Origin of the sequence: Actinoallomurus oryzae (assembly GCF_039541955.1) — a bacterium.
Lineage (GTDB): Bacteria > Actinomycetota > Actinomycetes > Streptosporangiales > Streptosporangiaceae > Actinoallomurus > Actinoallomurus oryzae.
Genome location: NZ_BAABHF010000039.1, coordinates 112,701 through 162,433, shown reverse-complemented (window position 1 = coordinate 162,433; position 49,733 = coordinate 112,701). Strand labels below are relative to the sequence as shown.

General features: G+C 70.2%; 46 protein-coding genes (1 of these 46 only partly in view). 21 read left to right on the top strand and 25 right to left on the bottom strand.

The features are described 5' to 3' along the window. Window positions 1-657: 657 nt before the first annotated feature. The gene (locus tag ABEA10_RS31945) at window positions 658-1,296 is read right to left on the bottom strand and encodes an LmeA family phospholipid-binding protein (RefSeq protein WP_345470250.1); all 639 of its coding nucleotides are present in this window, start codon (window positions 1,294-1,296) and stop codon (window positions 658-660) included. A gap of 194 nt (window positions 1,297-1,490) precedes the next feature. Between ABEA10_RS31945 and ABEA10_RS31940 the strand changes: the two genes are divergently transcribed. Then, on the top strand, window positions 1,491-3,824 hold the full coding sequence (locus tag ABEA10_RS31940; RefSeq protein WP_345470248.1) for an FHA domain-containing protein: 2,334 nt from the start codon (window positions 1,491-1,493) through the stop codon (window positions 3,822-3,824). 39 nt (window positions 3,825-3,863) lie between these two features. Here the strand turns inward: ABEA10_RS31940 and ABEA10_RS31935 are convergent, their stop codons facing one another. From ABEA10_RS31935 to ABEA10_RS31925, 3 genes are all read right to left on the bottom strand, one after another. Continuing rightward, entirely contained in the window at window positions 3,864-4,991 is a 1,128-nt protein-coding gene (locus ABEA10_RS31935) for a hypothetical protein (protein ID WP_345470247.1), read from the bottom strand. 55 nt (window positions 4,992-5,046) lie between these two features. Beyond that, on the bottom strand, window positions 5,047-6,261 hold the full coding sequence (locus ABEA10_RS31930; protein WP_345470245.1) for a PP2C family protein-serine/threonine phosphatase: 1,215 nt from the start codon (window positions 6,259-6,261) through the stop codon (window positions 5,047-5,049). Window positions 6,262-6,347: 86 nt separating this feature from the next. Further along, the gene (locus tag ABEA10_RS31925) at window positions 6,348-7,235 is read right to left on the bottom strand and encodes a sigma-70 family RNA polymerase sigma factor (RefSeq protein WP_345470244.1); all 888 of its coding nucleotides are present in this window, start codon (window positions 7,233-7,235) and stop codon (window positions 6,348-6,350) included. Window positions 7,236-7,348: 113 nt separating this feature from the next. Here ABEA10_RS31925 and ABEA10_RS31920 point away from each other — a divergent pair, with 113 nt between their 5' ends. Further along, window positions 7,349-8,056 carry an FMN-dependent NADH-azoreductase gene (locus tag ABEA10_RS31920; protein ID WP_345470243.1) on the top strand — a complete coding sequence of 236 codons (708 nt, stop codon included), beginning with the start codon at window positions 7,349-7,351 and terminating at the stop codon, window positions 8,054-8,056. Here the strand turns inward: ABEA10_RS31920 and ABEA10_RS31915 are convergent, their stop codons facing one another. Continuing rightward, window positions 8,057-8,236 carry a hypothetical protein gene (locus ABEA10_RS31915; protein ID WP_329247822.1) on the bottom strand — a complete coding sequence of 60 codons (180 nt, stop codon included), beginning with the start codon at window positions 8,234-8,236 and terminating at the stop codon, window positions 8,057-8,059. Between the two features lie 82 nt (window positions 8,237-8,318). Here ABEA10_RS31915 and ABEA10_RS31910 point away from each other — a divergent pair, with 82 nt between their 5' ends. Beyond that, entirely contained in the window at window positions 8,319-8,774 is a 456-nt protein-coding gene (locus ABEA10_RS31910) for a MarR family winged helix-turn-helix transcriptional regulator (protein WP_345470239.1), read from the top strand. A 78-nt stretch (window positions 8,775-8,852) separates the two neighbouring features. On the opposite strand, the gene ABEA10_RS31905 is transcribed toward ABEA10_RS31910, so the two are convergent. Next, a complete protein-coding gene (locus ABEA10_RS31905; protein ID WP_345470237.1) occupies window positions 8,853-10,448 on the bottom strand; it encodes an ABC transporter permease in 1,596 nt (531 codons plus the stop codon). Next, entirely contained in the window at window positions 10,445-11,362 is a 918-nt protein-coding gene (locus ABEA10_RS31900) for an ABC transporter ATP-binding protein (RefSeq protein ID WP_345470235.1), read from the bottom strand. The genes ABEA10_RS31905 and ABEA10_RS31900 overlap by 4 nt, the downstream gene beginning before the upstream one ends. 84 nt (window positions 11,363-11,446) lie before the next feature. Between ABEA10_RS31900 and ABEA10_RS31895 the strand changes: the two genes are divergently transcribed. Next, a complete protein-coding gene (locus tag ABEA10_RS31895) occupies window positions 11,447-11,932 on the top strand; it encodes a GbsR/MarR family transcriptional regulator (RefSeq protein WP_345470233.1) in 486 nt (161 codons plus the stop codon). Window positions 11,933-12,026: 94 nt separating this feature from the next. On the opposite strand, the gene ABEA10_RS31890 is transcribed toward ABEA10_RS31895, so the two are convergent. The 5 genes from ABEA10_RS31890 to ABEA10_RS31870 all read right to left on the bottom strand — a co-directional run bounded on the left by ABEA10_RS31890 (window position 12,027) and on the right by ABEA10_RS31870 (window position 17,026). Continuing rightward, window positions 12,027-12,956: a C40 family peptidase gene (locus ABEA10_RS31890; RefSeq protein WP_345470231.1), complete on the bottom strand. Its 930-nt coding sequence runs from the start codon at window positions 12,954-12,956 to the stop codon at window positions 12,027-12,029. Between the two features lie 292 nt (window positions 12,957-13,248). Further along, window positions 13,249-14,979 (bottom strand): SpoIIE family protein phosphatase, encoded by a 1,731-nt coding sequence (locus ABEA10_RS31885; RefSeq protein ID WP_345470229.1) that lies wholly within the window; start codon window positions 14,977-14,979, stop codon window positions 13,249-13,251. A gap of 201 nt (window positions 14,980-15,180) precedes the next feature. Further along, a complete protein-coding gene (locus ABEA10_RS31880; protein ID WP_345470228.1) occupies window positions 15,181-15,807 on the bottom strand; it encodes a GOLPH3/VPS74 family protein in 627 nt (208 codons plus the stop codon). A 65-nt stretch (window positions 15,808-15,872) separates the two neighbouring features. Next, a complete protein-coding gene (locus tag ABEA10_RS31875) occupies window positions 15,873-16,061 on the bottom strand; it encodes a type II toxin-antitoxin system antitoxin (RefSeq protein ID WP_329262038.1) in 189 nt (62 codons plus the stop codon). A 71-nt stretch (window positions 16,062-16,132) separates the two neighbouring features. Continuing rightward, entirely contained in the window at window positions 16,133-17,026 is an 894-nt protein-coding gene (locus ABEA10_RS31870) for an SPFH domain-containing protein (protein ID WP_345470227.1), read from the bottom strand. A 132-nt stretch (window positions 17,027-17,158) separates the two neighbouring features. Here ABEA10_RS31870 and ABEA10_RS31865 point away from each other — a divergent pair, with 132 nt between their 5' ends. Both ABEA10_RS31865 and ABEA10_RS31860 read left to right on the top strand, forming a co-directional pair. Further along, window positions 17,159-17,617, top strand: a complete 459-nt coding sequence (locus ABEA10_RS31865) for a hypothetical protein (RefSeq protein ID WP_345470225.1) — start codon at window positions 17,159-17,161, stop codon at window positions 17,615-17,617. Further along, a complete protein-coding gene (locus ABEA10_RS31860; RefSeq protein WP_329247857.1) occupies window positions 17,614-17,916 on the top strand; it encodes a transcriptional regulator in 303 nt (100 codons plus the stop codon). Before ABEA10_RS31865 ends, ABEA10_RS31860 begins: the two co-directional genes overlap by 4 nt. Window positions 17,917-17,929: 13 nt before the next feature. On the opposite strand, the gene ABEA10_RS31855 is transcribed toward ABEA10_RS31860, so the two are convergent. After that, on the bottom strand, window positions 17,930-21,067 hold the full coding sequence (locus tag ABEA10_RS31855) for a S41 family peptidase (RefSeq protein ID WP_345470221.1): 3,138 nt from the start codon (window positions 21,065-21,067) through the stop codon (window positions 17,930-17,932). A gap of 175 nt (window positions 21,068-21,242) precedes the next feature. Between ABEA10_RS31855 and ABEA10_RS31850 the strand changes: the two genes are divergently transcribed. Then, entirely contained in the window at window positions 21,243-23,789 is a 2,547-nt protein-coding gene (locus ABEA10_RS31850) for a DEAD/DEAH box helicase (RefSeq protein WP_345470219.1), read from the top strand. A gap of 94 nt (window positions 23,790-23,883) precedes the next feature. Here the strand turns inward: ABEA10_RS31850 and ABEA10_RS31845 are convergent, their stop codons facing one another. Both ABEA10_RS31845 and ABEA10_RS31840 read right to left on the bottom strand, forming a co-directional pair. After that, window positions 23,884-25,050: a methyltransferase domain-containing protein gene (locus tag ABEA10_RS31845; RefSeq protein ID WP_345470218.1), complete on the bottom strand. Its 1,167-nt coding sequence runs from the start codon at window positions 25,048-25,050 to the stop codon at window positions 23,884-23,886. 2 nt (window positions 25,051-25,052) lie between these two features. Next, on the bottom strand, window positions 25,053-25,211 hold the full coding sequence (locus ABEA10_RS31840) for a hypothetical protein (protein ID WP_345470216.1): 159 nt from the start codon (window positions 25,209-25,211) through the stop codon (window positions 25,053-25,055). A gap of 262 nt (window positions 25,212-25,473) precedes the next feature. Between ABEA10_RS31840 and ABEA10_RS31835 the strand changes: the two genes are divergently transcribed. From ABEA10_RS31835 to ABEA10_RS31825, 3 genes are all read left to right on the top strand, one after another. After that, complete coding sequence (locus tag ABEA10_RS31835; RefSeq protein ID WP_345470215.1) at window positions 25,474-28,401, top strand: AfsR/SARP family transcriptional regulator; 2,928 nt, start codon at window positions 25,474-25,476, stop codon at window positions 28,399-28,401. Between the two features lie 62 nt (window positions 28,402-28,463). Next, complete coding sequence (locus ABEA10_RS31830) at window positions 28,464-28,595, top strand: hypothetical protein (RefSeq protein WP_345470213.1); 132 nt, start codon at window positions 28,464-28,466, stop codon at window positions 28,593-28,595. 97 nt (window positions 28,596-28,692) lie between these two features. Further along, a complete protein-coding gene (locus ABEA10_RS31825; RefSeq protein WP_345470212.1) occupies window positions 28,693-29,730 on the top strand; it encodes a hypothetical protein in 1,038 nt (345 codons plus the stop codon). Here the strand turns inward: ABEA10_RS31825 and ABEA10_RS31820 are convergent. Both ABEA10_RS31820 and ABEA10_RS31815 read right to left on the bottom strand, forming a co-directional pair. After that, window positions 29,699-31,156, bottom strand: coding sequence for an alpha,alpha-trehalose-phosphate synthase (UDP-forming) (locus ABEA10_RS31820; protein ID WP_345470210.1), 1,458 nt, complete (start codon window positions 31,154-31,156; stop codon window positions 29,699-29,701). The two genes, ABEA10_RS31825 and ABEA10_RS31820, sit on opposite strands and share 32 nt — an antisense overlap. 143 nt (window positions 31,157-31,299) lie before the next feature. Further along, window positions 31,300-31,914, bottom strand: a complete 615-nt coding sequence (locus tag ABEA10_RS31815) for a DUF1349 domain-containing protein (protein ID WP_345470208.1) — start codon at window positions 31,912-31,914, stop codon at window positions 31,300-31,302. Between the two features lie 222 nt (window positions 31,915-32,136). Here ABEA10_RS31815 and ABEA10_RS31810 point away from each other — a divergent pair, with 222 nt between their 5' ends. The 3 genes from ABEA10_RS31810 (at window position 32,137) to ABEA10_RS31800 (ending at window position 34,825) form a co-directional block, all read left to right on the top strand. Continuing rightward, window positions 32,137-32,619 carry a GNAT family N-acetyltransferase gene (locus tag ABEA10_RS31810; protein ID WP_345470206.1) on the top strand — a complete coding sequence of 161 codons (483 nt, stop codon included), beginning with the start codon at window positions 32,137-32,139 and terminating at the stop codon, window positions 32,617-32,619. A 115-nt stretch (window positions 32,620-32,734) separates the two neighbouring features. Continuing rightward, the gene (locus ABEA10_RS31805; RefSeq protein WP_345470205.1) at window positions 32,735-33,916 is read left to right on the top strand and encodes an NAD(P)/FAD-dependent oxidoreductase; all 1,182 of its coding nucleotides are present in this window, start codon (window positions 32,735-32,737) and stop codon (window positions 33,914-33,916) included. Window positions 33,917-33,943: 27 nt separating this feature from the next. Next, complete coding sequence (locus tag ABEA10_RS31800; protein WP_345470203.1) at window positions 33,944-34,825, top strand: RNA polymerase sigma-70 factor; 882 nt, start codon at window positions 33,944-33,946, stop codon at window positions 34,823-34,825. Window positions 34,826-34,945: 120 nt separating this feature from the next. Here the strand turns inward: ABEA10_RS31800 and ABEA10_RS31795 are convergent, their stop codons facing one another. The 3 genes from ABEA10_RS31795 to ABEA10_RS31785 all read right to left on the bottom strand — a co-directional run bounded on the left by ABEA10_RS31795 (window position 34,946) and on the right by ABEA10_RS31785 (window position 36,849). Beyond that, complete coding sequence (locus ABEA10_RS31795; RefSeq protein WP_345470201.1) at window positions 34,946-35,377, bottom strand: type III secretion system chaperone family protein; 432 nt, start codon at window positions 35,375-35,377, stop codon at window positions 34,946-34,948. 442 nt (window positions 35,378-35,819) lie between these two features. Further along, entirely contained in the window at window positions 35,820-35,984 is a 165-nt protein-coding gene (locus ABEA10_RS31790) for a DUF397 domain-containing protein (RefSeq protein ID WP_329247894.1), read from the bottom strand. A 16-nt stretch (window positions 35,985-36,000) separates the two neighbouring features. Next, entirely contained in the window at window positions 36,001-36,849 is an 849-nt protein-coding gene (locus tag ABEA10_RS31785; protein ID WP_329247895.1) for a helix-turn-helix domain-containing protein, read from the bottom strand. Window positions 36,850-37,201: 352 nt separating this feature from the next. Between ABEA10_RS31785 and ABEA10_RS31780 the strand changes: the two genes are divergently transcribed. Then, window positions 37,202-37,618 (top strand): ATP-binding protein, encoded by a 417-nt coding sequence (locus tag ABEA10_RS31780; protein ID WP_329247898.1) that lies wholly within the window; start codon window positions 37,202-37,204, stop codon window positions 37,616-37,618. An 11-nt stretch (window positions 37,619-37,629) separates the two neighbouring features. On the opposite strand, the gene ABEA10_RS31775 is transcribed toward ABEA10_RS31780, so the two are convergent. Then, complete coding sequence (locus ABEA10_RS31775; RefSeq protein WP_345470197.1) at window positions 37,630-38,040, bottom strand: MarR family winged helix-turn-helix transcriptional regulator; 411 nt, start codon at window positions 38,038-38,040, stop codon at window positions 37,630-37,632. A gap of 72 nt (window positions 38,041-38,112) precedes the next feature. On the opposite strand from ABEA10_RS31775, the gene ABEA10_RS31770 reads away from it, so the two are divergent. Then, window positions 38,113-38,904, top strand: a complete 792-nt coding sequence (locus ABEA10_RS31770; protein WP_345470196.1) for an SAM-dependent methyltransferase — start codon at window positions 38,113-38,115, stop codon at window positions 38,902-38,904. Window positions 38,905-38,907: 3 nt separating this feature from the next. On the opposite strand, the gene ABEA10_RS31765 is transcribed toward ABEA10_RS31770, so the two are convergent. Continuing rightward, window positions 38,908-39,957 carry a tartrate dehydrogenase gene (locus tag ABEA10_RS31765; RefSeq protein WP_345470264.1) on the bottom strand — a complete coding sequence of 350 codons (1,050 nt, stop codon included), beginning with the start codon at window positions 39,955-39,957 and terminating at the stop codon, window positions 38,908-38,910. Between the two features lie 28 nt (window positions 39,958-39,985). Beyond that, a complete protein-coding gene (locus ABEA10_RS51320) occupies window positions 39,986-40,129 on the bottom strand; it encodes a LamB/YcsF family protein (protein ID WP_425550986.1) in 144 nt (47 codons plus the stop codon). Between the two features lie 1,001 nt (window positions 40,130-41,130). On the opposite strand from ABEA10_RS51320, the gene ABEA10_RS31760 reads away from it, so the two are divergent. The 3 genes from ABEA10_RS31760 (at window position 41,131) to ABEA10_RS31750 (ending at window position 44,992) form a co-directional block, all read left to right on the top strand. Further along, entirely contained in the window at window positions 41,131-42,120 is a 990-nt protein-coding gene (locus ABEA10_RS31760; RefSeq protein ID WP_345470195.1) for an SRA domain-containing endonuclease, read from the top strand. 812 nt (window positions 42,121-42,932) lie between these two features. Continuing rightward, the gene (locus ABEA10_RS31755) at window positions 42,933-43,661 is read left to right on the top strand and encodes a trypsin-like serine peptidase (protein WP_345470194.1); all 729 of its coding nucleotides are present in this window, start codon (window positions 42,933-42,935) and stop codon (window positions 43,659-43,661) included. A gap of 14 nt (window positions 43,662-43,675) precedes the next feature. Beyond that, window positions 43,676-44,992 carry a dihydrolipoyl dehydrogenase family protein gene (locus tag ABEA10_RS31750; RefSeq protein WP_345470193.1) on the top strand — a complete coding sequence of 439 codons (1,317 nt, stop codon included), beginning with the start codon at window positions 43,676-43,678 and terminating at the stop codon, window positions 44,990-44,992. Window positions 44,993-45,061: 69 nt separating this feature from the next. Here the strand turns inward: ABEA10_RS31750 and ABEA10_RS31745 are convergent, their stop codons facing one another. After that, window positions 45,062-45,484: a DUF3592 domain-containing protein gene (locus tag ABEA10_RS31745; RefSeq protein WP_425550985.1), complete on the bottom strand. Its 423-nt coding sequence runs from the start codon at window positions 45,482-45,484 to the stop codon at window positions 45,062-45,064. A gap of 85 nt (window positions 45,485-45,569) precedes the next feature. After that, window positions 45,570-47,183 (bottom strand): cytochrome bc1 complex cytochrome b subunit, encoded by a 1,614-nt coding sequence (gene qcrB, locus ABEA10_RS31740; protein WP_345470192.1) that lies wholly within the window; start codon window positions 47,181-47,183, stop codon window positions 45,570-45,572. A 142-nt stretch (window positions 47,184-47,325) separates the two neighbouring features. On the opposite strand from qcrB, the gene ABEA10_RS31735 reads away from it, so the two are divergent. The 3 genes from ABEA10_RS31735 to ABEA10_RS31725 form a co-directional block, all read left to right on the top strand. Beyond that, a complete protein-coding gene (locus ABEA10_RS31735) occupies window positions 47,326-48,444 on the top strand; it encodes a sensor histidine kinase (RefSeq protein WP_345470190.1) in 1,119 nt (372 codons plus the stop codon). A gap of 2 nt (window positions 48,445-48,446) precedes the next feature. Next, complete coding sequence (locus ABEA10_RS31730; RefSeq protein WP_345470188.1) at window positions 48,447-49,130, top strand: response regulator; 684 nt, start codon at window positions 48,447-48,449, stop codon at window positions 49,128-49,130. 155 nt (window positions 49,131-49,285) lie between these two features. Beyond that, a protein-coding gene (locus tag ABEA10_RS31725) for a cytochrome ubiquinol oxidase subunit I (protein WP_345470186.1) crosses the window boundary here: on the top strand, window positions 49,286-49,733 show its 5' end (the start). The gene runs 734 nt beyond the window's last position; 448 of the gene's 1,182 nt are visible here — the first part of the coding sequence; it begins with the start codon at window positions 49,286-49,288; the stop codon falls past the right edge of the window.

Below are 49,733 nucleotides of genomic sequence, written 5' to 3'. Positions count from 1 at the left end.
ATCTTGCCAAAGGAATCCAAAACCAAACCAGAACAACCCACCCACGGTGAGCCACCCCAGCCCGATCGAGGACCAAAAGGCACTGGCTTTTAACACACTGTTGAGTTCTCAAGAAACGGACACACACCATCGAAGACCCTTGCAGGATCCCCTCTGGGGCATTTCCTCTACCTTAGCCTTTTCCCGTTTCCTTTGTCGAATTGGCTCCGACTCCGAAAACAAGAATCCCATTTCCGCATCGTCCGCCGAATCAACCAACGAACAACACGAACTCGACACGCAGCCACCACGAAGGACAAAATCCATCGAGGTGATCACTCATCGAAGGGAGCCCCACCGGGCCGGCCGCCCAACCAGGCGTCCTGCGTCCCGTTCACCGGGGAGACCCCATCGTATCCGCTCGTCCCAGTGCTTGCGCCCGGACTCGCCGATTCGATGCCGACTCCCCGCCAGGTCTGGGAACCTTTCGGCTTCCTGTCCCGTTTGGGGCGAAGGGAACATTACGTTCGTCCCGGACCTTGGTCAAATCGAGGACCGGCGTCACTCCATCCTCGCAGGTCACAGTCGCCTCAGCGAGAGGCACACCCCCGCTGACCTGCACGACCGAACACCGGCCGGCGACCAGCCGGGGGAGACGTACGGACCTCGACGGCTCGCTCAGTCGCTGAACTTCAGGTGTGACCCGGTGATCCGCAGCGCGATCCCCTTCGAGGACACCTTCAGGCTCTTGAAGCTCAGTCCCATCGGCAGGCCCGTGACGGGCACCGTGAAGTCGAGGTCGTCGCCCAGGTCCGACAGCGGGAACCCCTCCACCGACACCGCGTGCACCCGTATGCCGTCGCCGACCTTGGTGACCTTCGCGGTCGCGGTGGCGGTCGCCACCTCCAGGTCCACCTTCGCCTTGACCGTGTCGGGGCCCGCGGCCGTCAGCGACAGGTCCGGCTCGCCGGCGGCCTTGGTGAGGTCGCCGAACGACACCGTCGCCGTACCGTCCACGCTGCCGATCGTGCCCGAGCGAAAGCCCGAGTCCACCCGTACGTCGTGGGCGTCGCCGTCGATGGTGCTGATCGTCAGCGGGCCCTCCCGTACGTGGTGGGCGGTCAGGTGCCCGTGGGGGAAGTGGCGGTGCAGCACCTGGGTCAGGAACGGAAAGCCGTAGATCGTCACGTCGGGGCGGGCGCCGAACCCCTCTTTCTGGATCTCCGAGGCGATCCGGCGCTCGGCGTACGCGGCCGCGACACGGTCGCCGACGACGGCGAGTCCGGCCAGCACCAGAATGACGATCACAAGGATCACGGGCCACCGGCGCCTCCGCCGCTTCGCGGGGAGATCGGGGCGCGTCAAATCCGACGAGAATGCGCTCATCGGCGTCTTCCACTGCGGGCCGGCATGTCATTCACCCAATTTCACGGACGGCCAACCGTCAATGCCAAAGTACGCCTCGCGAGCAAGATGTGCGTTCGCGGTCATTGGACCTACACTGCGGTGCTATGACGGTCGAGGGCTCCGTCTCATCAGTGGCCCCGCTGGCGCTCGTCGTACGGACCAAGGGGACGGCCCGTACGCTTGAACCTGGCGGGTCCTACCAGGTCGGCCGCGATCCGGCCGCCGACATCAGGGTGGATGACGCCCGGGTGTCGTGGCGGCACGGGGTGCTGCGCACCGATGAGAACGGCTGGATTTTCGAAGACCTGGGCAGCACCAACGGCACTTTCGTGGGCGGCCGCCGGATCAGGCGCGCGGGCATCGAGGGAGAGATCCAGCTCCGGCTGGGCCATCCGGAGAACGGTGTCCAGCTGACCTGCTCGGTTCCGCCGATGATGGACCAGCGGACCGGCGTCGACCGCGACCCGACCTCGATCATCCAGGTACGCACCCGGCGGCTGCGCATCGGCCGTGCGCCCGACAACGACATCGTCCTGCCCGATCTCATCGTCTCCCGTCACCACGCGGAACTGCGCGAAGTCGCCGGCGGACAGCACGAAATCGTCGATCTCGGCGGCCATAACGGCACCTACGTGAATGGCCGACGCGTCACTTCGGCGGTGCTGAAGGAAAGCGACATCGTCGCAATCGGTCGCGCAACTTTTCGCCTCGTCGGGGACGAACTTCGCGAATTCGATGACACCGGCGATATCTCGCTGATCGCCCAGGATCTCCTCGTACGGACCGCCAAGGGCAAGGTCCTGCTCGATCACGTGAGCTTCCCGATCCCGGAGCGATGCCTCGTCGGGGTCATCGGTCCGAGCGGCGCGGGCAAGTCCACCCTGCTCGGCGCGGTGACCGGCACCCGTCCGGCCACCGAGGGCAGCGTCCAGTACGACCACCGCGACCTCTACACGCACTACCCGGAGCTGCGGCACCGCATCGGCCTGGTGCCGCAGGAGGACATCCTGCACACCCAGCTGCCCACGCGGCGGGCGCTGCGGTACGCCGCGGAGCTGCGGTTCCCCGGCGACACCAGCGGGGCCGAACGCGACCGCCGGGTGGACGAGGTCCTGGAAGAACTGGGCCTGACGCCGCACGCGCGGACGCGCATCGACCGGCTGTCCGGCGGCCAGCGCAAGCGCGTGAGCGTGGCGCTCGAACTCCTCACCAAGCCGTCGCTGCTGTTCCTGGACGAGCCGACGTCCGGCCTGGACCCCGGGCTCGACAAGTCCGTCATGGAAATGATGCGGGACCTGGCGCACGACGGCCGCACCATCGTCGTCGTGACGCACAGCGTCGCCAACCTCGACACCTGCGACCGGCTGCTCGTGCTCGTCCCCGGCGGCCGGGTCGCCTTCTACGGGCCGCCGTCGGAGGGGCTGACGTTCTTCGGCAAGCAGAGCTGGGCGGAGGTCTTCCAGGCGTTCGACCGCGAGCCGGACCGCGACTGGGCCACCGAGTTCCAGGTCTCGCCGATGTACTCCCAGTACGTCGTGTCCGGTCTCGACGGCGGGGTCGGCGGGCGGAGGCGCGAGGTGTCGCCGCCGTCCAAGCCGCCGCGCCGGCAGGGCCGCCTGGCCCAGCTCGGCACGCTGTGCCGCCGCTACCTGGCCGTCATCGGCTCCGAACGCAGCTACCTCGCGGTGCTCGGCATCCTGCCGGTCGTGGTCGGCGCGCTGATCCGCGCGGTGCCGGCGCAGTACGGCCTGGCCGGGCCGCCGGGCAAGAACGCCGACGCCGCCTCGCTGCTGCTGACGCTGGTCATCGGCGCGGTCTTCGTCGGCGCCGCCAACGCCGTACGCGAGTTGGTCAAGGAGCGCGCCATCTACCGGCGCGAACGTGCGGCGGGCCTGTCGTCGGGCGTCTACCTGCTGTCCAAGATCCTCATTCTCGGCCTGATCACCGGCGTCCAGGCCGTCCTGCTGGTCGTCATCGGCATGACGGGCCGCAGGATGCCCGCGCACGGCGCGGTGACCTCGCCCCTCCTCGAACTGATCCTCGCGATGGCCGGGCTGGCGATCGTGTCGATGGCGATGGGCCTGCTCATCTCGGCCGCGGTGAGCACGTCGGAGAAGACCATGCCGCTGCTGGTGCTGGTGTCGCTCGCGCAGGTCATCCTGTGCGGCGCGCTGGTCGCGCTGCCGGGCAAGCTCGGCCTCGAACAGCTGGCCTGGCTCGCACCGTCACGCTGGGGCATGGCCGCCACCGCCGCGACCGTCGACCTGAACCACCTGCAGCCGCCGCTGCACGACACGCCGCCCGACGCGCTCTGGCGGCACTCGCGGGCGGCGTGGGTGAAGGACATGAGCGTGCTGGCCGGCCTCGGCGTGGCCTTCCTCGCCATCGCCTGGTGGTGCCTCGAACGCCTGCGCCCCGGGCGCCGTACCCGGCTCTGACCTGCCCTCGACGGAGACCCGGCCCGGGCGGGGTCGCGGTCAGTGGCGCATCCAGGCGTAGCCCATGTTGTCCTCCTCCATGTCCGGCGTGTCGACGACGGCGACGGCGCGATCCGTGTCCGGCAGCCACGCCATGTCCTCGACCCACACGCCGGGCGGGTAGCCGGGGACGGTCTCGCTCAGCCAGGCACGGCCGTCGAAGTGGACGATCGGGGTCCGCACGTCCGAATCCCCGCTCCGGTCGTCGGGCTTGATGCTGGTCCAGACGCCGCCGTGCCGGTCGGCCGCCAGGACGGTGAACGCGCTGATGCCCGACGGAATCGGCTGCGGACGCCAGGCCCGGCCGTCCCAGCGGAGGAGGATCGCCTGGGAGGTGCGCCCGCCGGTCGAGCCTCCCGCCCACACCTCGTTCGCGCTGACCGCGACGACCTTCTCCAGCGATCCCCAGGCGGCCGAGGGCGGCGCCGGCACGGTGGTCCAGCGATCGCCGTCCCAGTGCATGGTCATCACGCGGCCGTCGGTCGTGCCCACGGCCCACACGTCGTCCGGCGAGCGGGCGTCCATGGCATGTATCTCGGCCTGAGGCGGCAGCGGGACCGGCGACCACCTCCCGCCCGACCAGTGGAGGAGGAAGGCCGCCTTGCCGTGCCGGGTGCCGCCTCCGGCCGCCCACGCCGCGTCCGGGCCGGCCACCGCCGCGGCGTCCACCGGGTTGTTCGAAGCGCCGACCGTACCGCCCACGCTCGACCATCCGCCGGTCCAGCGCCACGCCCGACCACTGGCGAACGTCCACACCTGCCCCGCCCTCGACGCGGCCAGCAGGTCGACGTGATCGCTCGCGCCCGGGGGCAGCGGGGCCTGACTCCACCGCCCGCCGGTCCAGCGCAGGATGAGCGGATCGACCTCGTGGTGCCAGCCGGACGCCCAGACCTCGGCGGGACCGACCGCGATGACGCTGCCCAGGCTCGACTGGTCGCCCGCCTCCGCGGACTGGTCCCACTTCGCCGGGCCGGCGCTCAGGGACGGCGTCGGCAACCCGTCGCCCGGCACCCCGCCACGCGGCGCGGAGCCGTGCGGTGAGGCGACCGGGCGCTCCGAGCCGCCCTCGTCCCCGCACGCCGTCAGGGCCGCCACGGCCACCGCCGCCACGAGAATCCGAACGATCATCACGCGATCGTATAAGCGACGTTTCCCACTTACCGACCATCGATGAAGGCGGCGACTACGCGTCCAGGCGGCGCAGGGCGAGCAGGGCGACGTCATCCGGGACGATCTCGCGGCCGACGAGGGACGACATCACGGCGGCACAGACCGCCTCGGCGGGACCCGGCACGATCGACTCGCACAGCCGGCGAAGATTCGTGTCGATCGAGACGTTCCGGCGCTCGATGAGCCCGTCGGTGTAAAAGCACAGCAGGCCGCCGGCGGGGATCTTCACCGTGGCCGCCATGCGCTGCGGGTCGGGATCGAGTCCGATGAGGACACCGGACGGCAGATCGACCGGCACGGCGGGTTCGCCCGGGGCGGCCAGGACCGGCGGCCAGTGCCCGGCCGAGGCGATCCTTGCCCACTCCAGCCGCGGATGGCACACGGCGTACGCCACCGTGGCGATGGCGCCGGGTTCGAAGTGCTGCATCTTGCGGTCGAGCTTGTCCAGGACCTGCGCCGGATCGCTGAACTCCAGCGCGTACGCCCGAAGGGCGCTGCGCATGCGGCCCATCACCACCGCGGCGCTCAGCCCGTGCCCGGCGACATCGCCCATCACCACTCCCAGATCACCGGAGGGAAGGGTGAACACGTCGTACCAGTCTCCGCCGACCGTGGAGACACCCGGGCTGTAGCGCGCCGCCATCTCGACGCCGGGGATGTCGGGAAGGGCCGTGGGCACCAGGCTCCGCTGGAGCGCGCCCGCCGCCGCGCGTTCCCCGCTTGACCTCAGGGACTGCGCCGCCTGCGCGGCCCGGTCGGCGGCGAGCCGCAGCAACTCGACCTCGTCGTCGGTGAAGTGCCGGGTGTGGAACTTACCGACGTGAAGCACGCCCAGCAGGTCGCCTCCGGCCACGAGGGGCACACCGAGCAGCGAGCGGAGACCGCGCTGGACCAGCAAAGGGTTGACCACGTGCGCGGGGTCGACCGTCTGGAGCTGGACGGGCCTTCTCTCGGCCGCCACCCGCCCGGCGAAGCCCCGGCCGACCGGGACGACCGCGCTCTGACGTACCTCTTCCTCCAGCCCCCTCGCGGCGGTCGCGACGAGCCGCGTACGGGACGGGTCGAGCAACAGGACGACCGCCGTGTCGACGTCGAGGATCTCGCGTACGCGCTCCAGCAGCTCGTCCAGCAGCTTTTCACTCGTCATCAGGGACAGAGCCGTGTCGGTGATCGACTGGATCTGCCGCAGCCGATCCGCCGCGGGCCCGATGCCGGGAGAAGTTGTCACCCGACAAGCGTAAGTGCTGCGCATACGTACCGTTGCGCCCTGCCCTGCGTTTTGATATTGATCGACAATCGAATCGTCACCGTCCGCTATCGACTGTTCTCGATGTCGCGTCCGGGCGGCGAGGCGATCCGCAGCCCACGCAGCCGCGCCGGGTCGCCGATGACGTCGACGAAGGTCACGCGGTCGCCGTCGACCTTCGGCCGCAGGACGAGCAGCAGCCGGCCGCGCGGGGCGACGACGAGGCCGATCTCGCCGTCCACCAGCGCCAGGGCGGCGACGCGTGCCCGGGCCGTGTTGGTGAGCGTCTCCTCGGCGATCCGCCGTGCTCCCCGTACCTCGGCCTCGCCGCCCGGCGCCACGCGGTCCGTCCGCCGTACGACGTCGGGGGCCAGCACCGCGAGAAGGGCCTCCAGGTCACCCGCGCGGGAGGCGGCGAGGAAGGCGCCCACGACCTCGCGTTGCCGCATGAGGTCGGCGGGAGGGACGGCGGGAGCGCCGCGCACCCGCCCGCGGGCGCGGCTCGCCAGCTTCTTGGCCGCCACCGGCGACCGCTCCAGGATGGCGGCGACGTCGGTGAACGGCACGGCGAACAGGTCGTGGAGGACGAACGCGACCCGTTCGGCGGGTCCGAGCGTGTCGAGCACGACGAGGAGGGCGAGCCCGACCGACTCGGCCAGCACCGCCTCCTCCTCCGGGCCGGCGCCGGACGCGGTCGCCGCGAGCGGCTCGGCCGTGAACTCCTCGCCCCGGCGCCGCCGCGCCCGGAGCATGTCGAGGCAGATCCGGCCGATGATCGTGGTCAGCCATCCCGTCACGTTGGCGATCTCGCCGATGTCCGTACGGGAGGCCCGCAGCCACGTCTCCTGAACCGCGTCGTCGGCCTCGTCGAGCGAGCCGAGCATGCGGTACGCGACCGCCCGCAGATGGCCGCGATCGGCGTCGAACCGCTCCGCCAGCCGTACTTCGGTCTCCATGGGTCACCTTTCCGCGTCGGGCGTCGTCATAGCGGTGACTGGAGAGGAGAAACACTGATGATCCGCTGTGAGAACGTCGCGGCGCGGCGCAGCCCATCCTACGGGGGACCCCGATGAGCGAGCGAAGCGCGCGAATCAAGAACGTGAGCGGCCTGCTGCACCTGGACTCCAGCCACTCCGGCGACTCGGTGAGCAGGCGGCTGAGCTCGCTGTTCGCGCGGACCTGGCAGGAGCGGCACGACGGGGCCGAGTACCGGTACCGCGACCTGGCCGCCGATCCCGTGCCGCTGATCACCCCGGCCTACTGCGCTCTGGGCCGGCGGGTGGAACGGCACGGCTACGTCTCCCCTGCGAAGGTCCCGTCGCTGGTGGAGAGCGCGGCCGAGGAACGCGAGTGGGCGCTGACCCTGCCGCTGGTCGAGGAACTGCTGGCGGCGGACACCGTGCTGGTCGGCGGCCCGATGTACAACTTCTCGGTGTCGGCCTCGCTCAAGGCGTGGATCGACCGCGTGACCTTTCCGGGAGCGTACGCCGACCCGGACAGCGGGGAGAGCCTGCTGCGCGGCACGAGGGTCGTCGTGGTGACCGCGCGGGGCGGGGCGTACGGGCCGGGCACGCCGCGCGAGGGGTTCGACTTCCAGGAGCCCTACCTGCGGACCTACTTCACCAACCTCGGTGTGGCCGAGAAGGACCTGGCGCTCGTGCACGCCGAGATGACGCTGGCCGGGCTCGTGCCGGACCTGGCCCACCTCCAGCCGGTGGCGGACCGCTCGCTGGCGGCGGCACGAGCGGCGGTCACCGAGCTGGCGGAGCGGGCGTGATCAGTGCATCCCCATCGCCATCATCACGATGAGGCCCCCGATGTGGATCACGAAGATGAAAATGATCAGCGTCACGAACAGGAACTTCGCCGGACCGTGTTCGAAGACGCGGCCCTCCTTGAGCGGGCCCTGAGCAGCCTGCCGCGCGGCGATCCGCTCCTCGAATGACCTGCGAGCCATGGGCCCTCCGAGCCAATTTTGTACCCTAACGATTTGTGCACCAACTATAGTAGGGAGCATTCCGCCGTACCCGGAGGCCTCCGTGAGTGACGTTCGCGACATCGATGACCCGCTCGCGCTCGAACGCCAGGTCTGCTTCGCGCTCGCGGTGGCGTCGCGCAACGTCATCGCGGTCTACCGGCCGCTGCTGGAGCCGATGGGGCTGACCCACCCGCAGTACCTGGTGATGCTCGCGCTGTGGGAGCGGTCACCGCTGTCGGTCAAGGAGCTCAGCGGGCTGCTCCAGCTCGATCCGGGCACACTGTCTCCGCTGCTCAAGCGGCTGGAGGCCAGCGGATACGTCCGGCGCGGGCGCGACAGCGGCGACGAGCGCGTGCTGGCCGTCACGCTGACCGACGCGGGCCGCGCGCTGCGCGCGGAGGCGGAGAAGATCCCGCCGACCATCGTGCAGCGGCTCGGCATGGAGATCACCGAGCTGGAGCACCTGCGTGGCGTCCTGACCCGGCTCATCGCCGCCGCGAAGAACGCCGTACGCTGACCGGCCGGCCGCGCGCCCGGACCAGCGCCGTACGCCGGTGGGCCGGCCGCACCCGCGACCGGCCCACCGGCGGCACCCTCAGCTCAGGTCGCGGCGCCGGAAGGCGGCCAGGCCGGCCGCGGTCAGCAGCCCCGCGACCGCGATCAGCCACACGACCGGCATCGTCCGCATCGGCGCGCCCGGCAGCTTGGGCACGTGGGTGAACGGCGACAGGTCCATCTCCCACTGCTTGAGCTCCAGCAACGGGCCGAGCTCGCCCAGCAGCAAGAACACCCCGAGCAGGCCCCAGGCCGCCACGGCGAGGCGCGGCGCGAAGCCGAACAGCGCCACCGTGATCCCGGCGATGACCCAGACCGCCGGCAGCTGCACGATCGCGCTCCAGAAGATCCGCGGGAACTGGTCGCCCAGGTCGTGGCTGCGCAGCCCGTGGACCAGACCCACCATGACGCCTTCCAGGGCCATGAGGACCGCGGGCCCGACGACGGCGAACAGCACGTGGCCCAGCGCCCAGCCGACCCGGCCGACCTTCGTCGCCAGGATGGGCTCGGCGAGTCGGCCGGTCTCCTCCGAGCGCAGGCGGAGCACGGCCTGCACCGCGTACGCCGAGGCCAGCAGCGCCATGAGGCTCATCGCCGCGTTCGTGAAGGCGTCGACCATCCCCTGCCCGCCACCGAGCTTCTCGAGCACGTCGCGGCCGTTGCTGCCGCCGATCATGTCCTCGACGTTCTCGGTGACACCGCCGATCGCCGCGCCGTACACGGCGAAACCGGCGGCCCAGGCGAACAGGGAGCCGCGCTGCAGCCGCCAGGAGAGCCCGAGCGGGCCGCCCAGGCCGGCGCCCGCCTCGGCCGGCCCGAGCCGGTCGGGCAGCAGCCCGGCGCCGATGTCACGCCGGCCCACCAGCGCGAACGCCACCGCGACGCAGACGGCGGAGAACGCCACCGGAAGGACGATCACCCACCAGTCGTCTCCCGCGTACGGCCGCAGGTGGGACATCCAGCCGAACGGCGAGAGCCACAGCAGCCAGGTCGGGCCGTCGTGGCCGCCCACGTCGCCGCCCGCGCGGATCAGGTAGCACAGCCCCAGGAACGCGATGGCCAGCCCGCTCGCCGTACGGGACGTCGTGGTGAGCTGCGCGGTGACGGCCGCGACGGCCGCGAACACCAGGCCGATCGTGAACCAGCCGAGCGCGAACGCGATCGACCCGGCGGTGGGCAGGCCCAGCGCGACAAGGCCGATGCTCACGAGCACCGCGAGCACCAGCTCGGTCGTCACGACCGTGATGAGTCCCGCGGTGAGCGCGGCGTAGCGTCCGATGACGCCGGCACTCACGAGTTCGAGGCGGCCCGACTCCTCGTCGCCGCGCGTGTGCCGCACGGTGAGGAAGAGGCTGACCACGCCGACGAGGGCGGCGGCGATCCCGCCGACCTTCCACAGGCTCACCGAGCCGATCGACGCGTCCTGCACCGGGCCGTACAGCGCCAGCATCGAGGGGTTCTTGTTCACCGACGCGGCGAAGTCGGCGCGCTTGGCCAGCGTGCTGAAGGCCGCCCGGCTGGTGTAGGCCGTGCCGATCGCGGTGATGCCCAGGAGGTAGATCCAGAAGGGCACCACGACGCGGTCGCGGCGGAACGCCAGCCGGGTGAGCAGGCCGGTGCCCGCGAGCGCGTTCATTTGGCCGCCACCGATTCGTCTGCCGCGACCGATTCGTCCTCGTAGTGGCGGAGGAACAGCTCCTCCAGCGTCGGCGGCCGGCTGATCAGGCTCCGCACGCCCGCCTCGGTCAGCCGCGCGAGCACGCCGTCCAGCTGCGAGGTGTCGACCTCCAGGCTCACGCGCCTGCCCTCGATCTTGGCGTTGTGGACGCCGGGCAGGTCGGCCAGGCCGTCCGGCGGGGTGGCCAGCTCGACCGAGATCGAGGTGCGCGTGAGGTGGCGCAGGTCGGCCAGGGAGCCGGACTCGACCGTACGGCCCTTGCGGATGATGCTGACCCGGTCGCAGAGCGCCTCGACCTCGGACAGGATGTGGCTCGACAGCAGGACGGTACGGCCGCTGTTCCGCTCCTCCTGCACGCACCGCTGAAAGACCTCTTCCATCAGCGGGTCCAGCCCGGAGGTCGGCTCGTCGAGGATGAGGAGCTCGGCGTCGGAGGCGAGCGCCGCGACGAGCGCGACCTTCTGGCGGTTGCCCTTGGAGTACGCCCGGCCCTTCTTGCGCGGGTCGAGCTCGAACCGCTCCAGCAGCTCGGCCTTCCTCTTGGCGTCCTGCCCGCCCCGCAGCCGCCCGAGCAGGTCGATGACCTCGCCGCCCGACAGGTTCGGCCACAGGGTGACGTCACCGGGGACGTACGCGATGCGGCGGTGCAGCGTGGCGACGTCGCGCCAGGGGTCGCCGCCGAGCAGGCTCACCTCGCCGGCGTCGGCCTTCAGCAGGCCCAGCAGCACGCGGATGGTGGTCGACTTGCCCGCGCCGTTCGGGCCCAGGAAGCCGTGCACCTCGCCCGTCTGGACGGAGAGGTCCAGCCCGTCCAGCGCACGGGTCCGGCCGAAGTTCTTCACCAGGCCGGATACGGATATGGCGTCTGTCATGTTGCTGAAGGTACACTAGTTTCACAACTTCGTGAAGATAGTAAAACTGTATAAGATAGTTGCGTCTACTAAAGGAGTTGGGGTGTGGCAGAGCGGGATCCCGAGGCGGTACGGCAGTTCGTAGAGCGGTTCGCGTCCGCCCTGGTCGACGCCGGGTTCCAGCGCATGCCCGCACGCGTCTTCGCCGTGCTGCACGGCACCGATTCCGGCCGGCTCACGGCCGCCGAGATCGCCGAGCAGTTGCAGGTCAGCCCCGCGGCCGTGTCCGGCGCGGTGCGGTTCCTCATCCAGTTCAACATGATCCGGCGCGAACGCGAGCCGGGGTCACGGCGTGACGTCTTCGTGGTCGAGAACGACTCCTGGTACGAGGCGATCGTCAACCGCGACGAGATCCTCCGCCGCTGGAGCAGCAGCGCCCGCGAGGGCATCGAGGTCCTCGGCGCCGACACTCCGGCCGGCCGGCGGATGGCCACCTCTCTGGCGTTCTTCGAGTTCATCACCGAAGAGCTGGAGGACCTCATCGACAAGTGGCAGAAGGCCAAGGCCGAACGACTCCCCGCCGACGGCTGACCTCCCCACGGCCTGACCCGCCCGAGGCCGACCCACCCGGGACCGGCCCGCATGAGGCCGGTCCGCAGGGGCCGGCGTGATCCGCGTGATGGGTTCAGCAGTTCGGGATGACGGCGCCGTTCACGTCCTTGGCCTCGTCGTTGCCCCAGCGGGCGAGGTAGTAGGCCGAGACGTACGCGCCGCGCCCGCTCTTGCCGGGGAACGCGCGGTCCAGGTCGGTCCGCAGCCACCAGTGGTTGTACTGCCGGTCGTTCCCGACCCGCGCGCCCCGGACCTTGCAGTAGACGTAGTTGCGGCCCTTGTTCAGCACGCCCCGTGGCTCGGCAGTGTTGGGCCCGGCGTAGCCGGTCGCCGCCGCGAACGTCTCCACCCAGTGGCGGCCCGCGGCCGGAGGTGGCGTTCCGCCGCCCCCGCCGATCCGCACGGCGCCGGCGTAGTCACCGCCCACCCGGACCGGAGCCGTACGGACGTGGGTGCCCGACTCGTAGGCCTCCACCATCTGCCCGGCGCCGAGGTAGATCGCGACGTGGTGGATGTGCCCCCGGCCCCAGAACATCAGGTCACCCGGCAGCAGCGGCCCGGTCCCCTGTCCCGGCGAGAACCGCGCGACCGCACGCGACGTGTGGAACTGGGCGTCGGCGACGCCGTTCAGGATGTCGCCGCCGGTCGCCCGGTAGTAGGCGTAGCGCACCAGGCCGGAGCAGTCGAAGCCCCGGCGCCGCCCGTCCTGCCTGCTGTCGGGGTCGTGGCCGTCGTAGTGGCCGAAGGTCGGGCCGGGCACGCTGCCGTGGCCGCCGCCCCAGGAGTACCAGACCCCGATCTGGCCGCAGGCGGCGGCGACGGCGCGCTGCGCCACCGCGGAGGCACCCGGCGCGAGCACCCGGCACGCCGACGCGGCTACGGGAGCGGCCGGCGCGGCTGCCGGAGCGGCCGACCTGGCTACCGGAGCGGCCGATGCGGGCGGCCCGATCGCCGCCACTGCGGCACTGATCCCGGCGGAGACGATGACAAGACGTACGAACACGAAATCCCCCGAATGGTCGCGTGAAATGACCGGGGAGCGACGGACGCTCCCGGCGCCGATCGGAGCGCGGAACCGTTCCCGCGATCTTCGACACCGAGACGTCACCGTAAGTGAACAACCGCAGGCCCAAGCGCCGCCACGCCCGCACCACGACGATCTCGCCGAGCCGGACTGTCGCCAGCTCACGGGCTGTGAGGGTCTCCCTCACCATGCGGCGGAGCGCCGGGGTCACCGGGCGGCGGGGTGACCCGGATGGTCCTGGCCTCGGCACCGGCCGGGATCCGGGCGTGGATCAGCGGGCCGTCCCGACGGTGGTGCGAGCGAGCAGCAGGGCGATGTCATCCCGAGCGCCGGCTCCGAGGCCGGCCAGGACGCTGTCGCACAGCTGGTCCAGTGATCGTGCGGAGCCGGCGGTCAGGGTGCGGGCCAGGTCGGACATGCCGGTGCCGATGTCCTGGCCGGGGTGTTCGACGAGCCCGTCGGTGTAAAGGGCCAGCACACTGTCTTCGGGGAGTTCGGTGTCGGTGGCCGGGTAGCGGCTTTTACCGACGCCGAGCATCATCCCGCCCGGTACATCGATGAATTCCACGCTGCCGCCGGGGTGGCGGAGTGCGGGCGGGAGGTGCCCGGCGCTGGTGAAGCGACAACGCCGGGATTCGCTGTCGTACAGGGCGTACAGACAGGTGGCGCCGATCTCGTCGTCGTAGTCGGCAGCCACGCCGCTGAGTTGCCGCATGATTTCCTCCGGTGGGCACCCGAGGCGGGCCAGGGCCGCGGTGGTGGTGCGGAGCTGACCCATGAGCGCTGCGGCGTGGATGCTGTGGCCGGTGACGTCACCGACGACCAGCGCGACCTGCCCCGTGTCCAGTGGGATGACGTCGAACCAGTCGCCGCCCACCTCCGCGGTCTGGGTGGCGGGCTCGTAGCGGTGGGCGATCCGCAGCCCGGGCACCTGCGGGATGTGCTGGGGCAGCAGGCTGCGCTGCAGGGTGACCGCCGTGTTGTGCTCGCGGGTGTACAGGCGGGCGTTGTCGATGCACACCGCGGCGCGTGAGGCCAGGTCGCTGACCAGCCGCAGATCGGCCTCGCCGTACGGCTCTGGGTGTTCGGCCCGGAAGAACGAGGCCACCCCCAAGGTGACGCCCCGGGCGACCAGCGGCACCACCATCAACGTGTGCACCCCCCGGGCGAGGAAGGCTTCCACCGCGGCGGGCGAGTCGGAGAAACGCCCGCGCATCTCGGCAGGGTCCCGCACCAGGAGGGACGTTCCCCGCAGGAGCGCCACGGCGAGTGGACTTGTGACCGGCACGGTGACCAGATCGCCCATCTCGTACCTGGCCTTGGCGCTCGCAACGGAGTCGCGCGCAGCCACCCGGCGAAACTGCAGGGCGTCCGAGTTGGTGCGGGGAAGATTCTCCCCCTCCAAAACCTGGTCGAGCAGGTCGATGGAGATACGGTCGGCGAGTTCGGGCACGGCCAGGTCGGCGAGTTCCCGGGCCGTGTGGTGAATATCGAGCGTGGCCCCGATCTGGCTGCCGGCCCGCTCGAGCAGGTCGAGCCGGGCATGCGTCCGCGTGATCGACTGGGCATGGTTGGTGAAGTCAAGGAAGCAGAGCAGCGCCCCGAGCACCCGGCCGTTCTCTGTCACCCGGTACCCCGACCAGGAGAGGATTCGGCGCTTGCCTGCCCTGGTCCACTCCACATGCATGTTGATCACGGGAACGCCTCTGTCTATCACCTGCTCGCCGAGAGTGCGCTCGTCCCAGGCCGTACCGTCCGAGGTCCGCCAGTGTATTGGTCGAGCGGTTGCCCAGTACCTGATCGACAGGTCCTCGACCTCCGAAGGCCGGCGGCCGATGATCGCCTCGTCCGGGAGGCCGATCAGCTGGCGGAACGCCGCATTGGTGCGCCTGGCGCGCAGTTCGCGGTCGAGGAAGATCATGCCGACCGGTGACTGGTCGAACAGCACGTCCAGCTCGGGGTTGGTACGAGAAGAAGATTCAAGCAGCGACGGCTCAGTCACCCTCCGTGCCGAATCATGATCTTTTCCCATGCCTGGTTCCGATCTGCCCACCGACGCCCCCCTCGGCCGGACATGCAGTAATCAATGCCGAAAATCGGGATTGACCTGCGAGTTTATCTCCGGACGCGGATGACGGTCCTCGGTCTTGCGCGGGTGCCGGCGCACTGCGGCGGCTGGCACCGTCCCGAGTCGTCCCCTCGGTCAGCCTCCCGCGCTTGCGGTGGCGGCGCGTTTCGTCCGTATCGCCTTGCGCAGGGCGTCGGCGACCGGGCCGGTGTAGACCGCCAGCTCGTCCAGCTTTCGGCTGTACTCGCGGCGCTCACGGCGGGACACCACCGTCCTGACCTCGCCGCGCGCGGCGAGTGCGAGCACCGCGGCGGTGCGCGGGTCGGTGCGGGCGGACGACCGGCGGAGGGCGGCGCGGACGGTCTCCGCGTACTGCTTGACCGCCCGCCGGTCGCGCGGCTCCACCCGGTCGGGCAGGAGCGCCCGGTGCTCGATCTTGAGGTGGCGGTCGGCCTCCAGCTGCTCACGTACGGCGCGGACCGTGGCGCGCTCCTGCCGGCCGATCCAGCGGTGCCATGCCCGCGGCCGGTGGGCGGCGATCTGGTCAGCCAGGTCGTCGAGCACGGGATCGCCGGTGGGTCGGGCGCGCGCGGCGGCCTCGGCCCGGCCGTCGGTGTCGGTCACCCGCTCGGTCAGGTACAGCTCGGCGAGGGCGGCGGCACGCAGCACCAGCCCGAGCTGGGAACGCGAGGTGAGCCGGTTCTTGTCGGTGTCGAAGGCCAGCAGGTACATCAGCGCGGGCAGTGACTCGGGAAGGCTCACGAGTCCTCCTTCGTCGGAGAGTGATCCTGGGGGCACTGTGCCGTTGATTCGGCCACTCCGCTCACTCATGGGCCGGACTCCTCCTTCGGCGGTCGGCCCGGCCGGCGCATGCGGCCGGCGTTGCCGGGCATCCGGCCCGCGTCGCTGAGGGCGCGCCGGAGCAGAAACTCGATCTGGGCGTTGGTGCTGCGCAGCTCGTCCGAGGCCCAGCGCGCGAGCGCGTCGTGGACGGCGGGGTCGAGGCGGAGCAGCACCTTCTTGCGCTCGCCTCGCCCCGCCGGCCGCGCGTCGTCGCCGCCGGCGTCGGGACGCGGCTCGCGATCCGTCACTGGTAAAGGGATCCGGTGTTGACGACGGGCTGGGCGTCACGGTCGCCGCAGAGCACGACGAGCAGGTTGCTGACCATGGTGGCCCGCCGCTCCTCGTCCAGGTCGACCACGTCACTGTCGGCGAGCCGGGTGAGAGCCGACTCGACCATGCCGACGGCGCCGTCGACGATCCGCTGGCGGGCGGCGATGACCGCTCCGGCCTGCTGGCGGCGCAACATCGCCTGCGCGATCTCCGGCGCGTACGACAGGCGGGTGATGCGGGACTCGATGACCCGTACGCCGGCCGACGCGACACGCTCGGAGATCTCACTCGACAGCTTGCCGGTGATCTCGTCGGCGTTCTCCCGCAGGGAGAGCCGTTCGTCGCCGTGGGCGTCGTAGGGGTAGCTGCCCGCGATGTGCCGTACGGCGGTCTCGGTCTGGATGGCGACGAACTCGACGAAGTCGTCCACCTCGAACACCGCCTTGGCCGTGTCCTCCACCTGCCAGACGACGACCGCGGCCATCTCGATCGGGTTGCCGTCGGCGTCGTTGACCTTGGCGACGTCGGTCTCGTGGTTGCGGATCCGGGTGGAGATCCGCCGCCGGGTGGTCAGCGGGTTCACCCACCGCAGCCCGTCCGTACGGATCGTGCCGGCGTACCGCCCGAGCAGCTGCACCACGCGCGCCTGCCCCGGCGCGACGGCGGTCAGTCCGGGCAGGGCCAGCACGGCGAGGACGACGATCACGACCCCGATGCCGGCGACCACGTCCGCACCCGAGTTCGCCCCCGTGGCGATGAGCACGAACCCGACGATCAGGGCGACGACGACCCCGCCCAGCACCGGCCACCCCGACAGCCCCCGTACGTCACGCTCGGCGACGTGCGCCCTCGGCATCTCCACATTCATGACCCTCATCCTCTCCGGAAGCTCAGGCAAGAATCTAGCATAGTGATATCACTTTTCCTAGAGCCGCCGCCCGGCGCACGAAACGGAAGGCATCTTGTTGCCGATTGGCAACAAGATGCTAGAGTGCAACTCATGAGCGACCATCCCCTGAGTCCGCAGGACACGCTGCGCGCCGCCGAGTCGGCGCACGCCGCCGCGGCGGCCTCGTCCGCGCCCCGCTGGTATCCCGCGACCAGCCTCGCCCTGTTCACCGGCGCCGTCGCGGTGGCCGGCGTCGCGGCCTTCACCGACGGCGCCTTCCGCCGGATCGGCAGCGTCACCGGGATCGGGCTGTTCGCCGTGTGGGTGGTGGTGTCGCTGGCGGTCTGGCGGGTCTGGCGGCGGCGTGGTGTGATCCCCCGCGACGCCGCGTCGCCGGGCCTTCTCGCCTCGCTACCCCGGGTCCGGAGGATCGTCACGGTGCCGTTGCTCGTGCTGGCCGTCGTCGCCCTGGTCCTCGGTCTCGCGGGCCACGACTGGGCGCTCGGTGCCGCATCGCTGTTCAGTGCCCTGTCCGTGCTGTTGTGCGGTTTCCGCAGGGCACCGCGGTGAGCGGGTTCGACGAACTGCTCGCGACGCTGCCCCGCCTGAAGGTGGCCGCGTTCCTGTCCGGCTGCGAGCAGGCCGACTTCACCACCGTCGCGGAGGCCTGCGAGCTGAGCAGACCGACGCTGTCCAAGACCGTGGTCACCCTGGAGGAGGCCGGATACGTACGGGTCCGCAAGGGACACGTGGGCCGGCGCCCACGCACCTGGCTGAGCCTGACCGAGGAGGGCACGGCGGCGTTCGACGGGCACATGTCCGCCGTCCGCCTGCTCGCCGAACACGCCGCGCAGGATCTGCCCGGCTGAAACGAAGATGCCGTCAGGGACGAGGCGGTGGCGTGGCGGCCGGGCGGTCGGCGAGGCGCAGGAGCGCGATCCGTACGGCGGTCTCCAACTGCGGGTCGCGGCCCGCCGCCCAGCCGTCCGGTCCCATCTCCACCTCGACGTCCGGGGCGACACCCCGGTTCTCCAGGTCCCAGCCGTGGCCGTTGAACCAGGTCGCGTAGCGGGGCACCGTGATGACGGTGCCCTCCACCAGGCGGTGCCGGTGGATGCCGATGACGCCGCCCCAGGTCCGGGTGCCGACCACGGTGCCCAGCCCGAGCTCGCGCACGGCGGCGGTCAGGATGTCCCCGTCCGAGCCGGTGTGCTCGTCGGCGAGGAAGACGACCGGTCCGCGGGGAGCGTCGGCCGGGTAGCTCATCGGGCCGCGGTGCCGGCCGACATCCCAGCCGACCACGCGCCGGGCCAGCTTCTCCACCACGAGTTCGGAGACGATGCCCCCGGAGTTGCCGCGCACGTCGACGAGGAGCCCTTCCTCGGCCATCTCCCGTCGCAGGTCGCGGTGGAACTGCGCCCAGCCACTCGCCTGCATGTCGGGGATGTGGAGGTAGCCGAGCCGTCCCCCGCTCAGCACGCGCACCCGGTCCCGCTGCTCGGCCACCCAGGTCTGGTAACGCAGCCGCTGGTCGTCCCACAGGGGACGCACGACCACCCGCCGCGCCTGGCCACCCGAACTCGGAACGACGGTCAGCTCGGTGAGCTTGTCCGCCGAACCCAGAAGCAACGGGCCGGGTCCGGTGAGGTCGTCCACCGGCCGCCCGTCCACGGCGACCACCGCGTCGCCGAGCCCGATACGCGTACCCGGGGCGGCCAGGGGTGACCGGGCTCCCGGATCAGACGTCTCGGTGGGCAGGACACGGGTCACCCGCCAGAGCCGGTCGTCGTCGCGTTCGAGGTCGGCTCCGAGCAACCCCAGGTACGGGCCGTTCGAATGGCCTCCACCTCCCACGTACGCGTGCGAGGTGCCCAGCTCACCGAAGACCTCCCGCAGCAGGTCGGCGAAGTCGTCCGCGCTCGCGATCCGATCCAGCAGCGGACGGTACCGGTCCAGCACCGCGTCCCAGTCGACGCCGCCCAGGCCGGGGGTCCAGAAGTAGTCGCGGATGACCTGACCGGCCTCGATGTACGCCTGCCGCCACTCGGCGTCCGGGTCGGCGGTGATCCGCAGGCGGGACAGGTCGATCTCGGCCTCGTCGGCGCTGCCGTCGTCCGAGCCGTCCGTCGCCAGCACCTTCAGATCGCCGTCCGAGACGATCACCATGCGCTTGCCGTCGCCGCTCACGTCCAGCTGGTCGACCCCGGTCGTGATCTGCTCGCAGGTGCGTTTGGCCAGGTCATAGCGCTCAAGTGTGTTCTTCGGCGCGTCTCCGTCGTGGCCGAGCGTGCCGGTGAGCGGGGTCCGCAGCCACACGAGGCCGCCTTTGACCGGCAGCAGGCAGGAGTACCGCGCGTCAGGCACCGGGAAGGGCACGACGCGCGAGGCGATGCCGTCGAGCGCGACCGAGGCGGAGTCCCGCTCGTCCTCCTTCTTGTCGTCGTCGCCGTCCGCCGAGGGCGCGCGGCCCTCCGGCGTCGGTTCGAACGGTGAGGGCGTGGCCGCGTCCAGTGGCACGAGATAGGGCCGGCACCCGAAGGGGAACGACAGGTCGAAGAAGTGGGAGTCGAAGACGGGGTCGAACCCCCGCCACGACAGGAACACCAGGTAGGAGCCGTCGTCGCTGAACACCGGCTCGCCGTCGTCGAACCTGCCGTCCGTGACGTCGGTGACCGTACGGTCGGCCATGCGGGCGAGGCGGATCCGCGACAGCTGTTCCGGGCCCGGGTGGGTCCAGGTGAGCCACGCCGAGTCGGGCGAGAAGGACAGGTCGGCGGCCGGACCGTACTCGCCGGCCGCCAGTTCGGTGACCTCTCCCGTCGCGATCTCGACCAGCAGCAGCCGTCCGTCGTGGGCGGCCACCGCGACCGTCTTCCCGTCCGGCGCCGCGGCGAGTTCCTCGACCCGCCCGAGGCGCCCGGCGGCGAAACGGCGTCGCGTGGGCGGCTGCTCGGCTCCGGTCGCGGCCGAGACCTCCAGGCCGTCGCCGTCGCCCACGTCGGTGACCCACACGACCTGACCGGTGTCGCCGAGCGTCCGGGGCAGCCGGGCACGCTGCCCGGGCGTCGCCGCGAGGGCGCGGGCGGGCCCGTCGCGGTGGGTGAGCCAGTAGACGCCGCCGCGTACCTCGACCGCACTGGCCCGGCCGGTGTGGTCGCAGGACAGATCCGTGACCCGTGGGGCGGCCGGGCGGCGGCGCCGCCCCGTACGCGGACCGGCGAGGCGTACGTCGAGGCGGACGGGTTCCGCGTCGAGGCCGTCCACCAGCCACAGGTCACCGGCGGCCTGGTAGACCACCCGATCGCCGTCGCCGGCGGCGTGGCGCGCGTAGAAGTCCGGGTCCGCGGAGTGCCGCCGCAGGTCCGTGCCGTCGGGCGCGGCGGAGTAGAGACGGCCGGTCCCCTCGTGGTCGGACAGGAACGCCAGCCGTCCGGCGAACCAGACCGGGCAGTCGAGGTTTCCGTCGAGGTCGGCAAGGACGCGCCGGAACCCCTCGCCCTCCCGTACCCACAGCCGCCCGGTCGCTCCGCCCCGGTAGCGCTTCCACGCGGCCGGTTCCTGTCCGGCGACGGTGACCAGGGCCACGGCCCCGCCGGGCGCGACGTCGGCGCCGCCCACCGGCCCCCAGCCCATCGGCTCGGCGGGCTCGCCGTCCACCGGCACCGCGTACGCGTGGGTGCGGTGGTAGAAGGGCTGCCGCCAGGAGGTCACCGCGAGGATCCGCCCGTCGGGGGTCCAGCCGCACACCCGAGTGCCGGGGGCGCCCCAGTAGGTGCGCCGGCGGCTCTCGCCTCCTTCGGCCGGGGCGACGTGGACCTCCGAATCGCCGTCACGCCTGCTCGTCCAGGCCACCCACTTCCCGTCGGGCGAGAACCGCGGGTGGGAGACCGGGACCCCGTCGGCGGACAGGCGCCAGGCGCGCCCACCGGACAGCGGAGCGATCCAGACGTCGTCCTCGGCCACGAAGGTCAGCAGATCGCCACGGACGTGGGGATAACGCAGATATCCAGACGCTGTCACGGGCGTCGATGTTAAAGGGTGCCGCGCGGTGCCGTATCGGTGTCCGCGGCAGGCGTACGCGGCTCGCCGCCGCCCGTGGACGCCATGGGCTCGCCGGAGGGGTTCGATTCCATCCTCACCCGTGCCGGGGTCCTTCGCCCGCCGTCGGGTCCGGGCACTCCGCACGAGGGGCAAGATGGAAGACGTGCGCCTCATCGACCGCCTGCCCGCCGCCCCCGACCCCGACGCCGTCTTCGACGCCTTCAACGCGTGGGTCGGCGAGCGTGGCATCACGCTGTACCCGGCGCAGGAGGAGGCGCTCATCGAGGTCGTCTCCGGCTCGAACGTCATCCTCAACACCCCGACCGGCTCCGGCAAGAGCCTGGTCGCGGCGGGCGCGCACTTCGCGGCGCTGGCCCGCGACCAGGTCACCTTCTACACCGCGCCGATCAAGGCGCTGGTCTCGGAGAAGTTCTTCGACCTGATCGCCATGTTCGGCAGCGAGAACGTCGGCATGATGACCGGCGACGCGAGCGTCAACGCCGACGCCCCGATCATCTGCTGCACCGCCGAGGTGCTGGCGAGCATCGCGCTGCGCGACGGCGCCGACGCCGACATCGGCCAGGTCGTGATGGATGAGTTCCACTTCTACGCAGAACCGGACCGCGGCTGGGCGTGGCAGATCCCGCTGCTCGAGCTCCCGCAGGCCCAGTTCCTGCTGATGTCGGCGACGCTGGGCGACGTCTCGCGCTTCGAGGAGGACCTGACCCGCCGTACGGGACGGCCGACCGCCGTGGTCACCTCGGTGACGCGGCCGGTGCCGCTCAAGTACGAATACCGGGTCACGCCGCTGCACGAGACGATCGAGGAGCTGCTGGAGGACCAGAAGGCCCCCATCTACATCGTCCACTTCACCCAGGCCGCGGCGGCCGAGCGCGCCCAGGCGCTGACCAGCATCAACGTCTGCTCACGCGCGGAGAAGGACGAGATCGCGGCGCTGATCGGCAACTTCCGGTTCACCACGAAGTTCGGTCAGACGCTGTCCCGGCTCGTACGCCACGGCATCGGCATCCACCACGCCGGGATGCTGCCGAAGTACCGCCGCCTGGTCGAACGCCTCGCCCAGGCCGGGCTGCTCAAGGTCATCTGCGGCACCGACACGCTCGGCGTGGGCGTCAACGTTCCCATCCGTACGGTGCTGTTCACGGCGCTGAGCAAGTACGACGGCAGCCGGGTGCGCCGCCTGCGGGCGCGGGAGTTCCACCAGATCGCCGGGCGGGCCGGGCGGGCCGGGTTCGACGTCGTCGGGTTCGTCGTCGTGCAGGCGCCCGAGCACGTCGTGGAGAACGAGAAGGCCCTCGCGAAGGCGGGCGACGACCCGAAGAAGCGGCGCAAGGTCGTGCGCAAGAAGGCGCCCGAAGGGTTCGTGAGCTGGGATGAAGAGGTGTTCAACAAGCTCATCGCCGCCGAGCCGGAGCCGCTGCAGTCGCGCTTCCAGGTCAGCCACGCGATGCTGCTCAGCGTCATCGGCCGGCCCGGCAACGCCTTCCAGGCGATGAAGAAGCTGCTCACCGACAACCACGAGGACCGCGCCCGGCAGCGCAAGCACATCTCCCAGGCGATCGCGATCTACCGCAGCCTGCTGGCCGGCGGGGTCGTGGAGCAGCTGGAGGAGCCCGACGCCGAGGGCCGGTACGCCCGCCTGACCGTCGACCTGCAGGAGGACTTCGCGCTCAACCAGCCGCTGTCGACGTTCGCGCTGGCGGCGTTCGAGCTGCTCGACCCGGCGTCGCCGTCGTACGCGCTGGACGTGCTGTCGGTGATCGAGTCGATCCTGGAGAACCCGCGCCAGATCCTCGCCGCCCAGGAGAACAAGGCCAAGGCGGAGGCGGTCGCGCAGATGAAGGCCGACGGCGTGGAGTACGAGGAGCGGATGGAGCTCCTCCAGGACATCACCTATCCCAAGCCGCTGGAGGACACGCTCTACGGCGCGTACGACGTCTACCGCCGCGGGCACCCCTGGGTGGCCGACCACCCGCTCCAGCCCAAGTCGGTCGTACGCGACATGTACGAGCAGGCGATGACCTTCACCGAGTACGTCGCCAACTACCAGCTCGCCCGCGCCGAGGGCATCGTGCTGCGCTACCTCGCGAGCGCGTACAAGGCGCTCCAGCAGACCGTGCCCGACTCGGTGAAGACCGAGGACCTGCACGACCTCATCGAGTGGCTCGGCGAGCTGGTCCGCCAGGTCGACTCCAGCCTCCTGGATGAGTGGGAGCAGCTCCAGAACCCCTCGGCGGAGCCGTCCCAGGAGCGGATCGAGGAGACGCCCAACGTCGTCACCGCGAACGAGCGCGCGTTCCGCGTGCTGGTCCGCAACGCGATGTTCCGCCGGGTCGAGCTCGCCGCGCTGGAGCGCTACGACGACCTGGGCGAGCTGGACGCCGCGGACGGCTGGGACGCCGACCGCTGGGCCGACGCGCTGGACGCCTACTTCGAGGAGCACGAGGAGATCCAGACCGGCCCCGACGCCCGCGGCCCGAAGCTGCTGCAGATCGAGCAGGAGGCTTCGGGGGCGGCGGGGCGTAGCCAAGGGGGTGAAACACAGCTCTGGCGGGTGCGCCAGGTCTTCGACGACCCGGCGGGCCACCGCGACTGGGGCATCAGCGCCGAGGTCGACCTGCGCGCCTCCGACGAGGAGGGCCGCGCCGTCATCCACGTCACCGCGGTCGACCGCCTCTGACGGTATGCGCCTGGTGGGTGAACGGCAGATCACATGCGCGACGAGACGCCATCCGGCTGACGGAGGCGTCGAGACGAGATGTGAGAACCTACATTCACCGCGCCAGCACATTGCGCGGCGAGTCCAGCCACACCACCTGGCCGTCCGGTGAGATCGTCAGCCCGAACCTGTCACGTTCCGGCCGCCCCCAGCCGTTCCAGCGCCAGTAGGCGGCCTCGACCTCATCCCACAGACGCCGGCCTCCATACTGCTGCACGACGAACTCGGCCCGCCCGGGAACGTAGTCCACAGACGCCCACGACCCCCGCTTCGTCTCCCTCTCGAGCACCCAGAACGTCGCCTCGCCCGTGTCGCCGTCCTCGTCGAAGTACAGGCGAGTCTGCACGCCGGGCACCTGCGCGGCGACAGCGAGATCGGCCGCGTCCGAGTCCGCGACCAGCCGCCGCGGATCCAGTCTCGTTACCGTCTCGTCCGGTGTGCCGTGAACGAAGTCGAACGCCGCCCCGAGCACCGGCCGTTGCGCGCGCATGAGCATGTAGCCGGCGCGGCCGGGGAACCCGCCCACCGCCGTCCCGTCCGGCATCACGTGCAGCCGTGTCTGCCATCCGTACCCATAACCCGGGGACCACGGCAACACGATGATCCCGCCCGGACGGGTCTGTCGCACCCAGGAGTATGGGATGTCCGCGACCGCACACGCCACGTGCACCCGATCGAACGGTGCCGCCTCCGGAAACCCGACCGCGCCATCACCGACGACCAGCCGCGGTTCGAACCCCGCTGCGGCGAGATTCTTCGCCGCTTGCTCCGACAAGCCCGGGTCGATCTCGACACTGGTGACGTTCACATCGCCGACCCGCCACGACAGCAGTCCCGCCGTCCACCCGGTGCCCGTACCGACTTCCAGCACCCGGTCGTGGTCTTCCAGCCGGAGCTCCTCAAGGAACACGCATACGACACCGGGTGCCGAACAGGACGACGACGCGAGCCCCTCTCCGGTCGTGACATCGCCGACGCCGTCATTCATCTGGGTGATCAGAGAGGCGTCCGAGTAGACCGCACTCCACCAGCGGTCCTCCCCCGTAGCCCGGTTGACCGGGTAGCCGTCCGCAGGGCCGTCAGGGTTCACCCACGCGACCGGTGGTGCGAACAGGTGCCGCGGAACAGCGTGCAGTGCCCGCCGCCACACAGGATCGTTCAACTCGCCCTGCGCCGCGAGCCGGGCGGCGAGACGGTCCGCCAGCACGTCCGGATCGGTCACGGTTACTTGCGGCCGTCGCTGGAGTTGCCATTCGTCTTGTTGTCACCCGACCCGCGAGATCCGCCCTGCGGCTTCGCCCCGTCCGTTGGGGTCTTGTTGTCGCTGTTACCGCCGCCGTGGTCGCCCATGGTGCCCTCCATGACCATTTCGGTGAACACCACGGTAGCGGCACAGGAAGATCGTCGGCTGTATCCGCGCGGTCACGTCGAAGTGACGGCACCTACTCACGTGGCGTCGCGAGAAGGCACGATCCTTGTCGCGGGACAACGGGTGGCGAGGACTCGTCGCCCGGCGACGGCGGGTGGTGGGGGGCGGCTCGTGAAGACGGGCACCGAATGTCGTGGATCTCACGGATGGCGCTCGATCCGTAAATCCTTATTCTCGGGAAATAATCTTATTTCGGCTTCCCCCTGAGGAACGGGTATGCACGGGCTTCGCTTCGCGGTTCTTGGCCCGGTCCGCGCATGGCGTGACGACACCGAACTCGATCTCGGTACGCCCCAGCAGCGGGCCGTGCTGGCCGTGCTCCTGCTGCGGCGTGGCCGTACCGCGACCGCCGAGGAGCTGGTCGACGCGTTGTGGGGCGAGGAGCCGCCGGTACGCGCGATGACCGCCCTGCGCACGTACGCCTCGCGACTGCGGGCCGTGCTGGAACCCGAGCGCGCGGCGCGGCAGAAGGCGACCGTGATGGTCTCGGAGGCCGGCGGGTACGCGTTGCGGGTGCCGCGGGCCGCGCTCGACCTCAGCGTGTTCGAGGACGGGCTGGCCGCCGCCGACGAGGCGCGGCGCGCGGGTGACCTCGCCGGGGCCGCCGCCGCTCTGCGCTCGGCGCTGGAGGTCTGGGACGGCGAGCCGCTGTGCGGCATCCACGGCGACTGGGCCGAGGCGCAGCGCGTGCACCTGGAGGAGCAGCGGCTCACCGCGCTGGAGACCCGGTACGCCATCGACCTGGAGAGTGGCCGCGCCGCGGAGTCGGTGGCCGACCTGACCGAGCTGACCAACGCCCACCCGCTGCGCGAGCGGCTGCGCGGGCTGCTCATGCTCGCGCTGTACCGGTGCGGGCGGCAGGCCGAGGCGCTCGCGGTGTACGCCGACACGCGCCGGGTGCTCGTCGAGGAGCTGGGCATCGACCCCGGACCCGAGCTGGCCGAGCTGCACGCGAAGGTCCTCGCCGGCGACGCCTCCCTGGCCGGCAGGCCGCCCGAGCCCGTACGCCCGGCGGAGCCCGCGCGTCCGCTGCCGGTGCCCGCGCAGCTTCCGGCGGACGTCGCCGACTTCACCGGACGCTCGGCCATCGTGGCCGAGCTGACCGGCATGCTCGCCGAGGCGGACCGTACCGCGATGCCGGTCGTGGCGGTGGCCGGCATCGGCGGGATCGGCAAGACGACCCTCGCCGTCCACCTCGGGCACGCGGTACGGCCGCACTACCCCGACGGCCAGCTGTTCGCCGAGCTGCGCGGAGCGGGACCCGACCCGGCCGGGCCCGAGGCGGTGCTCGGCGCGTTCCTGCGCGCGCTCGGCACCCCCGACAAGGACGTGCCCACCGGGCTGGAGGAGCGGGCGGCGCTCCTGCGCAGCCGCCTGGCCGACCGGCGGATGCTCGTGGTGCTGGACGACGCACGCGACGTCGACCAGGTACGCCCGCTGCTGCCCGGCTCGGCGGGCTGTGCGGTGATCGTGACCAGCCGGTCGCGGCTCGCCGGCGTGCCCGCCGCCCGCACGGTCGACCTGGACGGCCTGGTCACCGACGAGGCCATCACGCTGTTCGGCCGCATCGCCGGTGAGCAGCGGGTCGAGGACGAGCGGGAGATCGCGGCCGAGGTCGCGGCGGCCTGCGGACACCTTCCCCTCGCCGTACGCATCGTGGGCTCGCGGCTGGCGTCGCGGCGGAGCTGGTCGATGGCGACGATCGCCGAACGCCTCACGGACGAAAAGCGGCGGCTCGACGAGATGCGGGTCGGCAACCACACCGTCTCGGCGACGTTCGAACTCGGCTACGGCCAGCTGTACGACGAGCAGGCGCGGGCGTTCCGGCTGCTGGCCCTGCCGGACGTCCACGACGTACCCCTGCACGCGGCGGCGGCCGTCCTCGGCCTGCCCGCGCCGGCCACCGAGGACCTGCTGGAGTCGCTGGTCGACACGAGCCTGCTGGAGACCCCCGCGCCGGGCCGCTACCGCTACCACGACCTGCTGCGGCTCTTCGCCCGTCGCCAGGCCGAGAAGTACGACTCGGAGGTCGCGCGGGCCCAGGTGCCGCACCGGATGCTCGACTTCTACTTCGCCTCCGCCCGCAACGCCTACCTGGCCGCCGAGTCCGCCGACGGCGGCCGGCTGAGCACCCCGGAGGCCCGCGGTATCGAGTTCGCCACGGCCGAGGAGGCGCTGGCCTGGCTCGGCGGCGAGACCGCGAACCTCTGCGCGGTGATCGCCGAGTCCACCCGCGGCGGCGCCCCCGACCTGGCGGTCGCCGCCGACCTGCTGCTCAGCCTCGAACCGCTCATCATGTCCGGCACCCACCTGTGGGAGTTCGAGCAGACGGCGCGGCTCGTGGTCACCGCCGCGCTGGAGAAGAACGACGCTCGCACCCGCGGCCGGGCCGGCTACCTGCTCGGCCTCATCCTCCACGTCGCGTTCCGGCTGGACGAGGCCGAGGCCAGCCTCCGTACGACGGTCGAGCTGGCCGAGGCCTCCGGCGACGACCACGTACGCGCCGAGGCCCTCAACGGCGTGGGCGTCGTCACGTTCGAGCACCGGCGGTACGAGGACGCGTTCGCGTTCTTCGAGCGCGCGGCCGGCGTCTTCGCCGAGCTGGGCTCCCCCGAGGGCGAGGCCAACTGCCTCAGCAACATGGCGCGTGCCGCCGCCGAGCTGCACCGCGACAAGGAGGCACTCGACGCGGCGGAGCGGAGCCTGGAGCTGTTCCGCGCGCAGGGCAGCGCGATGGGCGCGGCCAAGGCGATGCAGTACCTGGGGACGATCCTCGACGGCATGGGGCGGCCCGACGACGCGATCCCGTACTACCTCGACTGCCTGGCCGTCTTCCGCTCCACCGGGCAGCGCCTGCGCGAGCACCACACGCTCTACCGGCTGGCCGAGAGCCACCTGCGGGCCGGCCGCCCCGCCGAGGCGGTCGCCCACGCCGAGGAGGCCCTCGCGATCGCCCGCGAGATCGGCCAGCGGTTCGGCGAGGGACGTGCTCTCGACGTCCTCGGCCGGGCGCTCACCGCCGACGGCCGCCCGGACGACGGGCGTGCCTGCTGGGAGCAGGCGCTCGCCGTGCTGCAGGCCCTGGGAGCCCCGGCCGCCGAAGACGTACGCGCCCTGCTCGACCGCGTGCCCGCGCCACGTTGATCAGATGTTGATCCGGCGTCACTAGGCTCCCCGCCATCACTCGCGAAGAAAGGCGCGGAACGATGGCCGACCAGCCCGAGACCACCGACGAGACGACACCGACGAACGACGACAAGGACGACCTCGTCCGCCCGGACGGCATGAACCCGCACATCGTCCCCGAGAAGGCCGACGAGGACGAGAGCGGCGAGTAACCGGAACGCCGCGAAGCGGACGTGTCCCCCGAACAGCCCACGTGCGGGAGGACACGTCCGTTCCTCACCCGGGCGACATCTGTGCAAAAGTGATCACATGTTCGAACAGACATGTGCGGACCTGACGCGTGCCGCGATCGAACAGGATCAGGCGGCGTTCGGCGGCCTCCTCCAGGCGGTGCAAGGTGCGGCCGGCACGGTGCCCCAGGCGGAGCTCACCGCGGGCGCGCGGCAGCTCGCCCAGGGCATCGAGCGGGCGTCACTGGACCAGGCCGCCTGGCTCGCGGTGATGAGCGGGGCCCTGGTGGAGAACGGAGCCGACGCGCAGGCGCCGGGAGTCGCGGTGATCGGCCGCCTGCCCGACGTGACGACCGGCGCGCTCGCCTTCGCCGACGCCTGGGAGAAGGCCGGACGCGGCGAACCGCCGGATCCGGAGCGGCACGAGCCGTCCCGGGAGATCTGGGAGGCCGTCCGGCCCGCGCTCGGCGAGGGCGCCGGACCGGCCATGGAGGCCTGGTGGTCGCTGCCCAGGTTCGGGATGGCGGCGTTCACGGTTCTGACGTTCTCTCCCCTGGTGCGGGCCTCGGTGCCGGACCGGGAGTCGCTCGCGGCCGTGGTGGACCGCGCGGCCGGCCACTGCGAACAACTCTCGTGGGTCGGCGACCTCCTGCGGATCCTGGAGGGTGAGCGGCTGCTCGTGCTCGACCGCGCCAGCGGCCGTGGCTGGACGGTCGTCATCAGCGGGATCGGCGACAACTTCCAGCTCCACACCCTGCTCGCGGGCGAACTCATCCGGCCGGGCGGGCTGCCCGGCGAGCCCCCCGACGCGCGCTGGGTGGCCTCCTCCCGCGACCAGGACGTGCCGCCCGGCACTCCGCCGGTGGTCGGCCGGTGGAACCTCGTGGACGCGAACGGCGAGTGGATCTGGAACGAGGGCGTTCCGGCCGACATCCCCCAGGTCGGCGGCACACGGGTCGTGGTGCTCGACCCGCCCGCGTACCAGCGGTCGTGGAATCCGGGGCGTCGCTTCCCGATGGTGCCCGCGTCGGTCTCGATCGAGGCCGCGTACGGCCCGGCCGACCTGCACGACTGGTGGCAGCGGATCAAACCGGCGACGGCGCGCCCGGCGAGCTGACCGCGTCCGGCCGGCCGGACGCGCCCGCCGTACCCGACCGGCCGTTCTCCAGGGCGTCCAGGAAACTCTTGGCCCACAGGTCGACGTCGTGTTCGATCACCCGCCTGCGCATCGAGCGCATGCGGCGGGCGCGTTCCGCCGGGCTCGCGTGCATGGCCTCCCACATGCGGTTCTTCGTGCCGCCGATGTCGTACGGGTTGACCAGGAAGGCGCGGTGCAGCTCCTGGGCCGCGCCGGCGAACTCGCTGAGCAGCAGGGCGCCCCGCAGGTCGGACCGGCAGGCGACGTACTCCTTGGCCACGAGGTTCATGCCGTCGCGCAGCGGCGTCACCACCATCACGTCCGCGGCCAGGTAGAGCGCGGCCAGCTCCTCGCGGGTGTAGGACGTGTGCATGTAGTTGATGATCGGCGCGCCCAGCTCGGCGTACAGGCCGTTGGCGCGGCCGACCTGGAGCTCGATCTCGTCGCGCAGGATGCGGTACTCCTTGACGCGCTCCCGGCTCGGCGTCGCGACCTGGACGAACACCGCGTCGCCGCTCTTGAGCCGCTCGTCCTCGAACAGCTCGATGAACGCTTCGAGCCGCTGCTGGATGCCCTTGGTGTAGTCGAGACGGTCGACGCCCAGCAGCACCGACGCCGGGTTGCCGAGGTCCTCGCGGATCTGCGCCGCGCGGTTCTGCACCTTCGGGTCGGCGGCCAGGGTGATGAGTTCGTTCGCGTCCACCGAGATGGGGAAGTGGTCGGCGCGTACGGTGCGGTCCGCGACCATCACCTCGTGGCCCTGCGTCCGCAGGTCGCAGAAGCGCCGGCACAGCCGGACGAAGTTGGACGCCGCGTCGCGGCTCTGGAATCCGACGAGGTCGGCGCCCAGCAGGCCGTACAGGATGTCACGCCGCCAGGGCAGCTGCTGGAACAGCTCCATCGGCGGGAACGGGATGTGCAGGAAGAAGCCGATGCGCAGGTCGGGGCGGAGCTCGCGCAGCATCTGGGGTACGAGCTGGAGCTGGTAGTCCTGCACCCAGACGATCGCGCCCTCGGCCGCGACCTCGGCGGCGGCGCGGGCGAACCTGCGGTTGACCCGCTCGTAGACCTCCCACAGGCTCCGCCGGTAGACCGGCTGGGCGATCACGTCGTGGTACAGCGGCCAGAGGGTCGCGTTGGAGAATCCCTCGTAGTAGTACTCGACGTCCCGGGCCGACAGGCGTACGGGAATCAGCGACAGACCTTCGGCCTCGAACGGCTCGACGTCCTCATCCGGCGAGCCCGGCCAGCCCACCCACGCTCCTTGACGACGCTGCATGACCGGGACGATGGCGGTGACCAGCCCGCCAGGGCTGCGCCGCCAGGACGCCTCGCCGTCACCGTCGGTGACCCGATCGACCGGCAGACGATTGGCGACAACGACGAACTCACTCTTCTTGGACACATCCACGCCTCATACTTCCCCCGAATATCGGGTCTTGACCCTAATGGGCGATTTATGTGGCGATGGTCATGCCGACGCCCTCCTGTCGCCATCGACGCGTCACTCGACGGTCACGGACGGCAGGATCCGCGCGCGGTCCCGGCTCAGGACCCGTCGATCAGCTCGGTCAGCCTCCTCGGCTCGAACGTGATCTGGTCGAAGGTCGCCGAACAGCCGTCCCCGACGGGCGACTGGGCGAAGAAGCCGTACGAGGGGGCACCGGAGGCGTACAGGGCGAAGTGACGGATCAGCCGCCAGTAGCGCCCGTCGAGCGAGGCGTGAAAGGCGTACGCGGAGTCGACGCGGGCGATGCGGAGCCAGACGTGCCCGCCGGTCACCACGAAGCCGCTGGCGCGGTCGGAGGCGCCGCGGGTGACGACCGAGACGGTCTCGGGCTCGCTCTGCGCGGACATCTCCAGGCCCAGCTTGGCCCACGCGCGGTCGTTGAGCCACACGAGCAGCCCGCCGGCGTCGTGCGGCCGGCCGTGGTTCACCGTCACGCGGGCGCTGAGCAGGAAGTCGCCCTGCGCGTGCGCGAACAGGCGCGGCGCGTCGAGCGCCTCCGCGGTGCGCTGCGGGCTGACGAAGAGGTCCGTACCGGGTCTGGCATCGATCACGAGACCGTCGTCCTGCTGGAGGTAGGAGCCCGCGGCCCCTCCGCCCCATCGCAGTGACACGGGAATGCGCGGAATTCCGACCTGCTCCGCTGCCTGCGTCACGCCCGTCTCCTTCACGTCCGGGGAACGACGTCCGGGAACGCTCCAAAAATACGGTGCAAACAGGCAGTTCGTACATAGTGAACTCGTGGTGAGCCGCGCCGGTTTCTCGCATCAGGGGCCGGACCGGGCATACCGCCGCGGCGGCTAGTCTTCGCTGGTACGCGCGGTGACGGGATCGTGACCTGCGGTCCTCCGCGCGCCGACGACGGAGGGAGCGACGGCGTGGATCCTCGGATTCGCCGGGTACGGGAAGCCAATGTCGAGGCCGTGGTGGAACTGGTGCACGCGCTGGCCGAATACGAGCGGCTGTCCGACGAATGCACGATGACCCCGGCCCAGCTCCACGCCGCCCTGTTCGCCCCGGAACCCGCGCTGTTCGGGCACGTGGCGGAGGTGGACGGGGAGATCGTCGGCTTCACGCTGTGGTTCCTGAACTTCTCGACCTTCCACGGTGCGCACGGCATCTACCTGGAGGACCTGTTCGTCCGCCCGAACCACCGGGGTACGGGCCTCGGACGCGCCCTGCTGACGGCCCTGGCCGAGGAGTGCGTGACGAAGGGCTACTCCCGGCTGGAGTGGTCGGTCCTGGACTGGAACACACCCTCGATCGGCTTCTACGAGTCGCTGGGCGCCGCCCCGAGAGACGGCTGGACGGTGTACCGCCTGACCGGTGACGCCCTGACCGCCGCCGGCAAGGACGCGTAAGCCCCCCGGCGTCCGTGTGGTGCGCGTCACATCGAGGATGTGTCACGCCGGGCCCGAGCCGTTTGTCCCCTGAGCGTCACCGGCACCACGGTGACGTGAGCTCGGGAGGGAAGCAATGGAGCACGACCACCGCGTCGTCGTCCTCGGCGCCGGCTACACGGGCATGATGACCGCGATCCGCCTGGCCCACCGGACCCGGCGCGCCGATGTGCGGATCACCCTGGTCAACCCCTCGGCACGATTCACCGAGCGGCTGCGGATGCACGAGATCGCCGCCGGGCGGCAACTGGCCGACCACCGGATCCCCGACCTGCTCGCCGGAACCGGCATCTCCTTCGTACGGGGCGCGGCCACCGCCATCGACGCCGATGCACGTACGGTGACCGTCGACGACGGTGCGGCGACGCTGGACTACGACACCCTGGTGTACGCGCTGGGCAGCTCGGCCGACACCGGCCGGGTGCCGGGCGCCGGCGAGCACGCCTTCACGCTCGACAGCCCGCAGGCCGCCGTCCGCCTCGCCGGTCGGCTCAAGGAGATCGCCGCGACCGGCGGCACCGTCACGGTCTGCGGGGGCGGCCTGACCGGCGTGGAGGCGGCGACCGAGATCGCCGAGGCCCACCCCGGCCTGCACGTCACGCTGGTCGGCCTCGACGAACCGGGCGCGATGATGGGCGCCAAGGCCCGGGCCCACCTGCGCCGGGCGCTCGACCGCCTCGGCGTCACCGTCAAGGCGGGCGCGCGGGTCACCAAGGTGCTGCCCGACGCCGTCGAACTGGAGACCGGGGAGCTCCTCCCCTCGGACGCGTGCCTGTGGACCGCGGGCGTCACCGTGTCCTCGCTCGCCGCCGACGCCGGGATCGGCGTGGACGACCGCGGCCTGGTCGTGGTCGACGCGACGCTGCGCTCGGTGTCGCACCCCGAGGTCCACGCCATCGGTGACGCCGCCGCGGTCCGGCTGGCCTGGGGGCGGATCCACGGCACCTGCCAGAGCGGCCTGCCCACCGCCCAGTACACCGCCGACACGATCGTGCGGCTGCTGCGCGGCAAGCGGGTCAGGCCGTTCCGGTTCGGCTACATCCACCAGCCCGTCAGCCTCGGCCGCCGTGACGCCGTCATCCAGTTCACCCACGCGGACGACACCCCGCGCCGGGCGTACCTCAAAGGCCGCGCCGCCGTCCTGTACAAGGAGACCGTCAGCAGCAGCCCGGTCAAGGTGTACCGGCTCAGCAAGCGCATGAACGTCACCGCGACGCTGTCCAAGGGCGGCCGCGCCACCCGCCGGCCCGCCGCGTGACGGGACGCCGCTTGAGAGTATGAGCCGATGACCGACACGACGCCTGATCCGTACCTCGAGCATCGGCGGCTGCTGTTCGCGACCGCCTACCGCATGCTGGGCAGCGTCGCCGACGCCGAGGACGTCCTCCAGGACGCGTGGCTGGCCTGGAACGCGACGGACCGCGCCACGGTCCGGAATCCGCGGGCCTACCTGGTGCGAGCGGTCACCAACCTGTCGCTGAACCGGCTCACCTCCTCCCAGGCGACCCGCGAGAAGTACGTCGGCCCGTGGCTGCCCGAACCGCTGCTCACCTCACCCGACGCCGCCGTGGACACCGAGGTCGCCGAGACCGTCTCCACCGCGATGCTGGTCGTGCTGGAGACCCTCAGCCCGGTCGAACGCGCGGTCTTCGTGCTCCGCGAGGTCTTCGGCTACTCCCACGGCGAGATCGCCGACGTGCTGGACCGCCCGGAGCCGGCCGTCCGCCAGATCGCCCACCGTGCCCGCGAGCACGTCCAGGCCCGACGCCCCCGCTTCGACGCCGACCCCGCCGAGCGAGAGAAGGTCACCGCGCGGTTCATCGCGGCGTGCGCGGGCGGCGACCTGAACGCGGTGATGGAGCTGCTCGCGCCGGACGTGACCGCCTGGACCGACGGCGGAGGCAAGGTCACCGCCGCCCGCCGCCCCCTGCACGGAGACAGCCAGGTCGCCCGCTGGATCCTCGGCGTGCTGGCCAAGCCCGAGTCGTCCGGCATCGTCCCGGAGCCCGCGGTCATCAACGGCGAGCTGGGCATCCTGTGCACGGTCGACGGCGCCCCCGTCGCCGTCCTCACGTACGGCATCGCCGACGGTCGCCTGCACGATCTCTGGTTCCAGGTCAATCCGGACAAGCTCCACGGCCTGCGCGCCGACAACGATCCGGCCTGAAGGACGCGGGGCCGCAGCCGTTCAGACGGGTCGCGGCCGGTCGGACGCGGCCGGCCGGCGTCGGTCGGACGGGGTCGGTCAGACGGGGTCGGTCAGACGGGGTCGGTCAGACGCGGCCCGTCAGACGGGGTCGCCGGGAAGGCCGGCGAGGGACAGGCGCGGGCCCAGCCACAGGTGGAAGGAGCCGGCCGCGTTGAGCCAGGCCGTCGTCGTGGCGGCGAACTGCTCGCTCGTCACGCCGCCGCCGATGTGCATCGTCGCCTCGCTCACGATGATGACCGTGCCGTCGTCGTCGGTGGCGGTGTAGACCTTCAGGCCCACGGTGTCGCGGTTCCACTCGTCGAGGACGGCGCGGAGGGCGGGCTTGTCGTCGACGGTGAAGAAGCGGTCGTAGATGGTGCGGGCGGCGTAGACCTCGCCGTCTCCGTCGAAGGTGAAGAAGAGGCTGTAGCACTGCCAGCGCGTGGCGAGGCGGCCACGCGTGTCACGCACGCTGGAGACTTGGAGTCGCTCGAGAATCCGCTCGATGCGGTCGAGATCGGGCCTGATCACGCCGGACTGGGGCGTTTCAGGCGTCGGACTTGGAGGGTCGGCTCCCACCGTTGTCACTCCCCTTCTGCTGACGGCAATGAGATTGTGCCGTACGTAAAGCAGTGTCGCGCCCGCGCTGCACTATCTGTGGAAAAGCCCCGGGCTATCTATCCGAAAATTCCGGGCGATCTGCCGTCACTCAGTACGAAGTATGTCGTTATAGCGACTAACTGGACATAATTCGCGATTTGCGTTTATCGGGAGCTTCCCGAGTGGGGCGCGGGTCTGCGGGTGGCCGTCGCCCGAGGACGGCCGATGAGGGGATTGCGAATCCCGCGTCGAGCGCGGGCCCTGGAGGCGATGGTACGCCCCGGTGGCGCCTGGAGCTCCGATCGGAGAGACCGGCCCTGCCCCAGCACGGGGCGTACCCCTAATTAGCTGTCATGCACTACGGCACAGCAGGTCAGGCGTCCGCGGCGGCCAGCTCGATGCGCGCCACCTCGACGCAGTTGCCACCATTGCCGCTGCGGCTGCTCTTCTGCCATGTGATCATGGTCTCGACGCAGTTGCCGCCGTTGCCGCTGTGGCTGCTCTTGCGCCACGAGGACGCAGGCCGTGGGTTCGTCATGTCGCGAACACCCTTCTTATCGTGAGAGTTCCTTCACCTTCTCGCGAATCAACACCGCAGAGTCGCTGGTGTTGAACGCGGCCGAGCGGAGATGGTCGAAAATGAGGCGCCCTTGCTCTGTGTCGGCGGGCTTCTCCAGATAGACACACCCCACCAGGTGTTCGATGTATAGCAGGTCCGGATAGCCGTCGAAGGTCAATAGAACAAAAGGTCCATCAATCGCAGCATGAATTCCGGCCCGGTATGGGAGCACTTGGAGCGACACATTCCCGAGTTCACCGAGGTAGAGCAGGTGCTCCAACTGCTTGACCATCACCGAGTCGTCTTCGACGACGCGGTGGAGGACGGCCTCGTCGATCACCGCCCACACGTGGAGCGGATCCTTGGACTGGGTCACGCGCTTCTGCCGCGCCAGGCGTACCTCGACGCCGGCGTCGACCTCATCCTCGGGACGTGACTGGGCGCCGAGGAGGATCGCGCGGGCGTACTCGGCACACTGGAGGATGCCGGGGATCACCTGAGCCTCGTAGCCGCGGGAGGTGCGAGCCTCGGCCTCGAACGCCAGGAAGTCGATGAAGCCCTTCTTGACCTTGTCGCTGTACTCGCGCCACCAGTCGCGCTGGCGGGCGCTGCGGGCGAGCAGCACGAGCTGATCGCGCTTGTCGCCGTCGACGCCGTACGTCTCGCACAGCTCCATGACCTCGCCGGAGGTGATCCGCATCTTGGCGGTCTCCATGCGGCTGATTTTCGATTGCTCCCAGCTCATCTTCGCCGCTACCTGCTCGCCGGTCATTCCAGACTGTTCCCGCAGGTGACGAAGCTCTCGGGCGAGCTGACGCCCGCGGACCGTGGGGGTGTACGGCATTGCTTCCTCACATAATGCGCTGAATCACTTGCACTGGATCATCATTCTGGGCCAGAGTGTAATCACACGACTACAGAACGCTTCAATATCCGCGTTATCCACCAGGGGCTGGGCGGGCCGGCGTGACCGTCCGGTGATCGACAGCAGTCGACCACGCCGAGGCGCACCGGCGCAGCCCGCACACCGCGGCGAGGAGGGTCTCCCTCCGAGCCGCTCCGCGGAGCCGCGACCCTGGGCTCCGCTTGGGGAGAGCCGAGTCCAGGGTCGCGGTTCCCGACCAGACCGAGAAAGGGTCGCCATGGAGGAGTATCCGGACGATCGCGTACTCATATGGCGCCGATCCTTTCCCGGCTTGGCCGAGCACGTCCGCCAAGCGCGCGAATTCGCCGGTTTTCTCCTGGCCGACCTGCCGCGCGTGGACGACGTCATCCTGGTGGTCAGCGAGTTCGCCGCCAACGCCCTGCGACACACGGCCTCGGCCCGGCCCGGGGGCCGCTACGTCGTGGAGGTCCGCCGCTGGCGCGACGGCGCGTCCGTGGCACTGACCGACGAGGGCAGCCACAAGGTGCCCCGCGTCCCCGACCTGGGCGACCTGGCCGAGTGCGGGCGCGGCCTGCAGACCGTCCAGGCCCTGGCCACCGAGTGGCACTGGACCGGCGACCGCCGGAGCCGCACCTTCACCGCCACCTTCCTCACCCACGCCGTGATGGTGACCTCGATCAGCCCGTCAGAGGCCTTCCACGACGACCTCCGTACGGCCGTCTTGTAGGCCCTGCGGCTTCACAGCAGCAGGTCGGCGAGCTCGTCGAGCAGAGCCGCCACCCGCACGGCCCGCGTGTGATCCTCGACGACACGCGCGATGACCTCGTCCGCCGACCGCCCCGCCCGCGCGAGCACCGCCCGCCGCGCCGGCTCACTCAGCCGCACCCGGGTACGCCGCCGGTCCGCCGCGTCCGGCGGCGTCTCGATCAGACCGCGCTCCCTCAGCCGCGCCACCGACTCCGAGACGTGGCTCTGCGCGAACCCCGTCCGTACCTTGATCTCGCTCACCGCGCTGTCCGGGTGCTTGAGCACGTCCTCGACCACGGCGATCTCGGCGGGTGTGAGCTCTGCGTCACCCGCCGAGGTGGTGACCTCCCGGGACAGATCGATCAGCCGCTTCCCCAGCCGGTGCATCCGCACGCCGTCCATGTCTCGGAGGATATATCGGCACAGATGCATCGGTACCGATGTAATGTAGGCGTCGAGCGGAGGGAGTGTCTCGTGGGCGCGCTTGAGGGAGTCGGCGGTACGTCACTGGGCGTGGCACGCGTGAGAGCGTGGGAGAGCCGTCGCCCGGACCGCCTGTTCGAGGACCCGTACGCCGCCGCGTTCGTCGCCGCCGGTGGTTCCGGTAGCCGGGGGCCTCTCTCTCCGGCGCGGGCCCGGCTGGCCTTCCACGTCATCATCCGCACCCGCTTCTACGACGACTTCCTGCTCGCCGCCTGCGACAGCGGCTGCCGCCAGGTCGTACTCCTGGCCGCCGGCCTGGACACCCGCGCGTACCGCCTGCCGTGGCCGCCCGACGTCGGCCTGTACGAGCTGGACCTGCCGGAGGTGCTCGCCTTCAAGGACCGGGTGCTGGCCGGCGCGGGGGCCGAGCCGCGCTGCGCACGCACCGCCGTACCGGCCGACCTGCGCGACGACTGGCCGCGACGGCTGACCGACGCCGGCTTCGACGCGTCGGCGCCCACGGCGTGGCTGGTCGAGGGTCTGCTGGTCTACCTCAGCCCTGAGGACGCCGACCGGGTGCTGAGCCGCGTCGGCGCGCTGTCGGCCCCCGGCAGCCGGATCTCGTTCGAGCGCAGCAACGCCGCCTCGGTCATCGCCGAAGAGGATCGCGGCGGCATCGAGGAGTACGCCGAGCTGTGGCAGGGCGGCATCGGCGACACCGCCGGCCGGCTCCACGCCGACGGCTGGCGGACCGAGGTGCACGAGTTGACCGATGTGGCCGCCTCGTACGGCCGGCCCGCCCCGAACTCCTCCCTGAGCGGGTTCGTCACCGCCACCCGCTGACCGTCACGGCAGGGCGTCGACCAGGGCGGACGTGACGTCTTTGGTGGTCGCCCTGCCGCCGAGGTCGCGGGTGCGCAGGGCCGGGTCGGCGGTGACCGTCTCGATCGCGGTGAGGACGTCGGCCGCCGCCTTCTCCCGCCCCAGGTGGTCGAGCATCAACGAGCCGCACCACACCTGCGCGATCGGGTTGGCCACCCCCCGCCCCGCGATGTCCGGGGCCGAGCCGTGCACCGGCTCGAACATCGAGGGGAACCGCCCGGTGGGGTCCAGGTTGGCCGACGGTGCCACACCCAGCGATCCGGACACCGCCGCGGCGATGTTGCCGAGGATGTCGCCGAACAGGTTCGAGCCCACGACGACGTCGAGATCCTGCGGATGGGTGATGAACCGCGCGGTGAGGGCGTCGATGTGCATCCGCTGCCACTTCACGTCCGGGTGCGAGGCCGCCACCTCGGCGGTGACCTCGTCCCAGAACGGCATCGTGTGCATGAGCCCGTTCGACTTGGTGGCCGAGACCAGCACCCCACCGCGCTGCCGCGCCAGGTCGAAGGCGTACCGCAGCGCCCGCTCACACCCGCGCCGCGTGAAAATCGACTCTTGTACGGCCACGTCACCGTCCGGGGTGGCGAACCGCCCGCCGACGTCGGAGTACTCCCCCTCGGTGTTCTCCCGCACGATCGCCACGTCGAACGCCTCGCACTCGCGCAGCGAACTGGCCAGCCCGGGCAGCAACCGCACCGGCCGCAGGTTCACGTACTGGTCGAACGCCCGCCGAATCGGGATGTGCAACCCCCACAGCGAGATATGGTCGGGCACGCCGGGCGAGCCGACGGCGCCAAGGAAGATCGCGTCCGTCTCACCGAGCCGGTCGATGCCGTCCGGCGGCATCATCGCGCCGTGCTGGGTGTACCAGGAGCAGCTCCACGGCAGCTCGCACCAGCGCAGCGCGAAGTCGTGCCGTACGGCGACCGCGTCGAGCACCCGCTGCGCCGCGGGCAGCACCTCTTTGCCGATGCCGTCACCCGGAATCGCCGCGATGAGATGCCCGTCCACGCCACTCACACGACCACCGCCGACGCGGTCACCATGATCCGGGCTCCTCCACGTGGAGGCCGCACGGGATGTTCACTGTCGGTACTAGAGGGATGAACTCCTCATCGGACCCGAGCCGCCACCGCCCGTACCCCGCGGCCGAATCCGAGTTGCTATTGATTTTCCAGGTCACGGTTGCACTCCAGGGGGACCCTCATCTCGGCGACCAGGGCAAGTCACCATATCTTGCCGCCTCCCCTCTTCACCAGAGTTTCCGCAGGCCAGAACGCTGCCCTTCCGCTCACAGGGATCACAAAAGCACCGCCGACCCCGCACGCCGCCCTTCGGAGGGATACCGACGACTCCGGCGCCCTTGGTGGTCACGTTCTGTCTTCGCCGGTGTAGGTCCCGCCTCGGTCTCACAGGACGACGCGCGTGCGGAGGATGCGACGCGAGACGCCATAGCCGCAGTCAACGTTCTCGGCGACCTGGCGAATGTTCCAGCCTTGGTCGTACAGGCGAGCTGCTTCTCCTGCCCACTGCCGTTCGTCCTCGTCCAATGTCGCGCGCGGGCGAGTAGCCGCCGCTATGTCCCAGCTGTAGCGCCGATGGCCGCCCCGCGCACGAAGTGGGGTCAGCCTGCCTTCGCGGGCCCATCGGTGAATGGATGCTTGGGAGGGTGTACGGATGGAGACTCACCGCTGAAGAGCGTCGGCGGCACATCACTGGGGTGGCACGCGCGAGAGCGTGGAAGAGCCGCCGCCCGAACCGCTCGAGCACCCGTACACCGCCGCGGCCGCCCCGCGCCGTACGAGGACCCCGTCTCGTTGGAGCGGGTCTGGCCCCCATGGCATACCACATCATCATCCACGCCCGCTTCTACGACGACTTCCCTTTGGCCACTTGTGAGGATGGACGGCGCCAGGGTCGGCGTGCTGGCCACCGGGCTGGTACGCGAGCGTAGCGGCTGCCGTGGCCGGCCGGAGTTCGCCTGTACGAGTTGGACTTGCCGGAGGTGCCCGCCCGGGGAAGTCCCTCAGCAGCTTCCTCACCGCCGCCCGCACGGACTGAATACCGTCGGCAAGGCGGAAGGACGCACAGCTCAAGCCACTGCCCACGCTGAAGCTATCGCACGGACCCACGAGCCCCGCCGGACCGTTTCGGACTTATCGGTTTTAACCCTAGAGTTCGATCATGACGGACGAACCGATCGAACCGGGCCTGGTCACCACGCGCTCCGACATGAAGGATCTTTTTGGTGGAAGTGAATACAGTGGCGGTATAGTCCCTTCTAGTTCTACTCCGAACGTCCTGATCTACTCGGACCCTAAGGCTGGAGAGCAGTCTGGGTATTTCGACGGGTGGCTACCCGACGATGATTACGGCCCACTGTTCGAGTACACCGGCCATGGCCAAGAAGACCAGACCTTCACTGGAACCAAGGGGAACGGCAACCGCGCGGTTTTGCTACACATTGATCAGGGTCGAGCACTTCGTGTGTTCAAAGCGTGCGGAACGGTTCGCGGGTCCAACACTAAGCTGCAGAGGTACATCGGCAAGTTTCAGCTAGACGCCGACCAGCCCTACGTAGTGCGAGAGGCGCCAAATAAGCAAGGAAAGAAGCGACGGGTAATAGTCTTCCGTATGCGTCCAGATGGTCCGTATGTTCAGCTGGACGAGGACACAATCCCAACCGCGGTGGAAACCCAGTCGCTGACCGTCCCAGCTAACGTGACAACGGCTGCGATCGTCGAGCCGGAGACTAACAAGAAGACCGCCAGTCAGCGGTCGGCTTCTCCTAAGACGCAAGCGGAGCGGCGCGAAGCCAAGCTGTCTGATCAGTTTCAAGAATTCATGGCTACTCATGGACACTCGATGATGCGGTTCCAGCTCCAAGTGAAAGGTATGGCGTCAACACTCCTAACCGACCTTTATGACACGACAGCCCATGTGCTTTACGAGTTGAAGGGCAGTAGTTCGCGGGAATCTGTTCGGATGGCGATCGGCCAGCTTCTTGACTATCGACGCCATGTTAATCCATCAAATCCCGCCTTGGCAATCCTACTCCCAGAAGAACCCCATGACGACCTTAAAGACCTGCTTCACGCGGTGGACGTGACACTTGTTTACTGGGACGGCACCACATTCATCGATGTACCCAGCCTCGATAATAGAGACGCTTAGGAACTTGTCTCCGCCGTTACGTTTCGCATCAGACCTCACCGCCCAAGGCCGGCGCTCAGCGCCCGGGAAACGACACGATCTGCGCGTCGATCGATTCGGATCCTCCACAACATAGGAGGCAGGCTGCGCCAGAACAGGCCATCTGCCTGTAAGCCCGCCGATGCTCGCGATCTGTCAGTGCATGCCAGTGCGGCGCTCACGTGGCCAAACTCTTGCCAGGCGTCTACGAGCACTTGATCACGACCGAGATCCTTCATGCCTTGACATAGTCAACCTCGACCTTCTGCAACAGGAGTTGCTGGAGCAGGGCGATGCCACCGAAGTGCTGGTCCGGCATATCACCGACTTGCCACGGCGGGCCTTGGAGATCGCTTCCGAGACCAACAAAGGCACCCCCGGAGGAGATGGATCTGGGCCTCCTGGGGTTTTGAGTTACGAAGGGTGATCTTGTCAGTGTTCGCCCTGCAGCGCGGAAGGCCCTCGCGCTCGCGCCCCGAGGGGCAAGCGTTTCAGGGCAGTGGAACCACCGGCGCCGACCCCTAGACGTACGTCTGCGGTGAGCCCTCCTATGGCGGCGAGGTGGGCCGTGACAGCAACGCAGTCATCGACACCTCGCCGTCTCCGGAGTAGCTCCGGATCGAGCGAGGACCCGCTGTGGCGAGCAAGGTCAACACTCAGGCAATCCGTAGTTTGCCGAGTTATTTCTCACGGGAAGAACCCGCTGAGGGGTGGTGATGCGCAGGGTTCTGGTGGCGGTTGGGTTGCTCGTGGCGCTGTGCGGCGGATGTGCCGGGTCCGGTGTGCCGCGGCCCGTGAGCAGTGCGACCACCTGGAGTCGGGAGCGGTTTCTCCGTGCTCACCCGCCCACCGGCACGCCGACCGCCGAGCCGGCCGGCTTCGGGAAGCGTGTCGGGGCGCTCTTCTCTCACGACACCAAGGGTGATCACTTCTGCACCGCGAGCGCCGTCGACAGTCCTGCCCGTAACCTCATCATCACGGCCGCTCACTGTGTGCACGCCGGAGCGGGCGGAGGTTACCTCAGCGACCTCGTCTTCGTCCCCGGCTACCGCAACGGGAACGCGCCGTACGGGATCTGGAAGGTCAAGACCCAGTTCGTCGACGATCGGTGGGCCAAGGGGTCCGATCCCGACCTCGATGTCGGGTTCGCCGTGCTTGAGCCCCTCAACGGGAAGAACATCGCCGACGTTCTCGGGGCCAACCTGCTCGGGATCAACCAGGGGTTCACCAACCTCGTCCGGGTCACGGGCTATCCCAAGAGCTCCGACAAGCCCGTCACCTGCATCAATCGCACCACCAAGAAGATGAAGTACCAGATGCGCTTCGCCTGCAACGGGTACGCGCCCGGCACCAGCGGCAGTCCCTGGCTGACCCACTACGATCCGAAGACAAAGCGGGGCGAGGTCGTCGGAGTGATCGGCGGGTACCAGCTCGGCGGTGACGAGGACGCCGTCTCCTACAGCGCCTACTTCGACGACGACGTACGGAAGCTGTACGAGCGCGCCATCGGGCAGGCGGACTAACGAAGACAGGGATCATGGACGTCGACGTCGTAGTCATCGGGATGGGTCCGGGTGGGGAAGCGGTCGCGGGGAGTCTGGCGGCGGCCGGGCTGAGCGTGGTCGGGGTCGAGAACAACCTGGTCGGCGGCGAATGCCCCTACTGGGGCTGCATCCCGAGCAAGGCCATGGTGCGGGCCGGTGACGTGCTGACCGAGGGGCGCCGCCTGCCGCGGTTCGCCGGGTCGGCGGACATCGAGGCGAGCTGGGCGCCGGTCGCGGGCCGCGTACGGGAGGTCACCGCCGCCTGGGACGACAGTGCCGCCGCCGAGCGCTTCACCGGCAAGGGCGGCCGGCTCGTCCGTGGGGCCGGCAGGATCACCGGTCCCAAGGAGGTCACGGTCGGGGACGAGGTCTTCCGCGCCCGGCGGGGTGTCGTGATCGCGACCGGTACGGCCCCGGCGGTCCCGCCCATCGACGGGCTGGAGGGCACCCCGTACTGGACCAACCGGGAGGCGATCGAGGCGGAGAAGCTGCCCGCGTCGCTCATCGTCCTGGGTGGTGGCGCGATCGGGTGCGAGTTGGCGCAGGTGTTCGCGCGGTTCGGCAGCCGGGTGACGGTGCTGGAGGCCGGGCCGCGGCTGCTCGGGCCGGAGGAGCCGGAGTCCAGCGAGCTGCTCCGTACGACCTTCGCGAACGAGGGTATCGACGTGCGTGTCAACGCCAAGGCCGAGCGCGTGCGGCACGACGGCGACGGGTTCGTGATCAACGATGACCTGCGGGCCGAGCGGCTCCTGGTCGCCGTCGGCCGTCGTACGAACTTCGCCGGGCTCGGGCTCGGGGCGGTCGGGCTGGACGAGGGCGCGCGGTTCATCGACGTTGACGACCGGATGCGGGCGGCCGACGGCGTGTGGGCGGTCGGCGACCTGACCGGCAAGGGCGCGTTCACGCACGTCGCGGACTACCAGGCCCGGATCGCCGCGCGTGACATCCTCGGCGAGGACGGGCCGGGGGCCGACTACCGGGCGCTGCCGCGCGTCACGTTCACCGACCCGGAGATCGGTGCGGTCGGGCTCACCGAGAGCCAGGCGCGGGAACGCTACTCCGATGTCCGCGTCCACAGCACCGACCTGGCGAACAACACGCGCGGCTGGCTCCACCGGGCCGAGGGCTTCCTCAAGCTGGTCGAGGCCGAGGGCCGGCTCGTCGGCGCCACCTCGGCCGGGCCGATGGGCGGGGAGATCCTCGGCGCGCTCGCGGTCGCGGTCCACGGCGAGGTGCCGGTCGAACGCCTCCGGCAGATGATCTACGCCTTCCCGACCTTCCACCGCGCCATCGACGCCGCACTCCTCTGACGCCGGGCCCGTGCCGATCGGCGAGTCATCCACGGCTGACACGACGGCCTTCTCGTTCGGCCGGGTTTCCTACGGCCCACCTGGGGCAGCCGTGTTGCGTCGCGGTCGGCGTACGAACCAGGTGGACCACACGCCACACGTGATCAGCAACTTCACCACGGCGCCTGCGCCTATCAGCACGAGAGCGGCGATGTCTGGGACCGAGGGCTTGAGGATGACCGTGCCGGCCGGATCGCCGGGGGAATACCGGACCATGATCGTGTCTCCGGGGTCGGTCGCGGAGGGCCACCCGTACACGTCCGCTCTGGCCCGTATGTTCTCCTCCGAGGGACCGGTGAAGGAGACGAGGAGATAACCTCCGCGGCCCTTGTGGTGGTTCTCGAGGATTGTCGCCCGTGCCTCGACGAGGCCCCGCGACAGCCATCCCTCGACAAGGGCACCCGACATCGCCACGGCGACGAGTATCAGCGACGTAACCGTCCAGTTCACCAACGTACGCCGGCTTGGTCCGGAACGCGTGCGCCCCACATCCTAAGGACGCGCCACGTCATCATCTGGTTGCTCGTCTCTTCGGACGTCAGTGGGCCGGTCCCTTCGGTTCTTCGATGGCCGGGCGTTCCTCGTGTTCGCCGTTCGGCAGCGGGACGACGTCCTCGGTGTAGAGGCGGTTGAGGCGGCGGCGGAGCCGGGCCGACGGGCGGCGGGCCTCCTTCGGCTCGACGCCGGCCTGGTCCGGTCGCGGTTCGGGCAGCCTGCGGGGCACGCGGCGGCCGCGGATGACCGCCTCCGCCTCCGGGTCGAGCGGATGGTCGGGCTCCTCGTACTCGCCGGAGGGCCGGCGGAAGATCTTGCCGGACTCGACGCCGTGCTGCAGCATCGCGACCTCGCGGCGCTGGAGGCCCAGCGCGATCCGGCGGGAGATCACGAACGCGAGGACGGGCCCGACGAACACCCCGACCCGGAAGAACCACGTCGTACCGTACAGCGGGACGTAGAACGTCTTGGCGATGATGTCGTTGGCGCCGGCCATCCACAGCAGGCCGTAGAACGTCACGCCCGCCATGCCGATGCCCGTACGCACGGGCATGTCGCGCGGCCGGTCGAGCAGGTGGTGGATCTCGTAGTCGCCGAGCGCCCAGCGTTCGAGGAACGGGTACACGGCGAGCGCCGTGAACAGCAGTCCCGGGATGAACAGCGCGGGGATCAGGACGTTCATCGGCACCGTGTGGCCGAAGGCGTCGATCTCCCACCTCGGCATGAGCCGCAGCGACCCCTCCAGCCAGCCCATGTACCAGTCGGGCTGGGAGCCGGCGCTGATGGCGCCCGGGTTGTACGGGCCGAACAGCCAGATCGGGTTGACCTGGAAGGCCACCGAGAGCAGGGCGATCACGAAGAACACCCACAGCTGGTACGCCAGCGTCTTGATGATGAACGACGGCCAGAACGGCTTGCCCTCCACGACGCGGTTCGTACGGCCCCTGGCGGGGAACTGGGTGTGGGTCTGCCGCCAGGTGAGGACGACGGCGTGCAGCGGAATCAGGGCGAGCAGGATGAGCGGGATCAGCAGAATGTGGACCGTGAACAGCCGGGGAATGATCGCGTCGCCGGGGAACGTCCCGTCGAACAGGAACAGCGTCAGGTAGGACCCGACGATCGGGATCGCCAGCAGCACGCCCTCGAGGATCCGCAGGCCGGTGCCGGACAGCAGGTCGTCCGGGAGCGAGTAGCCGAACAGGCCGTTGATCATGACCAGCAGGAACAGGATGACGCCGATCACCCAGTTCAGCTCGCGCGGCTTGCGGAAGGCGCCGGTGAAGAAGTTCCGCAGCATGTGCGCGATGATCGCGCTCAGGAACACGATCGTCGCCCAGTGGTGGAGTTGCCGTACGAGGAGACCGCCGCGCACGTCGAAGCTGATCTGCAGCGTCGACTCGTACGCCTCGCTCATCCGGACGCCGCGGAGCGGCACGTACGAACCGTGGTAGACGACTTCGTTCATGCTGGGCTTGAAGAAGAGCGTCAGGAAGATCCCGGTCAGGACGATGATCACGAAGGAGTACATCGCGGCCTCGCCCAGCAGGAAGCTCCAGTGGTCGGGAAAGACCTTCCTCGCCGCTTTCTTTAGGAATCCGGCCAGGCCGAACCGTTCGTCGAGCCCCCGGGCCGCCTCGTTGAGCGGTCTAGCAGCCATACCGATCTCCAGATCCGACGGCCGCTCGACCGTCCTCGGTTATCGGTCCCCTCATCCAGTAATACCCGGATGACCTGCGCAAATACGCAATTGTCCGACCACGCGCCTCGGAGCCGTCGTCCCGGTCGCGTACCTTTTCGGCGTGGACAGGTTCGTACGTCGCAGTGATCTGGTGCTCGCGGCGGTCGTCGGAGCGGTGGTGCTGGCCGGCACCGTCTTCTACACGCACGGCTTCCACACCGGTGACATCAAGGCGTACGCGATGGTCGTCGTGGGGGTCGCCGCGCTCACCGTACGGCGCCGGTTCCCCCTGTTCGCCGTCACCCTGGCGGGGCTCTCGACGGCCTTCTACTACATCGGGCCGTTCCCCGACGGGCCGGAGATGCTCACCTTCGCGGTCGCGTCGTTCCTCGCGGTGGCGGAAGGGCACCGGCTCGCCGGCTACCTCGGTACGGCCGCCGGGCTGGCGGTGTTCGGCTCGGCGGAGTTCGCCTTCGGCCCGCCCCACATCGGGCGGCTCATCAGCGTGCTGGCCTGGGTGCTCGTGGTGCTGTGCGCGGGCGAGGTGTTCCGCTACCACCGCGCGTACGTCATCGAGGCCCGGCAGCGCAAGGACGAGGCGGAGCGCACGCGCGAGGAGGAGTTCCGGCGGCGTGCCACCGAGGAGCGGCTGCGCATCGCCCGCGAGGTGCACGACGTGCTCGCCCACCAGATCTCGCTGATCAACGTGCAGGCCAGCGCGGCGCTCCACCGCCGCGACCCCGAACAGGCGTACGACGCCCTGGGCGCGATCAAGGACGCCAGCAAGCAGACGCTGCGGGAGCTGCGCACCACGCTCGGCGTGCTGCGGCAGGTCGACGAGGTGCAACCGCTCAGCCCCGCGCCCTCGCTCGGCCGGATCGACGACCTGATCTCCCAGACCGAGGACGCCGGGCTGTCGGTGCGGCTCGTCGTCTCCGGCGACCGGCGAGACCTGCCCGCACCGGTCGACCTGGCGGCCTACCGCATCGTGCAGGAGGCCCTCACCAACGCCGTACGGCACGCGGGCGAGGCGACCGCGACCGTGCTCGTGCGCTACCGGCCCGACCAGGTGGTGGTCGAGGTCTGCGACGACGGCACGGGCGCCGGCGAGGCCGAGGGCAACGGGATCCGGGGCATGCGGGAGCGGGCGGCTACGCTGGGCGGCACGCTGGCCGCGGGTCCGCGCCCCGGCGGCGGCTTTCTCGTACGCGCCTCGCTTCCCCTGACCGAGACGATGTGATCATGACCGACGTGGGCTCCCCGATCCGGGTCATGCTGGCCGACGACCAGAAGCTCGTACGGGCCGGCTTCCGCTCGATCCTCGACGGCGAGGACGACATCACCGTGGTCGCCGAGGCGGGTGACGGCGCGGAGGCGGTGCGGCTCGCCGAGCGGGTACGGCCGGACGTCGTCCTCATGGACGTCCGGATGCCGGTGCTCGACGGGCTGGAGGCCACGCGGCGGATCGCCGCGAACGCGCGGCTGTCCGACGTGCGGGTCGTGATCCTGACCACCTTCGACCTGGACGACTACGTCTACACCGCGCTCAAGGCCGGGGCCAGCGGCTTCCTCGTCAAGGACACCGACCCGGTCGAACTGATCCACGGAGTGCGCGTCACGGCGCGCGGCGACGCGCTGCTCGCCCCCTCGGTGACCCGGCGCCTCATCGCCGAGTTCGCCACCCGCATCAAGCTTCCGCCGCCCTCACGCGATCTCGAACAGCTCACCGAACGCGAGCGCGAGGTCATGACACTGGTCGCCGGCGGCCTGTCCAACGACGAGATCGCCGCCCGCCTCGTGGTCAGCCCGGCCACGGCGAAGACGCACGTCAGCCGCGTACTGACCAAGCTCGGCGCCCGCGACCGTGCCCAGCTCGTCGTCCTCGCCTACGAGTCGGGGATGGTACGGCCCGGCTGGCTCGGCTGAACGGCTCGTACATTCCGCGATGTACGCCGCCACCTTGGATGCATCTCCGGATGTACGCACCATGTAGCGCGCAGCAGGACGCGCGTGCGGGGGTCCCTCGGGTTGAGTGAGACCGGCCGGTATCGGCTGGCCGCACACGACCTGGAGGGCTTCCGTTGAGCACACTGTCGCTCGCCCGGCTGCTGTTCGCGATCACGGCGGGCACGCACTTCCTGTTCGTCTCGCTGACGCTCGGGCTCGCCGCGCTCGTCGCGATCATGCAGACGCGGGCGGTCGTCACGGGCGACACGGTGCGGCTGCGGATGGTGCGCTACTGGGGCCAGCTCTATGTGATCAACTACGCGATCGGGATCGTGACCGGGCTGCTCATGGAGTTCCAGTTCGGGCTGAACTGGCCGGGTCTGACCGATCACGCGCAGGACGTGTTCGGAGCGCCGCTCGCGCTGGAGACGCTCGTCGCGTTCTTCGTCGAGGCCACGTTCCTCGGCCTGTGGATCTTCGGCTGGGACCGGCTGAACCGCTACGCGCACCTCGCGGTGTTCTGGGGCGTGACGCTCACCGCGTACATCTCCGCGTACTTCATCCTGGTCGCGAACGGCTTCC

Coding starts and splice junctions, on each gene's coding strand:
- ABEA10_RS31940 (WP_345470248.1), top strand. CDS start 1,491: ATGACGGTCGAGGGCTCCGTCTCATCAGTGGCCCCGCTGGCGCTCGTC.
- ABEA10_RS31935 (WP_345470247.1), bottom strand. CDS start 4,991: ATGATCGTTCGGATTCTCGTGGCGGCGGTGGCCGTGGCGGCCCTGACG.
- ABEA10_RS31925 (WP_345470244.1), bottom strand. CDS start 7,235: ATGGAGACCGAAGTACGGCTGGCGGAGCGGTTCGACGCCGATCGCGGC.
- ABEA10_RS31920 (WP_345470243.1), top strand. CDS start 7,349: ATGAGCGAGCGAAGCGCGCGAATCAAGAACGTGAGCGGCCTGCTGCAC.
- ABEA10_RS31915 (WP_329247822.1), bottom strand. CDS start 8,236: ATGGCTCGCAGGTCATTCGAGGAGCGGATCGCCGCGCGGCAGGCTGCT.
- ABEA10_RS31905 (WP_345470237.1), bottom strand. CDS start 10,448: ATGAACGCGCTCGCGGGCACCGGCCTGCTCACCCGGCTGGCGTTCCGC.
- ABEA10_RS31900 (WP_345470235.1), bottom strand. CDS start 11,362: ATGACAGACGCCATATCCGTATCCGGCCTGGTGAAGAACTTCGGCCGG.
- ABEA10_RS31870 (WP_345470227.1), bottom strand. CDS start 17,026: ATGAATGTGGAGATGCCGAGGGCGCACGTCGCCGAGCGTGACGTACGG.
- ABEA10_RS31865 (WP_345470225.1), top strand. CDS start 17,159: ATGAGCGACCATCCCCTGAGTCCGCAGGACACGCTGCGCGCCGCCGAG.
- ABEA10_RS31850 (WP_345470219.1), top strand. CDS start 21,243: ATGGAAGACGTGCGCCTCATCGACCGCCTGCCCGCCGCCCCCGACCCC.
- ABEA10_RS31835 (WP_345470215.1), top strand. CDS start 25,474: ATGCACGGGCTTCGCTTCGCGGTTCTTGGCCCGGTCCGCGCATGGCGT.
- ABEA10_RS31830 (WP_345470213.1), top strand. CDS start 28,464: ATGGCCGACCAGCCCGAGACCACCGACGAGACGACACCGACGAACGAC.
- ABEA10_RS31825 (WP_345470212.1), top strand. CDS start 28,693: ATGTTCGAACAGACATGTGCGGACCTGACGCGTGCCGCGATCGAACAG.
- ABEA10_RS31805 (WP_345470205.1), top strand. CDS start 32,735: ATGGAGCACGACCACCGCGTCGTCGTCCTCGGCGCCGGCTACACGGGC.
- ABEA10_RS31800 (WP_345470203.1), top strand. CDS start 33,944: ATGACCGACACGACGCCTGATCCGTACCTCGAGCATCGGCGGCTGCTG.
- ABEA10_RS31790 (WP_329247894.1), bottom strand. CDS start 35,984: ATGACGAACCCACGGCCTGCGTCCTCGTGGCGCAAGAGCAGCCACAGC.
- ABEA10_RS31785 (WP_329247895.1), bottom strand. CDS start 36,849: ATGCCGTACACCCCCACGGTCCGCGGGCGTCAGCTCGCCCGAGAGCTT.
- ABEA10_RS31775 (WP_345470197.1), bottom strand. CDS start 38,040: ATGGACGGCGTGCGGATGCACCGGCTGGGGAAGCGGCTGATCGATCTG.
- ABEA10_RS31760 (WP_345470195.1), top strand. CDS start 41,131: ATGACGGACGAACCGATCGAACCGGGCCTGGTCACCACGCGCTCCGAC.
- ABEA10_RS31750 (WP_345470193.1), top strand. CDS start 43,676: ATGGACGTCGACGTCGTAGTCATCGGGATGGGTCCGGGTGGGGAAGCG.
- qcrB (WP_345470192.1), bottom strand. CDS start 47,183: ATGGCTGCTAGACCGCTCAACGAGGCGGCCCGGGGGCTCGACGAACGG.
- ABEA10_RS31730 (WP_345470188.1), top strand. CDS start 48,447: ATGACCGACGTGGGCTCCCCGATCCGGGTCATGCTGGCCGACGACCAG.